The organism is Citrobacter sp. R-1.5.2 (assembly GCF_035064245.1).
In the GTDB taxonomy this organism is placed as follows: Bacteria; Pseudomonadota; Gammaproteobacteria; order Enterobacterales; family Enterobacteriaceae; genus Citrobacter.
In genome coordinates this window covers 1-44,504 of the sequence record NZ_JASEYC010000022.1, presented here as the reverse complement: position 1 = coordinate 44,504, position 44,504 = coordinate 1, and the positions used below count along the sequence as shown (strand labels likewise).

Sequence of the window (44,504 nt, the reverse complement as noted above, 5' to 3'; positions counted from 1 at the left end):
TCGGTGGAGCTGCATGACAAGGTCATCGGGCATTATCTGAACATAAAACACTATCAGTAAGTTGGAGTCATTACCGGAAAGCTTAAAGTTTTACTCGATGAAATTATTTCGGCCTGTTCGAAAGTGGCGGGTTCAATACGGATTGAGAAAATCAAAAGTCATTATCCAAATTTATGGACTGAAGAAAAACTGTGATTCAAGAGAATCCGGGATATCCTTGTTGAGTATGAGGGGGTGAGCAAGTCCATCGGCGCGGTAGTGTTCGTTCTTTCTACTACCGCAACAAATATTAGGATCCTCGCTCATAACACAATAAAATTTAATTAATTTAAAGAAGTATTTATAAAATAAATCAATAAATAGGGGACGTGTATAAGTCAGAACGTCTAACCTCTACATCTATTGAATATCTCTTAACTATATCCTGTAACAAATTCAGCATCCACTCCGGTGAACGAGGAGATAAGTGGATTCTTTTAACGAATTTATTAATGTCAACGGTAATGGGGATTACATTTGGAGTTATGATTTTATCAAAATCGACTTTATTATTATCTTTGTCGAAAGGAAGTCTTTGGATCAAAAATCTAACTTCTCGCTCATGTTCAAATGATTTTCTTTTATGAGTAAAAGCATGAAACACATTTCCTATAGGAAATGCTTCCTTATCATAATCAATGTATTTTACCAAGCCAAGATATGCTTCCGATGGTAATATATGTTTTAAATCTGCATATGTGGTTTCAATTGCGACTGAAGCATCATTTTTACTATATAGGTCCCACATAGCAGCAGATTCGAATTCATTTGCATGCCAACAACTTATGTAAGTAGCTTTTCTTAGTTTCTTATTGAAGTCATAGATCAATTTTAAAGTTTTAGTATCATTTTCATTATCATCTTCTTTTAACTCTTGTATATAATTTATAATTCCGCGAGTATATGTTCCTTCATAGGGATCATCAAATAGATCTGAACGACATGCAAATAATTTTTGATGAGTAATTAATGACATGAATTTAGTGAAATCCATATATCTCCAGAGTGGAATGCTTTCGGTATTTGGTTGAGTAAAACACTCGTGATCAGTCGTTGCGGTCATCGTTACATCCCTCATTAAAAAATTAATTTTACAGTCGTATAAGGTTTATTTAAAGTAAAAACACACAAGTAATAGCTATAATGACAAATTCCGGTTTCTTAACTGTTAAGTAAACAGTAAAACCATTTCCTTAAGGCATATATATAACCTAGTTATTAACAATCAATTGACAATCAACCAAAGTCCTTTAAGAACAAGACATACATTAACCAATATCCGTTTCTGGTTCGAAGTTGACTATACGCTGGAAGTTTCAGATCTTAATTTGCTTCTTGCAACGCAACGCAACGCAACACAAGCTGCAATTACCTACACTTCCTTTCCCCGTCCCATTTTCAACACCTCATAAAACGTCCCCCGCCCAAGCCCATCCGACGGCAATTCCTGTTCCTTAGCCAGCGTCTTCAGCTTTCGAAGTATCTGGTCAGAAGCCGGTTTATCCGACGTCCCATAACGCCCGTCAGTCTCCTCAACCAGAAGCTGAACAAGCAGCCAGCAGAGTCGGGCAGTATTCTCCCGAGCCTTGTCGCGTTTATGCATTCCCCGCAGAGAAGGTTGTGCTGAAGCCGTGAGATCCGGCAACGCATCGTCACCAAGCGTCTTCAGCCACTTACGGCCACGACTGTTACGCGACAGTTTCATCACCGCCTTCAGGCTGCGGGCCTTAATTTCTGGCGGCGTCAGCTCATCATCAATAAGTCGCCAGGCCAAGGCAAACATCTCATCGGCATAGAACATGCGTTTGTTCGCCGGGGCGCTGACTATGCCAGTGGCTTTGATGGTGCGGCTGATGGCGTCGTGCAGGATTCGGTAATTCTCCTGATGTTCTTCCGGCAGGGCGTTTGCTGGTTGGGAAGCATCAAGGCCGAGAAGCAGAAGGGCGAGATGCCGCGCTTCCAGCAGCGGCATATCACATTCCCGTTCAAACAGATTCTGACGAATGGGACTGGTCACATTACTCTCCTTCCACGATCCGCAGCGGTTCTTCTGCACCGAGCAGCGCCTGCCGTCTGGCGGCATCAACGTAGTTTCCCCACCACTGCATCAGCGGTCTCCTTTGTTCCAGATAGTCGCTGCGGTTGTAGGCCGCTTCGATCTCGTCTTCTTTCTGGTGTGCCAGCGCAGACTCCAGGACTTCGCGGGGAAAATGACCTGCGCCCGCCGTTCTGGCGATGCTGCGCATGCCGTGGGCGACCAGCTCACCGCCGAACCCCATACGGATAAGCGCGGCGTTCGCGGTCTGCTGGTGCATATGCTCCAGTGGTTTACGGATGCTGGGAAAGACCCACGGGCGATGGCGGCTGACGGGCTCCATGATCTGAAGAACGCGCAGCGCCTGTTTGCTGAGCGGCACCGTGTGCGAACGGTTCATCTTCATAAAGGTGTCAGGGATACGCCATTCCGCTTTTTTCATATCGATGTCGCACCAGCGGGCGCTGACGGCTTCGCCGGGGCGAACCCAGGTCAGTAGTTCCCATTCGATAAGGCAGCGGGTTTCCTTGCGGATAGATGCGTTCTGTAGCGCCAGCATTAACCTGCCCAACTCGCTGGGGTGGAGGGCGGGCATGTTCTGCTTTTTCGGTTTCTTGAAGCGGGCGACCAGGTTGTCAGCCGGATTGAACTCGATGAGCTCTTCGGAGATGGCGAAGCGGAAGATTTCATTAAGCCGTGAGATGACTCGCCGCAGCGTTTCGAGGATGCCCTGTTCTTCCAGCGGTGTGAGGTGTTCCTTGAGCATCTTCGGGCGGATCTCAGTGACGGGCGTGTTACCCAGAGAAGGGAAGACGTGCATCTCCAGCGAACGCCAGACATCTTTGGCGTGATCTTCGCTAAGATCGCTGGTCCGTTTCTTCTCTTTGAGCCACTGTTCCGCAACTTTTTCCAGCGTGCATTCATTCTGGATGCGTTTTTCTTCGGCTATTCCTGCTAAGTGTTGACGGGGATCGATGCCCTGCCAGAGCAGTCGTCTGTACTTCGTGCGAGTTTCGCGAGCCATGGCCAGTGTAACGACCGGGTAAGGGCCAAGGCTGGTTTTGGTGCGCTTTTTGGTGACGGGATGATAATACTCGAAATGCCAGGCCTTCCTCCCTGAAGTCTTAACCAGCAAGTACAGGCCTTCACCGTCCCGTAGCTCATAGTCCGTGCTACGGGGCTTCGCGCCAGCGATCTCCACATTTGTTAAGGGTTTCAGTTGCTTAGGCATGTTTTAGCACCACGCTTTTTTAGCCCCACGATACCGTGGTGCTAAACATGGTGCCAAAAGGTCAAGATTCATACAGAGATCATGACCACACATGCAACAAAAAAAGCCTGCAACTCGTTGAAGTTACAGGCTTTTTTAAGGTTCATGATGCATCATGAATGAATGTTTGGTGGAGCTGGCGGGAGTTGAACCCGCGTCCGAAATTCCTACATCCTCGGTACTACATGCTTAGTCAGTCTTTACATTCGCCTGGCACCTGCGGACAGACACGCCACTACCAGACTAGCCTGATTAGTTTTAACGCTTCAACCCCAGGCAGGGCATCCACGCGATCTCTTTTGGGTTTGACCTCTCTTTGATCCCCGTCTTAAGAGCGGAAGCTAGGGAGAGAGGGCTCAGAGCAGGTTATTAAGCTGCTAAAGCGTAGTTTTCGTCGTTTGCGACTATTTTTTTGCGGCTTTTTACGAGGCCAACCGCCCCTCGGCATGCACCTTGGGTTTCGCGAATCCCGTCGAATCCAGAATCAGCCCCAATGTGTTGCAGCAAGTATAACAGACTTGTGACACGCGTGACCAGCCCCCACAACCCCTTAACCGCAAGGATTTACCGCTCGCGCAGTGCTTCTTTTGCACGATTAAATGGTTTGATTAAATAGTCGACGATGGTTTTTTCACCTGTTTTTATATCCACAGTGGCAATCATGCCCGGTACGATAGAAAAATGGCGTCCCAGCTTGTTCTGTAAAAAGTCCTGATGGGTACGTATGAAAACACGGTAGTAGAAGATCTCCGGCTTCACTTTGTCCTGAATGGTATCTGGGGAGATGGTTTCTACCACGCCCTCCAGTCCTCCGTAAATGGCGTAGTCATAGGCAGTAATCTTTACCAGTGCCCGCTGTCCGGGGTGAATAAACGCGATATCGCGCGGTGACAGGCGGGTTTCAATCAGCAAATGATCGTCTACTGGGACAATCTCCATCATTTCACCGTTAGGAGGGATAACGCCGCCAATCGTGGTGACCTGGATGTTTTTTACGATACCGCGCATCGGGGCGCGAACGGTCAGGCGGGTGACGGAATCTTCGCGACCTTTTAAGATAGCCGCCAGCATATCGACCTCGGCGTTGGCCTTCGACAGCGCTTCACGCGCCTGCACGTAATATTGCGAGCGCAGGTCGGTTATTTTGAGTCCAAGATCGCTTTTTTGTCGTTGCAGGCGCAGGACTTCCACATGGCTGGCGGCACCGCTTTTCTCCAGCCGTTGGGTGATCGCCAGTTCTTTGTTCACGGAGACCAGCGCATCCTGTAGTTCCACCATCGAATCGGCAAGCTGCGCCCGGCGGCTTTTATATAACCGGGTTTCAGAGGCAATAAGTTCCGGCCAGGCCTGCAGCGAGCTGGGGAACGTTAGCTGCAAATCGTTGACTTCGGCATTCAGTCTGGCGCTTGACGCTAAAGATGCACGGTATCGGGCGGCGCTTTCACCCACGTTGGATTCAGAACGCGTTGGGTCGAGGCGGGCGACAATCTGGTTGGCCTGAACTTTATCACCTTCGTGCACGCTGAGTTCGGCGAGGATCCCGCCGTCAAGCGACTGCAATATTTGTTCACGCGAGCTGGGGATGACTTTCCCACTGCCGGTAGAGACCTCATCCAGTTTGCCGAAATACGCCCATCCCCCCAGGATGGCAAAAAGCAGTGTGCTGAGCAGAATAATGCGGCTGGCACCGGAAAAACGGTGTTCCCGGAGGATATCGAGGTCGTCCATGGCGGCGTCATGCGGATTGGTTTTCATTTTTCCACTCCCGACCGTGAGTCTGTGCAGGTGCCCGATTTGCATTTAGCGCCTGCGCTTTTGGGGCATCCATGACCAGCTGACCTTCTTTGAGTACCACCACGCGCTCGACCAGCTCCAGAACCGGAACGCGATGTGTGGCGACAATCAATGTGCGGTTGCCCAGCCACTGGTTTAACCGTTGTATAAATTCCCGCTCGGTGTGTTCATCCAGCGAGGCACTGGGTTCGTCGAGCAGTACGATATTGGGCGATCGCAGTAACATTCTGGCGAGCAGAATCGACTGACGCTGCCCGCCGGAAAGCCCATTACCGCCTTCCATAATGGGGTGTGCCAGCCCTTTGGCGAGTTGTTTGACGAATGCAGATGCGCCACTGACCTCCAGCGCTTCGAATATCTGCGTGTCGCTGGCATGCGGTGCGCCGAGTGTCAGATTCTCGCGTAACGTACCGAAAAAAAGCCGCGCGTTCTGGCTGAGAAAGCCGATATTGCGGCGTAAATCAGCCATATCGATTTGCGCCAGACTCAGGTTATCGAGTCGGACATCACCCTGAATAATCTCCACGCCGCCCGCCATGGCCTGTAGCAGGGTTGATTTACCCGCGCCGTTACGCCCGAGTATCGCAATCCGCTCTCCGGGCATCACTTCCAGGCGCGAGATGCGTAACGGTACGCGCTGGTCGTCACTGTGGTAGCGAAAGTGCGCATTTTCAAACAGATAGTGGCCGCGGAAGATTTCCTGGTGTATCCGGTCTTCATCGTGCTGCGTCTCGGTGGGAAGTTGCATAATGCTGTCCAGCCCCATTTTGGCTGCTTTGACCTGCTGCCAGCGAGCCAGCACACCACACAGGTTAGCCATCGGGGCGATCATCCGTGATCCGAGCATCGAGGCGGCGACCACGGCCCCGGTGGTCATCGTGCCTTCAATAACCATGGGCGCACCGAACATAATGATGGCGGCGTAAACCAGGCTTTGTACTGACATCCCCCAACCGATCAGCCCCTGGGTAAGCTTGCGTGTGCGTAGCCCGGACTCGCCAGTAATGCGGATATAGCTGTTCCATTGCTGTAAAAAGCGGTTCTCCGCCTGCATTAGCTTGATATCTTCCAGCCCCTGAACGCTTTCGACCAGCACCGCGTTGCGCAGAGTGGATTCATGTGCGGCCTGGTTAGCAAGTACCGCCAGTTTTTTCTGTAATAACAGCCCCGGCAGAATCATCAGAATGGCAGCGACGGGGGCTATCCACGCCAGCGGCGGAGCAATGCACGCCAGTACGACAATAAACAGCAGGAAAAACGGCAGGTCGACGATGGTCGACATGGTTGAGGAGGTGATCATCTCCCGGATCTGCTCCAGCTCGCGGAGTTGGGAAATAAAACTCCCTGTTGAGCGGGGAACCGCGCTATTGCGCAACCGCAGGGCGTGGCTGAACACGCGATCGGAAATACGCATGTCTGCACGTTTACCGAGTAGATCCATAATGTGGGTACGTGCTTCGCGAAGCAAAAAGCCAAACAATACCGCGACCAGGACACCGGTCGAGAGAACATAGAGAGTCGGATATGACTGGGCGGGGATCACCCGGTCGTAAACCTGCATTGAAAAAATTATCCCGGAGAGTGACAGGACGTTAATCAGAAATGCAGCAACCATGACGGGCAGGTAAGGGCGGATATCTTGTAAAACCAGCTCGCGTATCCAGTCGGGTTTAAAGCGCGAAATATAGCGATCAACCCGACTGTCTTTTAACGCCGATAACGGGCGCAGTGCGGTGATAGTATGGATTTCTGGCAGAAGCTCTGCCACCGCCAGCCGGTTGCGCTGTCCCTCGTCGGCAATAATAAAGACATCCAGTGTATCTTCACCGTTGAAATGTTCTATCACCATGATTTGGCCGTCGTGCAGTTCCGCCACCACCGGTAAACGCCATTGGTTAAGTACCTGCTTTGCGGTATCCAGCGTATGAAAGGAAAGTCCCGCCTGGCGCGCTAATTGCGTCAAAGCAAGGGTTTTGCTTTTCCCCTCGAACCATGGGGCGTTGGCCTGGATAGCGCCTGGCGAGCAAGTAAGGCGATAGTGGCTGGCAATGTGGGTAACTGCCTGCGCCCACTGGCTCAGGGCGGGTTCGCCAATAGCATCTTCAACAACAGGCTCGACGTCGCTCATAGCTGGATCTCCACCGATTGAATGCTGCGGTTATTTAAGGCGAACGCCTGGCGCAACGATCCGGTGTTGTAGAGGCAGTTCAGTTGTAGCTGGCGCAGCTGGCTTTGGGTCTGGAGTTCGGCAAAACGGGCCTGGTACACTTCCTGTTCGGCGTTAAGAACATCAAGTAATGGGCGTGAGCCGAGATCCAGATACTGCTGTTGATACAGTTCACGAGTGCGTTCGCTCAGCCGCTGCTGGCGGCGCAGGATCTGTAATGCAGTCGCGAGGCTCATTGCCTGGCTGCGGGATTCCAGTAATTTTTGCCGTACTTCAAGTCGGGTGCGCTGAATAGAGTACTGTGCGGACTCTACCGCGTGGCTGGCGGCGTTGCGCCGGGCGGTGAGACCGCCGCCCTGATACAGCGGCATTTCGACTTTTACCCACGCTGAGTACTGCGTTTTGTCGAGCACCTCATGGCTGGGGTATTTGTCGTTGAGATAGTGCTGAACAGATGGCTCCAGGGAAATGGTTGGCGTCATCTGTGCGTTGGCGTAATCCAGATTGGCCTGTGCGACGTTCGCCTGCGCCCAGGCCGCCAGCACTGCAGGAACTAACTTATCCTCCGGTTTTACGACATCGCAACTGCTGTCCAGTTTTACCGGAAACTCATTGCTGATGCCGTTCAGTGTGCGCCAGCCGAGATAGCTCATCAATGTCGCTTTGCTACTGTCGAGATTGGCCTGATATTGCGCCAGCTGTGAACGAGCAGACTCAATACGCGCATCGGTTTGTACCACGTCAGACAGCGAGGTCGCCCCTTCATCATTACGTTCTCTGGTCAGTCGACCAATACCGTTTAGCGCGACCAGTTGCTCTTCGGCGGCATCCACCATCTGTTGCCATGTCTGAACCTGGACGATGGCATTGGCGGTGGCGTGGGCGACAGTATCGATGCTGAGTAACACGTTTGCCTGTTGTTGCGCCGAACCGGCGGCTTCGGCGCGCACCTGGCTGGCGACTTTGCCAAAGTCATACAGCATTTGTGACACCGAAATGACCAGTGCAGGGCTGAAGCCATGGTCGGTGTAGGTATTGCTGTAGCCGTTGTTCATTCCGGCTGTAACTTGCGGATAATATTTCGCTTTCGCCACGTCTATCTGCTCATTTTGCGAGAGCAGTTTGCCAATGGATTCACGAATAGAAGGATGCCAGCTCACTGCGCGGCTCACCGCGTCGTTAAGCGTCAGGCTTCCGGGAGCGGCAACGCTTAGCGGCAGATCGGCCACAGAGCCATCCAGAGAGGGAAGCATCTGACTGGTTGCCAGCCCTTCCGGCGTAATAATTTGCGGTTCATCTTCGGCATTCGCATGAACGGAACAGAACGTTAATGCCAGCAGTACAGCGACAGGGGCGACATTTCTCATGGTTTATCCCTTGCAAAATAGGGCAGTGACGACTGTTATTGCCCCGGACGTCATGGCATCCGGGGCTGTTGTTATCTCGTTATAGCGGTATGGCGTTCGTTTCAGGTCACAATGTGATTTTGTTGGATCAGCTCATCGAGCGTGGTGTGTACGTTCTCCAGTGTTACGAGGTTAGTGGTGTGGTACGTACTGCCTGTACCGTCGCGGTCAATGGAAACGACGGTGTTGTTACCGCTGGTGGTCACCGTGAGGTAGTTACCGAGCGTGGCATTTTGTCCGTTCCAGCCTACCAGCAGGTCGCCGATGTCGATTTTGTCGCCCTGCGCCAGCGAGAAGTTGGTCCAGGTGTCTGCCGTTCCGTTACCGCCCGTTGCATCGCTGGCATTAAGCAGGTGATAAATCAGCGTATCGCCGTAGACCGAGCCGATGATCACGTCATGTTGCGCGGTGCTTGCCATCTGTGGATTCATATTGATGGTCAGCGTCGCGGTGTCCGTATGCCCGTTTTGGTCGTTAAGCGTATAGGTAAATGTCTCTTTGCTGGCCATCGACGCCACGGTTGTACCCTGTTTCAGCGTATAGATGTATGAGCCATCCAGATTCATGGTCAGTGAGCCATAATGACCCTGAATTGTTGTGCTACTGATGCTGCTGGTTGGATTGAGTGTGGCGGTACTGCCGTTAAAGCCGGTGATAGTGAGCTGGGTATGGACGGTTGAGAGCTGATCGTGCGCGCCAGCGGCATCACTGCCATCAAAAATATTGCCATTCACCGTCGTGGCGTTAACGTCCCAGGTATTGAGGTGCCATGTCGTGCCCGTGACGTTCGGCGTAATGCTGACGTTGCCAACGGCCAGTCCCCCCATCGTTCCTGTGAAGCTGATGCTGTAATGACCCGCGGCTAGCTCGGCATTACCCAGTGAGACGGCAATTGAACTGCCTAACAGGCTGATAGCACTGGCGGGTACAGAGCCTGAAAGTGAGAATCCGTCAGGACCGGTGATTGTCCAGGTCACGCCCAGCGTACCGACGGTGATAAGGGTGCCGATGCTGAAGTTGAGCGTGGCGCCTTTCAGTACGTCATTTGTTGCGATGTCAAACGAACCTGAACCGGTTGCTTTGCTCCCCAGCGTCGGAATTGTCGCGGTGCCCAGCGCGCCGCTTCCGTATGCCGCAGAATCCTGAACGGTACTCACCGCCATCATGCCGCTGACGTCATTTACTGCGTCAAGCGCCTGCGGGGTCGCCGTAATGTTCAGCGAGGCGCTACCTGTATCGCCATTGGGGGCTTTGACCGTATAGACGAAACTGTCCGGTGTGCTGATGCTATCTGCACCCAGCCCGCTTTTCAGGGTATAGGTATAGTTCCCCTTCGCATCGATAGTCAGCGTGCCATATTGTCCGTTAATACTGGTGGTGCCCGTTCCGTTAATCGCAACACCATTCACTTCGGTGATGACGCTGTTTATCGGAGCCGAGTCATTGACCAGAATATTACCGTTGGTTACCGCGCTGAGACTGTCCACCGCGTAGGTATGATCCGCCTGAATATTCAGGGTATAGCTGGTCAGTAACGTCAGGCCGCCAGAGGCGTTAAGCAGGAAAAGATAGTCACCACCTGGCAGCGTGATGGTATACGCCGAAGAGCTGCCGCCCAGCAGCGCCGTAACCCAGTTTGGCTGCACCCGATATTGTTCATACTGCTGAATAGCCTCGTTGAAGCGATAGACATACAGATCAAAACCGCCAAGCGTCACACCGAGGACATTCGCCTGCACAGTCAGCGTGCGGGTTGCGCCGTCATCCACGTTGAACTTAATCGGGTTAGTCAGACCGTTGACCAGACTGACGTCGAGGACATCACCCAGCCCGACATTTGCCAGTGTGAAGCCAGTTTGTTTTGACGTGCCGTGGTCGACCGCGATCACCTGGGTTCCGTAGGTCAGTGACGCCACATCATCTGCTGCCGTTACCGTGCTGGTGGTTGGGGCCTGGCCCAGCGTGACAACCAGTTTGGCTGAGGAATGGTCTGTGCCATGCGTCAACGTATAGGTGAAGCTTTCGGAGCGGCCATACACTGATATTGCTGTATTGGTCAGGGTATAGGTATAACTGCCGTCCTGGTTAATATGCAGGGTGCCGTATTTACCCTGTACATTCACGCCGCCTGCCGTGACGTTTACCACGGTGCCGTTACCATCGGTAATGGCGGTGACCAGCGTGCCGGAAGGGGCGTTATCCTGCCCGTTGGTGGGATCGGTATCGGTGATGATGTTACCGGATTCTGTGGTCCCCCCGGTGATGGTTCCGCCGTTGGTTTTCACCACGGCAACGTCCAGGCTGGTGTAAGCGCCGGTCGCCAGCAGGTTAGTGTTGAAGCTGACCACGCGATAATCCCCGCCTGTCAGCCCATCATAATTAAGCGTCACTCCAGAGGCTCCGATGGTCAGCAAACTGGCAAAATTGGGTTTCGAAGTATCGACCACGGTTATCCAGGTGTTGAGCAAGGAGTCATAGCGCTGGATAACAATCTCCATTGAGTTTAATAGTGACAGCACAATGCCGGTCGCCGCGGCGTTAATGGTGATGGAGCCACTACCGCCAGACTGGATGCTGAAATTAACGCTTGCCGTATCATTCCCCAGCACGTTGGCGACGCTACCCAGTGCGTTCACCAGCAGGAAACCGTAATCGCTTTGATGCTCAGTGCTGACTGTCACGTCAGTCTGTAGCGGCAAACGGGTGACATTATCTTCAGCCAGCAGAGGGAGTACCGGCGCGATGACGCTGGCAGGCGATGACGTGTTGCCCGCCGCGTCGGTTGCCGTTGCAGATAACGACTGACCTTCAATCTGGCGTACAGGCAAGGTGGCACTGTAGACCCCACTGCTGTTGGCGACCGCTGTCACGCTGGTGCCACCGGGCAGGGATATCGTAACCGTACTGCCGGCTTCGGCAATACCGCTCACTGTTCCGCCATCGGCGCTGATCAGAATCGTCGGGGGGGGCGGTGGCGTGGTATCCACAATGACGCTGAACGAGCCAGACAAAATGCTCGAGCCGTTGGCATTTGTGGCGTTGGCGGTAAACGCATGGTTGCCTTCACTCAGGGCGCTGCCTGGCGTAAAACTCCAGATCCCATTCCCGTCTGCGGTTGTGCTACCCATCAACGTGCCGTTGTTATACAGGTTGATAACGGCGTTTGCCTGCGCAGTTCCGCTCAGTGTTGGGCGGGTATCATTGGTGGTTTTCCCGGCGGTGACCAGGCCCGTGATAGTGCCGACATCATCGAATACGCTGGAGATCACCGGCGCGGGAGGAACACCGGTAAACGGGGCCAGCACGTTGCCGGCGGTGCCGATATTGCCAGCGGCATCCTGTGCGCTGACCTGCAGCGTTTGCCCACTAATTTGCGGTGGATTCAGGGTAAAGGTGAAGTTACCGGAAGCATTTGCTGTTGTGGTGCCGAGTACCGTTCCGCTACCGGAGGTGATAATGACCGTACTGTTCGCTTCGGCCACGCCGGTTAACGCCGTACCATTGGCGTTGACCGCCAGCCCGGTTGGAACAGCGGGTGCGATGGTATCGACAACAATGGCTATTGCAGACGAAAATCCACTGATATTCCCCGCAGCATCTGTCGCCGTGATGGTAAACGAATGAGCCCCTTGAGCCAGATCAGTGGACGGCGTGTAATTCCAGTTGCCGGTGCTGTCAGCCGTTACGCTGGTGACAAAACTGCCATTATCATAAATATCGACTCGCGCGTTGGCCTCTGCGGATCCGTTCAGGGTTGGGCGTGCGTCATTGGTGGGCTGATTGCTGCCAATCGCACCGGTGTTGGGGCCAACATCATCAATAATGCTACTTATTGAAGGCTGTGCCGGAGCCGCGGTGTCCACCACCACGGTAAAACCTGGTGTTGCGCCGCTGGTATTCCCTGCCGCATCGGTAGCGGTCACGGTGAAGGTATGGGACCCGGTCGCGAGCGGCGTGGTCGGGGTAAATGTCCAGCTATTATTGCTTTGCACCAGAGCGGTACCAAGCAGAGTGTTCCCGTCATAGATACTGACAGTGCTACCGGCTTCGGCGGTGCCGTTGAGCGTTGGGCGGGCATCGTTGGTGAGCTGCCCGTTGTTCAGCGCTGCATTGAAAACACCGCCTGCGATATCATCTATGACCGAGATCAGTTGTGGGATTGGCGGTGGGTTCGTATCGACATTAATAATAAATCCGCTTGAGGTGGCACCGATATTGCCGGCGGCGTCTGTGGCGATAGCAGTGAATGTATGTTGGCCGTTGCTCAGTGTGGGGGGCAGATATTCCCACGTCCCATCTATTGTGGCGGTTACCGTCCCCAGCAGCGTGCCGTTATCGTAAATCGCGACCCGGGCATTCGCTTCCGTTGAGCCACTGAGCAGCGGGCGGGTGTCATTGGTCCAGGCCCCACTGGACAGCGTCCCGGTGCCGGGCTGTACATCATCGACGGCCTGGATAATGGTGGGGGCAAGCGGAGCAACGGTATCCACAATGATGTTAAATGTGGCGGATGACTGACTGACGTTTCCGGCTGCGTCCGTGGCGGTCACCGTGAGCGCATGGTTACCATTTCCAAGTACAGCTGTTGGCGTGAAGCTCCAGGCTCCATTGGCGTCAACTGGGGCGGTACCGAGATAGGTGCCATTGTCATAAATTTTGATCGTGGAATTGGCTTCTGCCGTACCACTGAGCGTGGGTTGCGCATCATTTGTGGCCTGGCCGTTGTTCAGATTACCTGTCAGCGGGCCGACATCATCTGCTACCTGAGAAATGATGGGTATACCCGGCGATACGGTATCAACGATGAGCCCAAAGCCGTTCGATGCAGCGCTGGTGTTACCTGCACTGTCGGTCGCGGTGACGGTCAATGTATGCGGTCCGTTGCTCAGTGCATCCGTTGGGGTAAAGTTCCAGATACCTCCCGCCCCCACGGTGGTGGTGCCAATGGGTTGGCCATCGCTCAGAACGGTAATGGTCGCCCCCACTTCGCCCGTGCCGCTCAGTGCCGGACGTGTTTCGTTTGTCGTCTGCCCATTGGTTATCGCGCCTGTTGTGGGAGCCGTATTGTCCAATACCGTGCTAATGATAGGGGGCTGCGGGGCGATGGAATCCAGTTCGAGGGTGAAGGACGAAGATACGCCTCCCATATTGCCCGCCTGATCGGTGGCAACGGCGGTAAAGATGTGTTGCCCCTGAGTCAGCGGGGTATCCGGCGTGAAGCTCCAGTTGCCGGACTCATCAACCTGGGTTGTACCAATATCAACGCCTTTATCGCGGATAGTGATAGAGGCGCCGATCTCTCCTTTGCCGTTCAGCGTGGGTTGTGCATCGTTAGTTAATTGTCCGTTAGTCAGCGATGTGTTGCCGGGTTGATCGTCAATCACCGAGGTAATGCTCGGTGCTGCGGGCGGCAGCGTATCAACAACCAGAACGAAAGGTGGGCTTGCCGGGCTGATGTTGCCAGCACCATCCGTGACGGTTGCGGTGAACGAATGATTGCCTTCACTAAGTGCTGGAGCCGGTGTAAAGCTCCAGTTACCGTTTTCATCGCTGGTGGTTGTGCCAATTACCGCGCCATTATCGCGAATGGTCACTACTGAATCGGCCTCGGTGACGCCAGCAAGCGACGGGGTGTTGTCGTTGGTTAGCTGTCCGGATGTAAGGGACTGCGGGGTACCGACGTCGTCCATTACCGACACAATAGAGGGCGCGCTTGGGATTAACGTATCGACAATAATCCGGAAGCTGTTGGAGGGATCGCCCAGGTTGCCTGCAGCATCCGTTGCGCGTGCGGTAAAGATATGCTCGCCTTCTCCCAACCCATCAGTTGGTGTATAGCTCCAGTATCCGCTGCCACTCACGGTGGTTATGCCAATCGCGATACCTTTATCGTAAAGGGTGATCGTCGCGCCCGCTTCGCCAGTTCCATTGAGGGTCGGGCGTGAATCGTTGGTAATTTGTCCGGTATCTAACGATCCTGTACCCGGTAACACGTCGTCAATTACGCTGGTGATCGCAGGGGCTTGTGGGGCGGCAGTATCGATAGTGATGGCGTAATTGGGCGATATGCCACTGTCTATACCCGCAACAGTTTGCGATACGGTGAAATTGTAAGTCGTGCCGTTTGTCAGCGGAGCGGATAATGGATAGCTCCATGCGCCGGAAACGGCATCGGCGGTGACCGTACCGATTACATTCCCATCCTGATAAATTTTGACCGTTGCTCCTGCCGTGGCGGTTCCTTGTAACAGCGGCAAGGTGTCATTGGTGGTTTTACCGTTGCCAATCGCTCCTGTAACAGGCGAGACATCATCAATGATTTCGAGAGTTGGCGGATGCGGAATGCTGGACGTGGCCGCGTTAAATGGCGTAGGGTCGCTGCTATTGCCCGCCTGATCCTGGGCGATTGCGTTCAGATTCTGCCCCGTAGTTTGTGCGGGTGAGATCGTGACGGTGTAGGCACCTGTGACGCTATTCGCAATGCCCTGGCCCAGTACCGTAGTACCACTTCTGATGATGACGGTGCTGCCCGGCTCGGCTGTCCCGCTTACCAGCGTGCCGTTTGGGTCAACACTGGTGACGATTGGCTCGGCGGGAGGCTGTGTATCGAGCTTCAGCGTTACAGGATTACTTGCTGACAACGAGTTACCTGCGGCATCTTGCGCACCGAAATATAGTGTGTGAGAGCCTTCGCCAACAAGGGGAACATCCACCTGCCAGGAACCATCCGCGCGAACTGTGGTTCTGACAATTTCAACATTGTTCTCCATGTAAATGATGACGCTGCTGCCTGGCGTACCAGTACCGATAAAGGTTGGGGTTGTATCGTTCGTGATACTACCATCGGTCAGCGAGCCGGTAATTCCCTCGACGTTATCCTGAATATCGGTGAGCTGTGGCTGGGTCAGAGCTTTGGTATTGATAGTGAATGAAATGCTGTTTGAGCTGTTGCTGGCATTACCTGCCGCATCGGTGGCGATAGCAGTCAGCGTGTAGTCTCCGTTTGCCAGTGGTAAGTTTGGTGTAAAGACCCAACTGTCATTAATTACAGTAGTAGTACCGATTACTGTGATGCCGTTATACAGGGTGATGGTATCGCCGCTAGTTCCGCTCCCACTGATGGTTGGGGTGCTATCATCGGTTACGGCATTTGGCAGAAGATTGCCCTGGAAACCGCCAACATTATCATTGGCGGTAAGAATAACAGGGGGATCAGAGGGCGTAGTATCGATCTCCAGGAGGATGGCATTTGATGGCGGGCTGACGTTGCCAGCAGGATCGGTCGCCGTAATGGTTACCTGATAAACATCCTGGGGAAGTGGCACTGATGGTGTAAAGCTCCAGCTACCGTCTGCACCAACCGTCGCCGTACCCTGCGACGAAGAGTTGCCATTAAGATAGAGGGTAATGAGATCGCCGACATTCCCCGTGCCGCTGAACGTTGGCGTGGTGTCGTTAGTTATGCCGTTGGTCACGACCCCGGTTATCGGATTGACGTCATCCGTAATGGTGGGTGGGAGCGGTTGCGTTGGCGGCAGATTATCCACCGTCAGCGTAAAGCCCGCCGATGGGATCCCTGTGTTGCCCGCGGCGTCGGTCGCCGTGGCGGTGAATTTATGCGGCCCATCTGCAAGTGAGGTTGGGGTAAATGTCCAGGTGCCGTCTGGCTGTACGGTAGTGATGCCGGCGAGGCCGCCATTCTCATAAATCGTAATTGTCGCGCCCGGTTCACCTGTTCCTGACAGTGTGGGGTTGTCGCTTTTTGTGCTGCCGCCATTACTCAGTACTTTAGTTTCCAGGCCAATAAGCCCTTCCGCTGAGGTGATGATCGGGGCCGCGGGTGGCGTTGTATCGACAGTCAGCATGAAACTTCCGGCGGTACTGGCGTTCCCCGCCGCATCTGTCGCGATAGCTGACAATGTGTGCGAGCCTTCACTAAGTGGCTGGGTGACCGGGAAACTCCAGGTTCCTCCGGCCACCACGGTGGTCGTTCCAATCGGTGTAGCACCATCGTAGATAGTGATGGTGGAGCCAACTTCTCCGGTCCCCTTCAGTGACGGCAGGTTATCGTTTGAGCGACTACCAGAAGGCAAGTCAACGGGTGCATTTCCGATGTCATCGGTGGCGGCTGAAATGGCTGGTACCCCTGGTGGCTGGGTGTCAACGGTAATGGTGACAGCGACGGGGGAGGTGACGACGTTACCAGCGGCATCCGTTGCGGATATGGTAAAACGATGGTCGATATCGGCAAGCTGCTTGTTGTCCGGGACGGTATAGCTCCAGGTACCTGACTTGTCGATGAGCATCACCGTCATCAGCAAACCGTTATCATACAGGTTCACCAGCGAGCCTGGCTCGCCGGTCCCTGAGAGGGTCGGCGTGTTGTCGTTGGTTATCCCGTTGTTATTCGCGATGTTACCGGTGATGGTTCCGACGTCATCGTTGATCAAAGTAATAGCCGGGACGGCCGGCGCGACGCTATCGACAATGATTTTCCAGCTGGCGGCGCTACTGGTGTTGTTGGCGGCATCGGTTGCCGTAACCGTAAACACGTGAGCGCCCTGGCTCAGCGCGGTGGTCGGCGTGTAGTCCCAGTTACCATTGATATCGGCGGTAACGGTGGTTAGCAGGGTGCCATTATCATAAATTTTTACCTGCGAGCCCGCTTCGGCAGTGCCCTTAATTTCCGGTTTATCATCGTTAGTCAGCGTGTTGTTATCAATTTTTCCGATGACATCGGGAACATCGTCTAAGACGGCAATAATAATCGGTTGGTCTGGCGCGGTAATATCCGGAGCCAGTGCGGAAGCGGGCAGACTTTCGTTGCCTGCACTGTCCGTTGCGGTCACTTTTACCGTTTCACCATTGATTTGTGACGGGGTGATCGACACAACAAAGTGACCACCACTGTCTGCCTGACCCACGCCAATCGTACTCCCGTTGCTGTCTTTTACGGTGATGGTGCTGCCGATTTCAGCATGTCCACTCACTGAACCACCATCCCCGGCGACAATCACCCCTGTCGGCGCATCAGGTGCGGTGCTGTCTGGCGCTGTGAGTGCTGTGTTACCACTGGTATTGCCTGCGGCATCCGTTGCGTTGGCGACAAGATGTTCGCCGTTAGTTTGTGGCGGAACCAGTGTGGCGGTGAAATCTCCGTCAGCATCAGCGGTGGTTGTGCCAATGATAGTGCCACCAGGATTGAGAATATGTACGGTACTGTTGGGCTCTGCCGTGCCGGAAACCTGATCGCCCGCATTATTGATTGTCAGGTTTGTGGGCGGTAGCGGGGCGGTGATATCGGGAGCGATCGCCGTTTCAGGTAAACTCGTGTTTCCTGCCGGATCGGTAGCGATAGCGGTGATGGTTTCGCCATTGGTTTGTGGTGGGTTTATGGTGACAGTAAACGAGCCATCTGGCCCGGTAACACCACTGCCGATTACATGATTGTTATTGTCGGTTATCGTCACGGTACTGCCGGGTTCAGCCGTACCCGTGACGACAGCGCCATCGGCAGATACGGTCAGATCGTCTGGCGACAGCGGCGGCTGAGTATCGATATTGATATTGAAGGCCGTCGACATTCCCCCCGTACCCAGGTGGTTAGTTGCCGTCACGGTGAAGGCATATGAGCCGTCCCGCAAGTTTGTGCTGGAGGTCCAGTTCCAACTACCGTTGCTGTCGGCGACGACGCTGTCGATATATGCCCCGTTATTGTAAATTTTAACCGTACTGTTAGCCTCAGCTGTCCCGGAAAGCGTTGGGGTCGCATCATTAGTTGACTGATTGTTGAGCAATGGCCCAACGGAGGGAGCGACATCATCCATAACACTGACTATCACGGGTACGCCTGGATAACCGGAATTCGAGGCACTGAATGAAGTATCTGGCCCGATATTGCCTGCTTCATCCTGAATCTTTGCTGTCAGCGCTTCACCGTGTGTTTGCGCGGGCGATATGCCAATAGTGAAGGTACCGCCTGAACCGACGATTGCTGATCCCAGAACCTGGTTGTTACTGCCAATGATAGTGACAGTGCTTCCTGGCTCAGCACTACCCGTCACTGTAGTGCCTTCCTGATTCACTGAAGAAATTATTGCGGCGGCAGGTGGGGTTGTATCGATGGTAATGACCCAACTGTCTGAGATTGCGCTGCTGCCCGCATTGTTTGATGCGCTGACCGTAAACTGGTGAGTACCTTCTGCAAGCGGGGAGGATGGAGTAAACGTCCAGTTCCCGTTGGCATCGATAGTGACCTGACCTATTTCGGTACCGTTATCGAAAATATGTAAGGTTGCGTTCGCGGGGCCAGTGCCCTGAAGTTCTGGCGTATTATCATTAGTAGACGTCTGTTGATTGACAAGACCAGTAATGGGAGCCTGATTGTCAGTGACGCTGGTAATAATCGGTACGCCTGGCATCGTGGGCGTTGTCGTGGGTGGCGAGCCGCCATCACCATTTCCTTCGTTGCCATTTCCGTCACCAGCACCATTTCCTTCATTGCCATTGCCATTGCCATTGCCATTGCCATTGCCAGCATTATTGCCATTTCCGCCACCGCCACCGCCACCGCCACCGCCACCGCCACCACCGGCGGCGAGGCCGATTCCCCCCGCCACGGCGACGCCGCCAAGAACCCAGGGCCAGACTGCGCCGCCTTCATGACTGCCTTCGCTCGCCATCAATGGGGTGAGATCGTCCAGATGCTGATAGTGGAATGCGCCATCCGTATCCTGAACCCACCATAGCGCACCGTTGCTATCTTCAAGTACGAGCTGGCTTTGTTCATCACCTTTGCCAACGTAAAAGTTTTTAATTGTGATGGTTTCACCGGAGCGGAGTGTGACAATCAGATCCTGATTTACGCGGGAAAGTTGACTGATTTCTTCACGAGAAACAGACAGCTTCACGATGGAAGGTGAATTGAGCGTGACTTCAGAAGCTTCAATATTTGTGGAAACACCAGTCAATTTTGATACAACGGCGAGTAGACGCATATATTCACTCCTGATGGCAGGCCGAGAGTATTAATCCACAATAGCGTGTTGGGAAAATGAGCTGACAGGTGCCCGTTCATCATATAGATGAGTTTGCACGTGTGATTTCATTGATTAGGTCACGCAGGTATCAGTTTGTTTATCGAATACGTCAGAGCCTTTAAGTCTGAATAGTTCTTTCGTATTAGATGATATAGTCAGAAAGGATGTATTACGCAAATTATCTATATTAAAAATACATTGGGACAATTGAAAAGGATACTTTCCAGTACATGTTTTGGTTTTTGCTTAAACCTAAATCATTGTATATAAAGTTGTTTTTATTCTATGTGGTTTTTTTATAAAGCTAATAAACACCAGTAATAATAGTGTTATTGGTGAAGTGTAAAATATAAATAATACGCTCTTGAACTTTTACTTTATTAAGCTATGGACGCGATAAAATAATGGGAAGACTATTTTAGGTTTTAACGATTCAGCGGTGTAAAAACTATAATCCTGGTGAATGTAATGGATGGGTTTCAATAACTAAACAATAAGGGCCAGCCTCATGATGAGAGACTGGCTGCTGAGAAGGGATTTATCGACCTGCATTTTTCATAATACGAGCTTTGTCCAACTGCCACTCACGCTCTTTTACATCAGAACGCTTGTCGTGCTGTTTCTTCCCTTTTGCGACGCCGATTTTGACTTTGCACCAGGCATTTTTCCAGTACAGAGAAAGTGCCACAACGGTGTAACCGTCACGATTCATACGCCCATATAAGGAGTCGAGTTCGCGTTGGTTTAACAGAAGTTTACGGGTGCGAGTAGGGTCACACACGACGTGCGTTGAGGCAACGGCCATCGGCGTGAAGTTGGCACCAAACAGGAATGCTTCGCCGTCTTTGAGAATGACATAGCTATCGCCAATATTGGCCTTTCCTGCGCGCAGGGATTTGACTTCCCAGCCTTGCAGTGCGAGTCCAGCCTCGAACTCTTCTTCGATAAAATATTCGTGTCGTGCGCGCTTGTTGAGCGCGATTGTGGCTGAGCCAGGTTTGTGTGCTTTTTTCTTCGTCATAATGCCGCTCAGTATAGGTAATCTGGAATTGAAAAACACCCCATTTCATCCAGCGGGGCGCAAGGCGCTATCTTAGCACGAGTTGGGCTATAGCGTTTTTTTTAGCGGATGATAAATGGTATTATTTGCACGATTGATATTGATGGAAATTGTTATGCCTCAGATTAGCCGGACCGCTTTAGTACCTTACAGTGCGGAACAGATGTATCAGTTAGTGAATGATGTTAAATCCTATCCTCAGTTTTTACCGGGTTGCACCGGAAGCCGTGTCCTGGAGTCGACCCCGGGGCAGATGACAGCGGCTGTGGATGTCTCTAAAGCAGGGATTAGCAAAACGTTCACCACGCGTAATCAACTGACCAGTAACCAGAGCATCCTTATGCATCTGGTCGATGGACCGTTCAAAAAACTCATTGGGGGCTGGAAGTTTACGCCGTTGAGCCAGGAAGCGTGTCGCATTGAATTTCATCTTGATTTTGAGTTCACGAATAAACTGATCGAACTGGCATTTGGCCGTATCTTTAAAGAGCTGGCGTCGAACATGGTGCAGGCCTTCACGGTTCGCGCAAAAGAGGTTTACAGTGTCAGTGTCGGCTAAGATTGTCGTTGAAGTCGCGTACGCGCTGCCGGAGAAACAGTATCTACAGCGCGTGACGTTGCAGCAGGGCGCAACCGTCGAAGAAGCGATTAGCGCTTCTGGACTGCTGGAACTACGTACTGATATCGATCTCAGCAAAAATAAGGTGGGCATTTACAGCCGACCGGTAAAGCTTGCTGATGTCGTACATGATGGCGATCGGGTAGAAATCTATCGACCGTTGATTGCTGATCCGAAAGAACTGCGCAGGCAGCGGGCAGAGAAATCCGCTAAAAAATAACAAACATTAAAAAAGGTGCTCATTGAGCACCTTTTTTTGATCTCTTAAACCTACTTTTTGTCGGTCAGGGCAGGTTTGTTATCAATGTTGGTCAATACACCACTGCTGTTAAAGGTCAGCGTCAGCGTTTGCTGCGTCACGCCTTCATGACCCGGCTGCTGACGGAACACATAAAACCAGGTATTGGTGCCAAAAGGATCGGACATCATTGGTGTACCCAGAGCATAAGCAACCTGTTGTTGCGTCATACCCGTACGTACTTTAGCGACATCAGTAGGTGTCAGATAGTTTCCCTGGTTGATGTCAGGGCGGTAAACCACTCGCTCCAGAGTGGAACAGCCTGCGGTCAACATCAGTAGTACTGCTGCAGCAGCAGTCAGCGTTTTACAGCGCATAGTGATTTGATTCCTTTTCGGGCCCGAGCAGTACGCGGCTCATATGTAATATGCCGATGATAATAGACCTTTCACCACTTTAAAACCTTTTGGTGTCAGGTCAGTCGGCGATTTTATGTTGAACTCAGACCTTAGCAAGGTAAAAAAGTTTATGCTGCCAGCAGTTCTTTTGCATTCGCGAGGGTATTACGCGTTACTTCGCTACCGCCAAGTAAGCGAGCGAGCTCCTGCAGACGTGCGCGTTTATCAAGCGCCTGCATATGTGTTTCAGTCATTGCGCCGTCCGTTTCTTTGCTGACATAGAAATGCTGATGACCGCAACCCGCAACCTGCGGCAAGTGGGTGACGCACATCACCTGAGTTGATTCACCCAACTGGCGCAGTAGCTTACCCACAACCGCTGCCGTCGGACCACTGATACCAACGTCAACTTCATCAAAAATCAGCGCAGGGGTTTCCATTTTACGCGCGGTAATCACCTGAATGGCCAGTGCGATACGCGACAGTTCCCCACCAGAAGCGACTTTCGCAATTGGCTGCAACGGTTGGCCTGGGTTTGTGGTGACTTTAAACTCAATGCGATCGGCTCCGTCTATGCTCAGATGGTGTTCATCAAACTTCACATCGATGCAAAAGAGACCGTGCGGCATTGAGAGTGCATGCATACTCTCTGTGATGAGTTTCCCCAATTCCTGAGCGTAATGCTGGCGCTGGCGGTGCAATATTTTTGCCGTTTCCAGCGCCTGCTGGTGGTGCGCGTTTACCGCCAGGGTTAAGGTTTCGAGCGAGTCAGCCTGATCGTCAAGCTGCTGTTGCTCATCAAGCAGGGACTGGTAAAACTGTGGCAATGCTTCAGGGGCGACGTGATGCTTACGCGCCAGAGAGATTTGCTTAGAAATACGCTGTTCAAGCTCAAACAAACGGTTAGGGTCTAAATCCAGGCGATCACAGTAGTGTCGCAGTTCGTCGCTGGCTTCGCTGAGCTGAATAGTCGCCTCTTCCAGCATGTCCAGAATACCAGAGAGCTTGCCGTCCATGCCCGCCAGTTCACTGACCAGCTGTTTGGCTGTATATAACTGGCTTTGCAGGTTAATGTCTTCGCCATCGGCCATGATAGCCAGCGCTTGCTGGCTGGTGGTGAGCAACTGCCCGCTGTTAGCCAGACGCTTGTACTCTTCATCAATTTGCTCGAACTCGCCCGCCTGGGGGTTGAATTCGTTCAGCTCTTTTAACTGATATTGCAACAGTTCCGCCCGGGCAGCGCGTTCCTGGCTTTGTTGCTGATGATGGGCCAGATCACGGCAGCTCTGATGCCATAGCTGGTAGCGTGCGGACATTTCCTGAATCAGGGACGCTTCATTAGCGTAACCATCAAGCAGAGACTTTTGGTGTTCCGATTTTGTCAGAAGCTGATGCGCGTGCTGGCCATGGATTTGAATAAGCAACTGACCCAGTTCGCGAAGTTGTGACAGGGGAACGGCAGTGCCGTTGATAAAGCCGCGGGAACGGCCGTCGCTGCTGATTACGCGGCGTAACAAACACTCACGACCTTCTTCAAGCTGGTTCTCTTCCAGCCAGCGTAGCGCCGCAGGGGTATCTTTTAAAGAGAAACGCGCACACAGATCGGCGCGAGTGGCATCTGTACGCACCATGTCGGCATCCGCCCGCCCGCCCAGACACAACCCGAGAGCATCAATGGCAATGGATTTACCCGCACCGGTCTCGCCAGTGATGACGGTCATTCCGCTTTGGAAATCGATCTCCAGTTCACGAACGATAGCAAAATTGCTGATGGTCAGTTGTGCCAACATAGTTGTTTTCCTGTATGAAAAACCATAACTGTGATTACATACAGTATAAACTGGTTTTTTATACAGTAAAGAGGTTGGCGTTAAATTAGAATAATTTTTTTGACCAGCCTAACTTAGTGCTTAATGTTTTGAAATAGCTGTAATCTTTGGGATGAATCAGATTCAGGTGATAATCACAGCGGCGAATCAATACGTCTTCGCCTTCCTGTATAGGTAAGGCAATCTGGCTGTCGCAGCTGATCTCCAGGTCATTACGGCGATGCGAGAAGCGCAGGCGAATCGTGCTGTTACTGTTAATTACCAGCGGGCGCGCGGAGAGCGTATGTGGGAACATCGGTACCAGCGTAATGGCATCCAGGGAAGGGGTGAGAATGGGACCTCCGGCAGACAGCGAGTAGGCGGTAGACCCGGTTGGCGTGGAGATAATCAGTCCGTCTGAACGCTGAGAGAAGGCAAAAATTTCATCTATATAGACTTCAAATTCAATCATGTGCGCAACCTTGCCTGGGTGCAACACCACTTCATTGATTGCAGTGCTGATACGCTTTTGGCAATCCTGCTGGCAGACCTGTGCTTCAAGTAGAAAACGCTTTTCGCTGATATAATGACCTTCCAGTACATCTGCTAATTGCTGTTGGGCATTGTCCGGGTCAAGATCGGTCAGAAAACCGAGGTTGCCGCGGTTAATCCCGATGACCTTGATGTCGTAACGCGCAAGCGTGCGTGCGGCCCCAAGCATATTGCCGTCACCACCGACAACCACCGCGAGGTCCGCCTGTTGACCAATTTCTGCCAGCGTACCGGTCTGCACATTTTTCAGCTGGAGCTCATGGGCGATTTGTTGCTCCACGATAACCTCGTAACCTTTCGTGCATAACCAGCGGTAGAGCATTTCATGTGTCGTCAGTGCAGTAGGGTGACGTGGATGCCCCACAATGCCAATACACTTGAAATGTTTGTTCATTTTATCGAGGTCCTTGTAACGAAGATTGGTGACAATGTGAGTACTTCCCTTGAATCCCTGAATCTGATCCCCATAATAAGCCAAGTTAGCGAGATGAATGCGAAAAAACGCGGAGAAATTCATGAGTAGTAAAGAACAGAAAACGCCTGAGGGGCAAGCCCCGGAAGAAATTATCATGGATCAGCACGAAGAAGTTGAGGCGGTTGAATCAGACGCTTCTGCTGAGCAGGTGGATCCGCGCGATGAAAAGATTGCGAATCTGGAGGCTCAGCTTGCAGAAGCTGAAACGCGCGAGCGTGACAGCGTGTTGCGTATCAAAGCGGAAATGGAAAACCTGCGTCGTCGTACCGAACTGGACGTAGAAAAAGCGCATAAGTTTGCGCTGGAAAAATTCGTCAACGAACTGCTGCCGGTGCTGGATAGCCTGGACCGCGCGCTGGAAGTGGCGAACAAAGATAATGACGCGATGGCGGCGATGGTTGAAGGTATTGAACTGACCCGTAAATCGATGCTGGATGTTGTGGCGAAGTTTGGCGTGCAGGTGGTTGCGGATATCGATGTGCCGATGGACCCGAACGTACACCAGGCTATTGCCATGGTTGAGTCTGATGAAGTTGCTGCCGGTAACGTGCTGATGGTAATGCAGAAAGGCTATACCCTTAACGGACGTACCATTCGCGCGGCGATGGTTTCCGTCGCGAAAGCTAAAAGCTAATCAGCTTCAGACCGGGTAGTGCTGATGCGTTACCCGGTCTGGATTATCCTCACTGGTCAGATACGCTCTCGCGAAGCGGTTTGACCGGCAATACCTGCACCTGCTTAATCATATTGTCCTGTACGTCGAGAATATCGATATCGTACTGACCAATGCGCACTCGCGTGCCGGCAACGGGGATCTCTTCCAGTGCTTCGAGGATAATACCGTTTACCGTTCGCGCATCATCTTCCGGCAAATGCCAGTTAAAGGCCTTATTGATTTCACGAACGTTGGCGCTGCCGTCAATAATCACTGAGCCGTCATTCTGCGGCGTGACTTCTTCGGCAAGCGTCGGAGACATTGACGTGGTGAAGTCACCGACAATCTCCTCCAGAATATCTTCAACGGTGACCAACCCCTGAATATCGCCATATTCGTTAACCACCAGGCCGACCTTCTTCTTATTACGCTGAAATTTGATCAACTGAGTACTGAGCGGGGTGCCTTCCGGGACAAAGTAGATCTCGTCGGCGGCGCGTAGCATGGTCTCTTTGGTGAACTCCTTTTTCTCGGCCATGAGTCGCCAGGCTTCACGGACGCGCAGCATACTAATGGCATCATCCAGTGAGTCGCGGTACAGCACGATACGCCCGTGCGGGGAGTGCGAAAGTTGGCGGACGATTGATTTCCAGTCATCGTTAATATCGATACCGATGATTTCGTTACGTGGGATCATAATGTCATCGACGCTGACTTTTTCCAGGTCCAGCACGGACAGTAGCATATCCTGGTTACGGCGAGAGATTTGCGAGCGCGATTCATTCACCAGCGTTCGTAGTTCATCTTTACTCAGCGAACCGCTCACCACGATATCTGTTTTGATGCCCATCATACGCATCAGCAGACGTGTGATGGTATTCAGTAACCAGACAAGCGGCATCATCAGTATTTGCAGTGGCGCTAACAACACGCTGCTGGGATAGGCCACCTTTTCTGGATACAGCGCGGCAATGGTTTTGGGCAATACTTCAGCAAATACCAGTACCACAAAGGTCAAAACCCCGGTGGCGATTGCCACGCCAGCATCGCCATACAGACGCATACCGACAATGGTTCCGAGCGCTGAGGCCAGTATATTCACCAGGTTGTTGCCAATGAGGACCAGGCTTATCAGACGGTCGGGCTTACGAAGTAATTTCTCAACGCGTTTTGCCTGACGATTTCCCTGTTTTGCCCGGTGTCGCAGACGGTAGCGGTTCAGGGTCATCATTCCGGTTTCGGAACCGGAAAAATAGGCGGAAATAACCACCATGATGAGAAGCGTAACAATAAGCGTGGTGGTGGAGATGTGTTCCACGTAGGTTCCTTAAAAGACTTAACTCACAAACTGCTGCAAGATGCGGCTGCCGAAATAGGCCAGCGTCAGAATGCCTGCGCCTGCGACGTTAAACCAGACGACACGACGTCCGCGCCAGCCTTCATGGTAATGTCCCCACAGCAGAACGATATAGACAAACCATGCCACGATAGACAGAACGGCTTTATCAATATTTTCTGTGCTGAACAGGTTGTGCATATAAAACAGGCCAGTACACAGCGTCAGCGTCAGCAGAACCACGCCTATCTGGGTGATATGAAACATTTTGCGCTCAATGCTCATCAATGGCGGCATTTCATTGTTGAACGCCAGTCTTTTATTTTTGAGCTGATAATCGATCCATGCCAACTGCAGTGCATACAGCGCGGCAATGATTAAGGTGGCATAGGATAAGAGCGATAGCCCGATGTGAATCATCATGCCCGGTGTGGCTTCAAGGTGGGTGATGTATTCGTTGGGCATAAACGTAGCGCATGCCAGATTGATTAATGCAAAGGCATACACGATCGGCAGCAATAGCCAGCCGCGGTTGCGCGAGGCCACAATGGTCATTACCGTACAGATCATCAGGCTAACCAGAGAACCGACGTTCAGCAGGCTCAGGTTTTGTCCGCTTTCACCACCTGGCAGAATACGTGCTTCCAGGGCAAACGCGTGACAGACCAGCGCGATAACCGCAGAAAGAATAGCCATACGCCGCCAACCGCTGTTTTTTTGCAGCAGGGCGGGAACGATCAGCGCAAGGCTGACGGAATAGGCGACAAGGGCTAACAGAGCAAAAACGGGCATATGGGTGTCGACAGTTGGCCAAGAGTAAAGAAAAGCAGTATAGCGTTACGTGACCTCTGCTCCAACCGTTGCATAACAACAAAGGCGGCTTCATGTTATACTGCGGCAAATTTCTGTTGATGTGTCGCTGTTGCGACCGACCGTTTCCACCCCAGGCGAGAGACAATGTTTGATAATTTAACCGATCGTTTGTCGCGCACGCTGCGCAATATCAGTGGCCGTGGACGCCTTACTGAAGACAACGTTAAAGAGACGCTGCGCGAAGTGCGCATGGCGCTGCTGGAGGCTGACGTCGCGCTGCCGGTAGTGCGTGAGTTTATCAATCGCGTAAAAGAGAAAGCGGTTGGTCATGAAGTGAATAAGAGCCTGACGCCGGGTCAGGAGTTCGTCAAAATTGTTCGTAACGAACTCGTCGCGGCGATGGGCGAAGAGAACCAGACGCTGAACCTGGCGGCCCAGCCACCGGCAGTGGTGTTGATGGCGGGTCTGCAGGGTGCGGGTAAAACGACCAGCGTAGGTAAGCTGGGTAAATTCCTGCGCGAGAAGCACAAGAAGAAAGTGCTGGTGGTCTCCGCCGACGTCTATCGCCCGGCGGCGATCAAACAGCTGGAAACGTTGGCCGAACAGGTCGGCGTGGACTTCTTCCCTTCTGACGTCGGTCAGAAGCCGATTGATATCGTTAATGCCGCGCTGAAAGAAGCTAAACTCAAATTCTACGACGTGCTACTGGTGGATACCGCCGGTCGTCTGCACGTTGACGAAGCGATGATGGACGAAATCAAACAGGTCCACGCGTCTATCAATCCGGTAGAAACGCTGTTTGTTGTCGATGCTATGACGGGTCAGGATGCTGCGAATACTGCGAAAGCGTTTAATGAAGCTCTGCCGCTGACCGGTGTGGTACTGACTAAAGTCGACGGTGACGCCCGTGGCGGTGCGGCACTGTCTATTCGTCATATCACCGGTAAGCCGATTAAATTCCTCGGTGTCGGTGAGAAAACGGAAGCGCTGGAGCCGTTCCACCCGGACAGGATTGCCTCCCGTATTCTCGGCATGGGTGATGTGCTGTCGCTGATCGAAGATATCGAAAGCAAAGTTGACCGCGCACAGGCAGAGAAATTAGCCAGCAAGCTGAAAAAAGGCGACGGCTTCGATCTGAACGATTTCCTTGAACAGCTTAAGCAGATGAAAAACATGGGCGGCATGGCCAGCCTGATGGGCAAACTGCCGGGCATGGGTCAGATCCCCGACAACGTGAAATCGCAGATGGACGATAAAGTGCTGGTGCGTATGGAAGCCATCATCAACTCGATGACGATGAAAGAACGCGCTAAGCCGGAAATCATCAAAGGCTCCCGCAAACGCCGTATCGCACTGGGCTGCGGGATGCAGGTACAGGACGTTAACCGTCTTCTGAAACAGTTCGACGACATGCAGCGCATGATGAAGAAAATGAAGAAGGGCGGAATGGCGAAGATGATGCGGAATATGAAGGGCATGATGCCGCCTGGCTTCCCTGGGCGCTAATTTTTCCGGCCTGGCTCACTGGCTATTTCGGCACCGGGGTGTGCTCGCCATCCTCACGTACTGCGTGTACGCTGCGGTGGCTGCGCGCACGCCGGCACCGAACTTGCTGCGCCGCCGACGGCCTTCTACGGCAGAGTTATTAACTGTTGATTGCTTTTTTCTCAGAAATCAGTAAAATTTTCGGGCTTTTAATATGACACCGGGTCCCTTCCCTCGATGGGGCCCGGTGTTTTATTCACACAAGAGGATGTTATGGTAACTATTCGTTTAGCTCGTCACGGCGCTAAAAAGCGTCCGTTCTACCAGGTTGTTGTCACCGACAGCCGTAATGCACGCAACGGTCGCTTCATCGAGCGCGTTGGCTTCTTTAACCCGATCGCTAGCGAAAAAGAAGAAGGCACTCGCCTGGATCTGGATCGCATCGCTCACTGGGTTGGCCAGGGCGCGACTATTTCTGATCGCGTAGCTACGCTGATCAAAGCAGCAAACAAAGCAGCTTAATCTGTCACGGTGGTCATGATGAGCAAGCAACTCGCCGCACAGGCACCCGTGGAACCCATCGTTTTGGGGAAAATGGGGTCTTCTTACGGTATCCGTGGTTGGCTCAGAGTGTTTTCTTCCACTGAAGACGCCGAAAGCATTTTTGACTATCAGCCCTGGTTTATCCAGAAGGCGGGTCAGTGGCAGCAAGTACAGCTGGAAAGCTGGAAGCACCACAATCAGGATCTGATCATCAAGCTGAAAGGCGTTGACGATCGTGATTCGGCGAATCTACTGACTAATTGTGAAATTGTCGTGGATTCCTCGCAGTTGCCTGCGCTGGAAGAGGGTTCCTACTACTGGAAAGACCTTATGGGTTGCCAGGTAGTGACCACTGAAGGCTACGATCTCGGAAAAGTCGTCGATATGATGGAAACCGGATCGAATGACGTGATCGTCATTAAGGCAAACCTGAAAGATGCGTTTGGTATCAAGGAACGTTTAGTACCGTTCCTCGATGGGCAGGTTATCAAGAAAGTCGATCTCGCTACTCGTACTATCGAAGTAGATTGGGATCCTGGTTTTTAAACCACCGGATAAACGGTAAAAGTCGGCGTTATGGGGATTGGCTTGTGTTTATAGGTATCGTTAGCCTGTTTCCAGAAATGTTCCGCGCAATTACCGATTACGGGGTAACTGGCCGGGCAGTAAAAAATGGCCTGCTGAACATCCAGAGCTGGAGTCCTCGTGACTTTACGCATGACCGGCACCGTACCGTGGACGATCGTCCTTACGGCGGCGGACCGGGGATGTTGATGATGGTGCAACCTTTACGGGATGCTATTCATGCAGCAAAAGCTGCGGCTGGTGAAGGCGCAAAGGTGATTTATCTGTCACCTCAGGGACGCAAGCTTGATCAAGCGGGCGTTAGCGAACTGGCAACGAATCAAAAGTTGATTCTGGTGTGCGGTCGCTATGAAGGAATAGATGAGCGCGTGATTCAAACCGAAATTGATGAAGAATGGTCAATCGGCGATTACGTTCTCAGCGGTGGTGAGTTACCGGCAATGACGCTGATCGACTCCGTTTCCCGGTTTATTCCGGGCGTACTGGGTCATGAAGCATCAGCAATCGAAGATTCGTTTGCTGACGGGTTGCTGGACTGTCCACACTATACCCGACCTGAAGTGTTAGAACAGATGGAGGTACCGGCGGTATTACTGTCGGGAAACCACGCTGAGATACGTCGCTGGCGTTTGAAACAGTCGCTGGGCCGGACCTGGCTTAGAAGACCTGAACTTCTGGAAAACCTGGCTCTGACTGAAGAGCAAGCAAGGTTGCTGGCGGAGTTCAAAAAGGAACACGCACAACAGCAACATAAACATGATGGGCAGGCGTAAGCCCCCAATATCAGTTTACCCAGGATAAGAGATTAAATTATGAGCAACATTATTAAGCAACTTGAACAAGAACAGATGAAGCAGGACGTACCTTCCTTCCGTCCGGGTGATACCGTGGAAGTGAAAGTATGGGTTGTTGAAGGTTCCAAAAAACGTCTGCAGGCATTCGAGGGCGTGGTTATCGCTATTCGTAACCGCGGTCTGCACTCTGCATTCACTGTTCGTAAAATTTCCAACGGCGAAGGCGTTGAGCGTGTCTTCCAGACTCACTCTCCGGTAGTTGACAGCATTGCTGTTAAACGTCGTGGTGCTGTTCGTAAAGCTAAACTGTACTACCTGCGTGAGCGTACTGGTAAGTCTGCTCGTATCAAAGAGCGTCTTAACTAAGATATCGCTCAGGCGACATCCTGATAGAAGGGGCTGGCCATTTTTGGCTGGCCCCTTTTTTTATATCGACAGAATACCGATGCCAGCGGTTAGCCGGGTAAATTGATTTTGCGGTGTTTAAGGCTTAATGGAAAGGTGATTGTTACGTTACCGGCGAGGTGCTGAGTCGTGTGGGGCGGGTGTTTCGTTCGTCATTGCAATCGACTGACTGCGCGAGTTCAGTACGTCCTATTCTCCGTTAGCGCAGCCAGCCGGGTAATGATTAAGGTGTACTGATGACTACCGCAACGCGGCGGTTTTCAGCGCGCCCTTTTGAAGTCTGGTTGCTGGCAATCGGGTATTTCTTCCCGAGCCCTTGGGTTGTCAGGTTAGTGCGTGGAATGTTGGCACCCTGAGCCCAGGCATCAGCAACCACATTGGCTCGTTTGAGCGACAGAGCTTCGTTGTAGCTGTCCTCACCATAGTTATCGGTGTGACCATCCAGACGAGCATGGTTTAACCCGGTCGCAGCCAGTTTGGACGCCATTTCCTGGATTTGCTTTTCACTTTCAGGGCGGAGTTTATAGTCGTTTTTGTCAAACAGGATGGTGTCAGACAAACCCAGAGACCAGTCTCCTGAAGCTTCAGTGAATCCGTACGATTTCATCGCTGCAATTTGCTCTGGGGTAAATTTCCCCTGAGGTGCCTGACAGCCTGCCAGAATCAGCATGATGAGAATGAACGGGGATAATAAACGTTTTAGCATGTGTGTAATTCCTTATTTTTTAATAATGCGTTGAGAACGCAAATTTTTAGCCTGATACATATTGTGATCGGCAAGTTCTTGTAATTTCTCGGCAGAGGCATGTTCCCACGTCAGTGCAAAACCAATACTGAGTGTCATGCTTGCCAGATGACCGTTATGCAGGTCAAAAGGTCGATTAAACTCTTGCGACAACGCCGCGCAGATACGTTGAACTTCGTATTCAGAATGGACGCTGTAAAGCACCATGGCAAATTCATCGCCGCCAAGTCGGTATGGGTGATGCCGATTACCACCAAATTCGGCCAACCTTTTTGCGACTTCGATCAGGACCCGATCGCCCGCAGCGTGTCCCCAGGTATCATTAATAAATTTAAAATTATCGCCATCAAGGAATAACAACGCAGAGCTGCTGTGGGCCGCGTCGTCGTTCATCAGTGCGTTAATACTGCTACGAAATGCGGCACGGTTCGCAAGACCGGTCAAAGGGTCATGTAGCGCGGTACGCAACAGTTGGGCATTCTTTGCCTGCAGACGTAGTTGCCACTCTTCCATCTCATCCAGCAGGCTATTAAAGTCCTGCGCAAACAGATGAAATTCTTCAATCCGCTCTTCAGATACGCGCCGCGAGAAATTTCGATTGGTACGAACATCATGTACCACTTCAGTAATATTTTGCAGGGCGTCCACGACGCCATTGTGTAAATAACGAGTAAGCATCAACGCAATACCCGATGCCAGTAAAATGCATCCGGTAAGAACGGCTAGCGACAAATAAATAAAATGGCTAATAACGCTATCGCGGGCAATCAAGCGCACCTCACCAATAACGTCGCCATTGTGCAAAATGGGCTGAGTCACCGGTTGCGGGAACAGCCAGTGGCTGATGATGCTGCTGATTTTGTCAGTGGTATCCTGCGCGTCATAGTGCCAGGTGGCGATCACTTTCTGCTTTTGATTGCGGACCTCTGCAACTGAAAATTGCCCTTGCTGCCCCAATGCAGCCAGCGTTTCCGATGCTGCGACACTATCCGAAAAGACTAATGCTGCTTCGAGCGTGCGGGTCATGGTTGCTGCCGTGAGATCCAGGTTCTTTTGTGCGTATTGCTTCAAAGCCAGCACAGAAGAAATGCTAAGCAGCAGCCAAATCAGCGTCATGGTTACCAGTACGCTGACGATGCTGATACGCCGTAGTGTCCGCTTAAACGTTGGGCGTTTTATGGGAGAAGGACCCTTATTCATGCTTTTTATTCCGCGCAAGCATCAATACGTCCGGACTCACCCTTACACCGCTGCGTGACAGGGAATCCATATTTACGGAAAATCTCACGTCTTCATCTTTAATTATGAGGCAAAAAGCGCTGCCAATAACGCATTCGGGATTCTGTTCGGCAATTAATAACAATGCCTTAGTAGGATATTTATTCTTTAATTCCGCCTGATATGTAGGGCTTTCTTTTCCAAAATAAAAGCCATCACACTGCGCAACTAAAACTTCTTGTTCCGTATGAATGATGACAGGAAGATAGGGGAGTGCTCCTGCTCGGGTATCTTCCAGCACGCTGGAAAAGCGCGAAGAAGAGAATATACACAGTTTTGGTGGCCCTGAAAGTGCGGGCCAGCGTGTATAACTGACGATACCGGAAACCATAGAGCGCACAGATTTTGCCTCTTCCGTAACGCTGTGAGCGTACAGAGGTAATCCGGTCAGAAGCAGTGCCAGTAGAAGTATGAGTCGGTAAGAAAAGCTCATGAATAGGTACCTACCAGCGTTTGCCGTAATGCGTCGATATACATTCAAGATCGTTTGCAACAAAATAACATTATTTTCCCAGGGCGTCATTATTCCTGGAATGAGTGTATTGGGTATTTAAGCTAAATCTCATTAATTTATAAAATTTAAGCTCTTGTTTAATTTAACCTTGTTGAGGCCGCACCTTCATTTGCTCCTTTTTGCCATGCATCATGTAACTGGCTGACATTGTCTACCGTGTCGCAACTGGCAGGGAAGGTTTTTCCGGTCAATCCTCTTGCGTAAACAAAGTCCTGCTGACAGGTTTTCCTTTGTCCTTCGGCGTACCCCTTAAGATATTGGGCGCGATCGACCTCTGGGTCATTGTAGTTGTCGGCAAGTGTCTCGTTATCTTTAACGACATAGCCTGAAATGGCATCTTGTATCCCGGCATCAAACCAGTCGGTACCTGTCCAGGTGGGGGAGAAAGTATAGGGATCTATCTGACATCCGCTGAGAAATAATACAAATAAGGTACAGATGAGTTGCTTCATTGCCTGTTCTCCCCGTTTTTTTAAAGCATAGCGGATTCATATATAGAGGTGTGTAAATTTAAATGTACGGCGTCTTGTGGTGTTTTTGCTGAAAAATTGCTTGGTGTAAATAAATATTTACGGAATGTGGATTGAAATCTTTACCTGTTGTGTTATCGTGATTACCTCCTCGCTGAGGAAAACTATCGCAAACGAGCTAAACAGGATCACCATCATGCAAAAAGACGCGCTGAACAACGTACACATTACCGACGAACAGGTTCTGATGACCCCAGAGCAGCTTAAAGCGGAATTTCCGCTGAGCCTCGCACAGGAGGCGCAAATCGCTCAGTCGCGTAAAACCATTTCAGACATTATCTCTGGCCGCGACCCGCGACTGCTGGTGGTGTGTGGTCCATGCTCGATTCACGATCCTGAAGCGGCTATTGAGTACGCTCGTCGATTTAAAGCCCTTGCCGCAGAGGTCAGCGATAGCCTCTACCTGGTGATGCGCGTCTATTTTGAAAAGCCCCGTACCACCGTCGGCTGGAAAGGGTTGATTAACGATCCTCATATGGATGGCTCTTTTGATGTTGAAGCGGGTCTGAAAATTGCGCGTCAATTGCTGCTTGAATTGGTGAATATGGGGCTACCGTTGGCAACAGAAGCGTTAGATCCAAACAGCCCGCAATACCTGGGCGATCTGTTTAGCTGGTCAGCTATCGGTGCGCGTACCACTGAATCACAGACGCATCGTGAAATGGCTTCAGGGCTTTCCATGCCGGTTGGTTTTAAGAATGGTACGGATGGGAGCCTGGCGACGGCGATTAATGCCATGCGTGCTGCAGCACAATCACACCGCTTTGTGGGTATTAACCAGGCGGGGCAGGTTGCACTGCTGCAAACGCAGGGTAATCCAGATGGTCACGTGATCCTGCGCGGTGGTAAAGCGCCGAACTACAGCCCGGCTGATGTCGCCCAGTGCGAAAAAGAGATGGAGCAGGCAGGACTACGACCTTCTCTGATGGTAGATTGCAGTCATGGTAATTCCAATAAAGATTACCGTCGCCAGCCAGCCGTGGCTGAATCTGTGATCGCCCAAATCAAAGATGGCAATCGCTCGATCATCGGCTTGATGATTGAAAGTAATATTCACGAAGGCAACCAGTCCTCCGAACAGCCGCGCAGCGAAATGAAATACGGTGTCTCCGTAACTGATGCCTGCATTAGCTGGGAAATGACGGATGCGCTACTGCGTGAAATTAGTCAAGATTTAAACGGCCAGCTGACGGCGCGTGTAGCATAAGAGGTTGGTATGGTTGCTGAATTGACCGCATTGCGCGATCAAATTGATGAAGTTGATAAGGCATTGCTGGATTTACTGGCACGCCGTCTGGAGCTGGTTGCCGAAGTCGGTGAAGTCAAAAGCCGCTTTGGGTTGCCGATCTACGTACCAGAGCGGGAAGCCACAATGCTGGCTTCCCGCCGCGCAGAAGCTGAAGCGCTGGGGGTGCCGCCAGATCTGATCGAAGATGTATTGCGTCGGGTTATGCGCGAGTCTTATTCCAGTGAGAATGACAAAGGCTTTAAGACGCTTTGCCCTTCTTTGCGTCCGGTGGTGATCGTCGGTGGTGGCGGGCAGATGGGGCGGCTGTTCGAGAAGATGCTGACGCTGTCTGGCTATCAGGTGCGGATCCTGGAACAGCAGGACTGGGAGCGCGCCACTGAGATCGTCGCCGATGCAGGCATGGTGATCGTCAGTGTGCCGATCCACGTTACTGAACAGGTAATCGCGAAATTACCGCGCCTGCCGTCTGATTGTATTCTGGTCGATCTGGCCTCGGTGAAAAATGGTCCTCTGCAGGCGATGCTGGCGGCACACGACGGTCCGGTTGTGGGTTTACACCCGATGTTTGGTCCGGACAGCGGCAGTCTGGCAAAACAGGTCGTGGTTTGGTGTGATGGGCGGCAGCCGGAAGCCTATCAGTGGTTCCTTGAGCAGATTCAGGTTTGGGGCGCGAGACTGCATCGGATTAGCGCCGTTGAGCACGACCAGAATATGGCGTTTATTCAAGCGCTACGTCACTTTGCGACATTTGCTTACGGGCTGCATTTAGCGGAGGAGAATGTGCAACTGGAGCAGTTGCTGGCTCTTTCTTCACCTATTTACCGTCTTGAGCTGGCAATGGTTGGTCGTCTGTTTGCCCAGGACCCTCAGCTCTATGCCGATATTATTATGTCGTCAGAGAGTAATCTTGCGCTCATCAAACGTTATTACCAACGTTTTGGCGAAGCGATTGGTTTGCTGGAGCAGGGGGATAAGCAGGCTTTTATCGACAGTTTCCGTAAGGTGGAACACTGGTTTGGCGACTATGCGCAGCGCTTCCAGAGTGAAAGTCGCACCTTGTTGCGCCAGGCCAACGATAGCCGTCAATAAGCAAGATGCCTGATGGCGGCTTCGCCTTCTCGGCCTACAAAAATCGCCTGAATTGTAGGCCGGATAAGCGCAGCACCATCCGGCATTGTCACGTTAGCTCGGGTCGACCGGCACCACGTTTTCACTCGGATAACATCCCAATACTTTCATCGAACGCGTAATCTCCCCCAACTCCTTCAGGGCTTTTTGCATCTGGGGTGATTCCAGGTTGGCCTGGATATCGAGATAAAACATCTCTTCCCACGGATTGCCGTGAATCGGGCGGGATTCCAGCTTGGTCATAATCAGATTATGGTTACGCAGTACCAGCAGCGCTTCAACCAGCGCACCTGCCTGTTGTCCTGTCGCCATCAGCAACGTTGTTTTCGCTGGAACTTGGTCAGAAACATTGATTGCTTTACGTGCCAGAACCACGAAGCGGGTAATGTTTTGCGTCTGATTAGCTTCAATATGCTCAAGTACCTGCAGACCATGCAATACACCACCGGCTTCGCTCCCCAGGGCTGCTACGCGTGGTGAGTTAGCCTGGGCGACCTTTTCCATCGCAGCTGAAGTGCTTTCAGTGTATTCAATCTTCCAGTGCGGGTAGCGGTTCAGGAACTTGCTGCATTGTTGGAACGGTTGCGGGTGGCTGTATACCGTGTCGATGCTCTCCAGATCGGTTGTTCCCGACACCAGTACGCAATGGTCGATAGTAATCGTCATCTCTCCGACGATAGAGAGGCTGGTGTGCTGCAGAAGATCGTAAACGTCATTAATCGCACCGGAACTGGTGTTTTCAATAGGCACTACCGCGTAGTCTGCCTGTCCGGTTTCAACCTGATTAAAGATATCGGCAAATTTCGCGCAGCCGCTTTCAATAAACTGCTCAAAATGACGTGCGGCGTACTGACGTGCTGCAAGGTGTGAGTAAGACCCTTTTGGTCCCAGGAAGGCAACACGAGCGGAATGCGGGTTGATCTTGTTCAGATGTTGCTGAAGGAGCGCCTGCTGGGTCAGGACAGAGTCTTCGATAATAAGCTGGAACAAGCGCGTGATGTAGTGGGCATCGAGGTGATGTGCTTTACCAAGCTGAATTAAACGGTCCAGCAGGTCGCGTTCCCGATCAATATCGCGTACCGGGCGATGAGACAGCAACTTGGCTTTACCGACTTCTACCGCCAGACCACGTCGTTCTGCCAGCAGGGCCAGTAATTTTTCATCCAGCGAGCTGATCTTTTCTCGCAGCGCCAGTAATGGGTTTTCCGATGTCATAGTGTTGCCTTTCTTGTTATCAATAAAAAAGGCCCCCCGTTGTGGGAGGCCTTATTGTTCGTCTTCGCATTCTTTATCACACGACGAAACGCCTCCCATTCAGGGGAAGGTAAAAAAGAATGCGAAGAAGAACGGGACAAGTTTCATGTAATTTTCCTTTGGCTACATCAGTAAAGTACCCGTACTGTTTTCACCCTGTCAACAAAAAACGCGCCCGAAGGCGCGTTGGCGATACACTCAATGTAAGGGACTACTCTTCTTCTGCTTCGACGAAGTTGGCGTCTTTTACTGAAGTTGTTGCACGACGGGCTTCGCCTTTGTGCTGCACTTTATTGAGCTGCCGTTCCAGCTTGTTGATCAAATCGTTAATGGCGGTGTACATATCCTCGTGTTTTGCGCTGGCGACCAGATGTCCATTCGGGGTGTTGATGGTGGCATCAGCAATGAAACCCTGTGGCTCCTTAGACAGAATGATATGTGGATTAATCAGATGAGTTTGCCATTTATCCAGTTTGGAGAGACGGTCTGCGACATGCTGGCGAATTGCCGGAGTAATTTCCATTTGTTTACTGGTAATGTTCATTGTCATAAATTTTACCTCTTGTCTTTCCCGTCTTGGTGATTCCAGCATACCGTTCCTAATGTCAAAATGTGTGATCTAAATCACATTATTTTGTCGCTTTTTGTCAAGAAAACCTTTTTGTGAGGCACCGCAGGAACAGGCGATTTTTTACTTGAGGAATACCTGAAAGCAGGCCATATTTGATAGGATGCGTCGCAGCTAAACCGCTTCAGTTGTGGCGTTAACGAATAAAAAAACGGCAGCCCAGAGGCTGCCGTTTTGCATTCTGAGGTCAATCAGGTGTTGCTGCTGTTAGCGGCAATGATTTTCGCTACTTTTTCTGCCTGGGCATTCATCTGCATTTGGCGATAAGCGTTTTCCATCAACGGCAGGGCATCACGCGTTGCCTGGGTATCCGGATAGTCACGCAGCATACCTTCCACACGGTTCACGACTGCAACCCATGCGCCACGGGCGGTATAGTACTCAGCAACAGAGTATTCATACTTCGCCAGACGATCTTTCAGGAATACCAGACGCTTAGTGGCATCGGTTGTGTACTGGCTGTTCGGATAACCACGTACCAGTTTGGAAAAGTCATTAAACGCAGCTCGGGCATGCTGTGGATCGCGATCGCTACGATCGACGCCAAAGAATCCTTGCAGTGCGCTATCGTCCAGCGCCATATTGGTCAGGCCACGCATGTACATGACATAATCAATGTTAGGGTGAGTTGGGTTCAGACGAATAAAACGATCGATGGCAGCCTGAGCAAGTGGCAGATCGGCGTTTTTGTAGTAGGCGTAGATGAGATCTAATTGCACCTGCTGAGAATACGGTCCAAATGGATAACGGTTATCCAACGCTTCCAATTGCGTTATTGCCTGTTTCCAGTTACCGTCCTGCAGCTTTTGCTGAGCAGTCGCGTAGATTTCATTTGGCGGATTATCGGGCACCTCTTCCTTTGAACCAGAGCAACCCGCCAAAAACAGGCTCAACGTGGCTGCTGCCACCAGATATTTCATGCGCGTCATGACGTTTTGACTTTCCTCAAAATGTAATACGGGAGATTCTCTGTTCCTGCTCCCGGTTAAGACCAGCTACAATAGCACACTATATTAAACGGCAAAGCCGTAAAACCCAACGTTAAACGAAGAAGCAGTTTATGGCACAACGAGTAGAACTCACCGCAACAGTCTCCGAAAATCAGCTTGGTCAACGCTTAGATCAGGCTTTGGCCGAATTGTTCCCTGATTATTCGCGATCGCGCATAAAAGAATGGATCCTCGACCAGCGCGTACTGGTAAATGGCAATCTTTGCGATAAGCCGAAAGAAAAAGTGTTAGGTGGAGAGCGTGTCTCCATCAATGCTGAAATTGATGAAGAGATTCGTTTTGAAGCTCAGGATATCCCGCTGGATATCGTTTATGAAGATGACGACATTCTCGTCATCAACAAACCACGTGATCTGGTGGTTCATCCGGGCGCGGGCAATCCTGATGGTACGGTTTTGAATGCGTTGCTGCATTACTACCCGCCAATTGCGGATGTCCCACGAGCCGGTATTGTGCACCGTCTGGATAAAGACACAACCGGGCTTATGGTTGTGGCAAAAACGGTTCCGGCGCAAACACGCCTGGTCGAGTCATTGCAGCTGCGCGAAATCACTCGTGAGTATGAAGCTGTGGCGATTGGCCATATGACAGCGGGCGGTACGGTCGAAGAACCGATCAGCCGTCATCCCACCAAACGTACGCATATGTCAGTGCATCCAATGGGGAAACCTGCGGTAACGCACTATCGCATTATGGAGCATTTCCGTGTGCACACGCGTCTGCGGTTGCGTCTGGAAACCGGACGTACGCACCAGATCCGCGTGCACATGGCGCATATCACCCATCCGCTGGTAGGCGATCAGGTCTACGGCGGTCGTCCGCGCCCGCCGAAAGGCGCTTCTGACGAGTTTATCTCCGTGCTGCGTAAGTTTGACCGTCAGGCGCTGCACGCGACCATGTTGCGTTTGTATCATCCGATTTCCGGTATCGAGATGGAATGGCATGCGCCAATCCCACAAGATATGGTGGAGCTTATCGAAGTGATGCGCGCTGATTTTGAAGAGCATAAGGATGATGTTGCCTGGTTATGAGTAAGCTAATTGTCCCGCAGTGGCCGATACCTCAGGGTGTCGCAGCCTGTAGTTCTACCCGCATTGGCGGCGTCAGTATGTCGCCTTATGATTCGCTGAACCTGGGTGCCCATTGTGGCGATAACCCGGAGCATGTGGAAGAGAACCGCAAGCGGCTGTTTGCTGCGGGCAATCTGCCTTCGAAACCCGTCTGGCTTGAACAGGTACACGGTAAAGATGTCCTGAAATTAAGCGGCGGGCCATACTTATCTAAACGTGCAGATGCGTCCTACAGCAATACGCCAGGCACCGTATGTGCAGTGATGACGGCGGACTGTCTGCCGGTGCTGTTTTGTAATCGTGCTGGAACAGAAGTGGCGGCGGCCCATGCGGGCTGGCGCGGGTTATGTGAAGGTGTGCTGGAAGAAACGGTGGCGTGCTTTGCCGACAAGCCGGAAAACATTATTGCCTGGTTAGGGCCGGCGATTGGTCCGATTGCGTTTGAGGTAGGTGCAGAAGTTCGCACCGCGTTTATGGCAAAAGATCCGCACGCTGACAGTGCATTTGTGCCGCGTGGTGAAAAATATCTGGCGGATATCTATCAGCTTGCACGTCAACGTCTGGCAAATGTGGGGGTTGAGAACGTCCACGGTGGCGATCATTGCACCTTCAGCGAAAGTGAGACGTTCTTCTCTTATCGCCGCGACAATACCACGGGTCGTATGGCAAGTTTTATTTGGCTGATATAACCTAAAGAATCAAGACGATCCGGTACGTGTAATTTTCTTTTCACATAATTCAGGTCATTCACCTTGAATAATTGAGGGATGACCTCATTTAATCTCCAGTAGCAATTTTGACCTGTTATGGGAGGAGTTATGCGTCTGGATCGTCTTACCAATAAATTCCAGCTTGCTCTTGCCGATGCCCAGTCACTCGCACTGGGGCACGACAACCAATTTATCGAACCACTTCATCTAATGAGCGCCTTGCTGAATCAGGAAGGGGGATCGGTTCGTCCTTTGTTAACGTCCGCTGGCATCAATGTTGGCCAGTTACGCACAGCGATTGATCAGGCATTGAGCCGTTTACCACAGGTAGAAGGTACCGGCGGTGATGTTCAGCCTTCTCAGGATCTGGTGCGTGTACTGAATCTTTGCGACAAGCTGGCGCAAAAACGTGGAGACAATTTCATTTCGTCAGAACTGTTCGTTCTGGCGGCGCTTGAGTCGCGCGGTACGCTGACCGATTTATTAAAATCAGCAGGAGCGACAACCGCCAATATCACTCAGGCAATTGAACAAATGCGTGGAGGTGAAAGCGTGAATGACCAGGGGGCTGAAGACCAACGTCAGGCCTTGAAAAAATATACCGTCGACCTGACCGAACGCGCCGAACAAGGCAAGCTCGATCCGGTTATCGGTCGTGATGAAGAAATTCGCCGCACTATTCAGGTGCTGCAACGTCGTACTAAAAACAACCCGGTTTTGATCGGTGAGCCAGGTGTTGGTAAAACCGCTATCGTCGAAGGGCTGGCACAGCGAATTATTAACGGTGAAGTTCCTGAAGGGTTAAAAGGTCGTCGCGTGCTGGCGCTGGATATGGGCGCGCTGGTGGCCGGGGCGAAGTATCGCGGTGAGTTTGAAGAACGTTTAAAAGGTGTGCTCAACGATCTCTCGAAACAGGAAGGCAACGTCATTCTGTTTATCGATGAGTTGCATACAATGGTCGGCGCAGGTAAAGCCGATGGCGCGATGGACGCCGGTAACATGCTGAAACCGGCGCTGGCGCGCGGGGAACTGCACTGCGTAGGGGCCACCACGCTTGATGAATATCGCCAGTACATCGAAAAAGATGCGGCGCTGGAACGTCGTTTCCAGAAAGTGTTTGTGGCTGAGCCATCAGTAGAAGACACCATCGCCATTCTGCGCGGCCTGAAAGAGCGTTACGAGCTGCACCACCATGTGCAGATTACTGACCCGGCGATTGTTGCGGCAGCCACGCTGTCTCACCGCTACATTGCTGACCGTCAGTTGCCGGATAAAGCTATCGACCTTATCGATGAAGCAGCGTCCAGCATTCGTATGCAGATTGACTCCAAGCCGGAAGAACTCGACAGACTCGATCGCCGCATTATCCAGCTCAAGCTGGAACAGCAGGCGTTAATGAAAGAGTCTGATGAGGCAAGTAAAAAACGTCTTGATATGCTTAATGAAGAACTGGACGACAAAGAGCGCCAGTATTCAGAGTTAGAAGAAGAGTGGAAAGCTGAAAAAGCGTCTCTCTCTGGAACGCAAACTATTAAGGCAGAGCTGGAACAGGCAAAAATCGCTATCGAACAGGCGCGTCGTGTCGGCGACCTGGCGCGCATGTCTGAACTGCAGTACGGCAAAATTCCGGAACTGGAAAAACAGCTGGAAGCGGCAACCCAGTCTGAAGGTAAAACTATGCGTCTGCTGCGTAATAAAGTGACGGATGCAGAAATTGCCGAAGTGCTGGCGCGCTGGACCGGTATCCCGGTGGCTCGTATGTTGGAAGGCGAGCGGGAAAAATTGTTGCGGATGGAACAGGATCTGCACAGCCGCGTGATTGGCCAGAACGAAGCGGTAGAAGCGGTATCTAACGCCATCCGTCGTAGCCGTGCAGGATTGTCCGATCCGAATCGTCCGATTGGTTCATTCTTGTTCCTGGGGCCAACCGGTGTCGGTAAAACCGAGCTGTGCAAAGCGCTGGCGAACTTTATGTTCGACAGTGACGATGCGATGGTGCGTATCGATATGTCCGAGTTTATGGAGAAACACTCGGTATCTCGTCTGGTAGGTGCGCCTCCGGGATATGTCGGTTATGAAGAAGGTGGGTACCTGACGGAAGCGGTGCGTCGTCGCCCTTATTCGGTCATCCTGCTGGATGAAGTGGAAAAAGCGCATCCGGATGTCTTCAACATTCTGCTGCAGGTGCTTGACGATGGTCGTTTGACTGACGGGCAGGGGAGAACGGTCGATTTCCGTAATACGGTTGTCATCATGACCTCTAACCTGGGCTCTGATCTGATTCAGGAGCGCTTCGGCGAGCTGGATTACAGCCATATGAAAGATATGGTGCTGGGCGTTGTGAGCCAGAACTTCCGCCCGGAATTCATCAACCGTATAGATGAGGTTGTTGTATTCCATCCGTTGGGTGAGAAACACATTGCTTCTATTGCTCAGATCCAACTGCAGCGTCTGTACAAACGTCTGGAAGAGCGTGGTTATGAAATCCACATCTCTGACGAAGCACTTAAATTGCTGAGTGTGAATGGTTATGATCCTGTATACGGTGCACGTCCATTGAAACGTGCTATTCAGCAGCAGATCGAAAACCCACTGGCACAGCAAATCTTGTCTGGTGAGCTGATTCCGGGCAAACCGATTCGTCTGGAAGTGAATGACGATCGTATTGTGGCAGTGCAGTAAGTCACAAAACCTAAATAAACGGGCCCTGCGGGGCTCGTTTTTGTTTAAAAACCAGGCCAGAATCGAACTTCTGGTTGAAAAGTAATCGCTTGATAAGTTTTTTGTATTTTTAACTTGTCAGCCTGAAATAACTCCCTATAATGCGCCTCCACTGACACGGAACAACGGATTACAAGCCGCCGGGTCAGCG

Annotated in this window: 35 protein-coding genes, 1 other RNA gene and 1 other annotated feature; of the genes, 14 read left to right on the top strand and 22 right to left on the bottom strand. The window is 51.8% G+C overall.

What is annotated here, in order from left to right:
• The coding region (locus tag QMN38_RS27085) for an IS1 family transposase (RefSeq protein WP_071528444.1) at positions 1-60 on the top strand (60 nt) is incomplete at its 5' end.
• 292 nt (positions 61-352) lie between these two features.
• On the opposite strand, the gene QMN38_RS24230 is transcribed toward QMN38_RS27085, so the two are convergent.
• The 9 genes from QMN38_RS24230 to smpB all read right to left on the bottom strand — a co-directional run bounded on the left by QMN38_RS24230 (position 353) and on the right by smpB (position 20,771).
• Positions 353-1,102, bottom strand: coding sequence for a DUF2971 domain-containing protein (locus QMN38_RS24230; RefSeq protein ID WP_323606242.1), 750 nt, complete (start codon positions 1,100-1,102; stop codon positions 353-355).
• 309 nt (positions 1,103-1,411) lie between these two features.
• The gene (locus QMN38_RS24225) at positions 1,412-2,056 is read right to left on the bottom strand and encodes a hypothetical protein (RefSeq protein ID WP_323606240.1); all 645 of its coding nucleotides are present in this window, start codon (positions 2,054-2,056) and stop codon (positions 1,412-1,414) included.
• Position 2,057: 1 nt separating this feature from the next.
• Positions 2,058-3,305 carry an integrase domain-containing protein gene (locus tag QMN38_RS24220; RefSeq protein ID WP_211801584.1) on the bottom strand — a complete coding sequence of 416 codons (1,248 nt, stop codon included), beginning with the start codon at positions 3,303-3,305 and terminating at the stop codon, positions 2,058-2,060.
• Positions 3,306-3,472: 167 nt separating this feature from the next.
• Positions 3,473-3,836: a transfer-messenger RNA gene (gene ssrA, locus QMN38_RS24215) on the bottom strand.
• A gap of 72 nt (positions 3,837-3,908) precedes the next feature.
• Positions 3,909-5,072: a beta-barrel domain-containing protein gene (locus QMN38_RS24210; protein WP_323606246.1), complete on the bottom strand. Its 1,164-nt coding sequence runs from the start codon at positions 5,070-5,072 to the stop codon at positions 3,909-3,911.
• 7 nt (positions 5,073-5,079) lie between these two features.
• Positions 5,080-7,266, bottom strand: a complete 2,187-nt coding sequence (locus tag QMN38_RS24205; RefSeq protein ID WP_323606237.1) for a type I secretion system permease/ATPase — start codon at positions 7,264-7,266, stop codon at positions 5,080-5,082.
• The gene (locus QMN38_RS24200) at positions 7,263-8,672 is read right to left on the bottom strand and encodes a TolC family outer membrane protein (RefSeq protein WP_323606235.1); all 1,410 of its coding nucleotides are present in this window, start codon (positions 8,670-8,672) and stop codon (positions 7,263-7,265) included. The genes QMN38_RS24205 and QMN38_RS24200 overlap by 4 nt, the downstream gene beginning before the upstream one ends.
• Before the next feature lie 101 nt (positions 8,673-8,773).
• On the bottom strand, positions 8,774-19,708 hold the full coding sequence (locus tag QMN38_RS24195; RefSeq protein ID WP_323606233.1) for a BapA/Bap/LapF family large adhesin: 10,935 nt from the start codon (positions 19,706-19,708) through the stop codon (positions 8,774-8,776).
• A 580-nt stretch (positions 19,709-20,288) separates the two neighbouring features.
• Positions 20,289-20,771, bottom strand: coding sequence for an SsrA-binding protein SmpB (gene smpB, locus QMN38_RS24190; RefSeq protein WP_003031211.1), 483 nt, complete (start codon positions 20,769-20,771; stop codon positions 20,289-20,291).
• A gap of 154 nt (positions 20,772-20,925) precedes the next feature.
• Between smpB and ratA the strand changes: the two genes are divergently transcribed.
• Positions 20,926-21,369: a type II toxin-antitoxin system toxin RatA gene (gene ratA / locus QMN38_RS24185; protein WP_040234063.1), complete on the top strand. Its 444-nt coding sequence runs from the start codon at positions 20,926-20,928 to the stop codon at positions 21,367-21,369.
• Positions 21,359-21,649: an RnfH family protein gene (locus tag QMN38_RS24180; RefSeq protein ID WP_323606244.1), complete on the top strand. Its 291-nt coding sequence runs from the start codon at positions 21,359-21,361 to the stop codon at positions 21,647-21,649. The genes ratA and QMN38_RS24180 overlap by 11 nt, the downstream gene beginning before the upstream one ends.
• A gap of 50 nt (positions 21,650-21,699) precedes the next feature.
• Here QMN38_RS24180 and bamE read toward each other — a convergent pair whose 3' ends face one another.
• From bamE to nadK, 3 genes are all read right to left on the bottom strand, one after another.
• Complete coding sequence (gene bamE, locus QMN38_RS24175) at positions 21,700-22,044, bottom strand: outer membrane protein assembly factor BamE (protein ID WP_200009169.1); 345 nt, start codon at positions 22,042-22,044, stop codon at positions 21,700-21,702.
• Between the two features lie 149 nt (positions 22,045-22,193).
• Positions 22,194-23,855: a DNA repair protein RecN gene (gene recN, locus QMN38_RS24170; RefSeq protein ID WP_323606231.1), complete on the bottom strand. Its 1,662-nt coding sequence runs from the start codon at positions 23,853-23,855 to the stop codon at positions 22,194-22,196.
• Positions 23,856-23,940: 85 nt separating this feature from the next.
• Complete coding sequence (gene nadK, locus QMN38_RS24165; RefSeq protein ID WP_323606229.1) at positions 23,941-24,819, bottom strand: NAD(+) kinase; 879 nt, start codon at positions 24,817-24,819, stop codon at positions 23,941-23,943.
• 121 nt (positions 24,820-24,940) lie between these two features.
• Here nadK and grpE point away from each other — a divergent pair, with 121 nt between their 5' ends.
• Positions 24,941-25,534 carry a nucleotide exchange factor GrpE gene (gene grpE / locus QMN38_RS24160; protein ID WP_048212941.1) on the top strand — a complete coding sequence of 198 codons (594 nt, stop codon included), beginning with the start codon at positions 24,941-24,943 and terminating at the stop codon, positions 25,532-25,534.
• A 49-nt stretch (positions 25,535-25,583) separates the two neighbouring features.
• Here the strand turns inward: grpE and QMN38_RS24155 are convergent, their stop codons facing one another.
• Both QMN38_RS24155 and QMN38_RS24150 read right to left on the bottom strand, forming a co-directional pair.
• Complete coding sequence (locus QMN38_RS24155; RefSeq protein ID WP_005130434.1) at positions 25,584-26,873, bottom strand: HlyC/CorC family transporter; 1,290 nt, start codon at positions 26,871-26,873, stop codon at positions 25,584-25,586.
• A gap of 18 nt (positions 26,874-26,891) precedes the next feature.
• Positions 26,892-27,683 (bottom strand): cytochrome C assembly family protein, encoded by a 792-nt coding sequence (locus tag QMN38_RS24150; protein WP_137383491.1) that lies wholly within the window; start codon positions 27,681-27,683, stop codon positions 26,892-26,894.
• A gap of 165 nt (positions 27,684-27,848) precedes the next feature.
• On the opposite strand from QMN38_RS24150, the gene ffh reads away from it, so the two are divergent.
• From ffh to rplS, 5 genes are all read left to right on the top strand, one after another.
• On the top strand, positions 27,849-29,210 hold the full coding sequence (gene ffh / locus QMN38_RS24145) for a signal recognition particle protein (RefSeq protein WP_271442422.1): 1,362 nt from the start codon (positions 27,849-27,851) through the stop codon (positions 29,208-29,210).
• A gap of 252 nt (positions 29,211-29,462) precedes the next feature.
• Positions 29,463-29,711, top strand: coding sequence for a 30S ribosomal protein S16 (gene rpsP / locus QMN38_RS24140; protein ID WP_003031228.1), 249 nt, complete (start codon positions 29,463-29,465; stop codon positions 29,709-29,711).
• 18 nt (positions 29,712-29,729) lie between these two features.
• Positions 29,730-30,278: a ribosome maturation factor RimM gene (rimM, locus tag QMN38_RS24135; protein WP_271450281.1), complete on the top strand. Its 549-nt coding sequence runs from the start codon at positions 29,730-29,732 to the stop codon at positions 30,276-30,278.
• Between the two features lie 44 nt (positions 30,279-30,322).
• Positions 30,323-31,090: a tRNA (guanosine(37)-N1)-methyltransferase TrmD gene (gene trmD, locus QMN38_RS24130; protein ID WP_003031232.1), complete on the top strand. Its 768-nt coding sequence runs from the start codon at positions 30,323-30,325 to the stop codon at positions 31,088-31,090.
• Between the two features lie 39 nt (positions 31,091-31,129).
• Positions 31,130-31,477: a 50S ribosomal protein L19 gene (gene rplS, locus QMN38_RS24125; RefSeq protein ID WP_002914145.1), complete on the top strand. Its 348-nt coding sequence runs from the start codon at positions 31,130-31,132 to the stop codon at positions 31,475-31,477.
• 262 nt (positions 31,478-31,739) lie between these two features.
• Here rplS and QMN38_RS24120 read toward each other — a convergent pair whose 3' ends face one another.
• The 4 genes from QMN38_RS24120 to QMN38_RS24105 form a co-directional block, all read right to left on the bottom strand.
• Entirely contained in the window at positions 31,740-32,222 is a 483-nt protein-coding gene (locus QMN38_RS24120) for an OmpA family protein (protein WP_045446366.1), read from the bottom strand.
• Between the two features lie 12 nt (positions 32,223-32,234).
• Positions 32,235-33,461, bottom strand: coding sequence for a diguanylate cyclase DgcN/YfiN (gene dgcN / locus QMN38_RS24115; RefSeq protein ID WP_323606224.1), 1,227 nt, complete (start codon positions 33,459-33,461; stop codon positions 32,235-32,237).
• Positions 33,454-33,972: a regulatory sequestration protein YfiR gene (yfiR, locus tag QMN38_RS24110; RefSeq protein ID WP_040234078.1), complete on the bottom strand. Its 519-nt coding sequence runs from the start codon at positions 33,970-33,972 to the stop codon at positions 33,454-33,456. Before yfiR ends, dgcN begins: the two co-directional genes overlap by 8 nt.
• Positions 33,973-34,130: 158 nt before the next feature.
• Positions 34,131-34,505, bottom strand: coding sequence for a DUF2799 domain-containing protein (locus QMN38_RS24105; RefSeq protein ID WP_271442425.1), 375 nt, complete (start codon positions 34,503-34,505; stop codon positions 34,131-34,133).
• Positions 34,506-34,719: 214 nt separating this feature from the next.
• Between QMN38_RS24105 and aroF the strand changes: the two genes are divergently transcribed.
• Positions 34,720-35,790, top strand: coding sequence for a 3-deoxy-7-phosphoheptulonate synthase AroF (gene aroF, locus QMN38_RS24100; RefSeq protein ID WP_005130422.1), 1,071 nt, complete (start codon positions 34,720-34,722; stop codon positions 35,788-35,790).
• A 9-nt stretch (positions 35,791-35,799) separates the two neighbouring features.
• Positions 35,800-36,921, top strand: a complete 1,122-nt coding sequence (tyrA, locus tag QMN38_RS24095; protein WP_271450276.1) for a bifunctional chorismate mutase/prephenate dehydrogenase — start codon at positions 35,800-35,802, stop codon at positions 36,919-36,921.
• A gap of 93 nt (positions 36,922-37,014) precedes the next feature.
• Here the strand turns inward: tyrA and pheA are convergent, their stop codons facing one another.
• The 4 genes from pheA to bamD all read right to left on the bottom strand — a co-directional run bounded on the left by pheA (position 37,015) and on the right by bamD (position 39,771).
• The gene (gene pheA, locus QMN38_RS24090; protein WP_271442427.1) at positions 37,015-38,175 is read right to left on the bottom strand and encodes a bifunctional chorismate mutase/prephenate dehydratase; all 1,161 of its coding nucleotides are present in this window, start codon (positions 38,173-38,175) and stop codon (positions 37,015-37,017) included.
• 22 nt (positions 38,176-38,197) lie between these two features.
• Positions 38,198-38,323, bottom strand: a sequence feature (Phe leader region).
• Positions 38,275-38,322 (bottom strand): pheA operon leader peptide PheL, encoded by a 48-nt coding sequence (gene pheL / locus QMN38_RS24085; protein ID WP_100250063.1) that lies wholly within the window; start codon positions 38,320-38,322, stop codon positions 38,275-38,277. It overlaps the preceding feature by 48 nt.
• A gap of 102 nt (positions 38,324-38,425) precedes the next feature.
• Entirely contained in the window at positions 38,426-38,764 is a 339-nt protein-coding gene (gene raiA / locus QMN38_RS24080) for a ribosome-associated translation inhibitor RaiA (RefSeq protein ID WP_271442428.1), read from the bottom strand.
• A 269-nt stretch (positions 38,765-39,033) separates the two neighbouring features.
• Positions 39,034-39,771, bottom strand: coding sequence for an outer membrane protein assembly factor BamD (gene bamD, locus QMN38_RS24075; RefSeq protein ID WP_005130417.1), 738 nt, complete (start codon positions 39,769-39,771; stop codon positions 39,034-39,036).
• Positions 39,772-39,902: 131 nt separating this feature from the next.
• Between bamD and rluD the strand changes: the two genes are divergently transcribed.
• The 3 genes from rluD (at position 39,903) to clpB (ending at position 44,314) form a co-directional block, all read left to right on the top strand.
• A complete protein-coding gene (gene rluD / locus QMN38_RS24070; RefSeq protein ID WP_271442429.1) occupies positions 39,903-40,883 on the top strand; it encodes a 23S rRNA pseudouridine(1911/1915/1917) synthase RluD in 981 nt (326 codons plus the stop codon).
• Positions 40,880-41,611: a purine nucleoside phosphorylase YfiH gene (gene yfiH, locus QMN38_RS24065; protein WP_323606222.1), complete on the top strand. Its 732-nt coding sequence runs from the start codon at positions 40,880-40,882 to the stop codon at positions 41,609-41,611. The genes rluD and yfiH overlap by 4 nt, the downstream gene beginning before the upstream one ends.
• 129 nt (positions 41,612-41,740) lie before the next feature.
• Positions 41,741-44,314, top strand: a complete 2,574-nt coding sequence (clpB, locus tag QMN38_RS24060; RefSeq protein WP_323606219.1) for an ATP-dependent chaperone ClpB — start codon at positions 41,741-41,743, stop codon at positions 44,312-44,314.
• Positions 44,315-44,504: the final 190 nt, after the last annotated feature.

Coding starts and splice junctions, on each gene's coding strand:
- rplS (WP_002914145.1), top strand. CDS start 31,130: ATGAGCAACATTATTAAGCAACTTGAACAAGAACAGATGAAGCAGGAC.
- yfiH (WP_323606222.1), top strand. CDS start 40,880: ATGAGTAAGCTAATTGTCCCGCAGTGGCCGATACCTCAGGGTGTCGCA.
- QMN38_RS24210 (WP_323606246.1), bottom strand. CDS start 5,072: ATGGACGACCTCGATATCCTCCGGGAACACCGTTTTTCCGGTGCCAGC.
- QMN38_RS24230 (WP_323606242.1), bottom strand. CDS start 1,102: ATGACCGCAACGACTGATCACGAGTGTTTTACTCAACCAAATACCGAA.
- QMN38_RS24195 (WP_323606233.1), bottom strand. CDS start 19,708: ATGCGTCTACTCGCCGTTGTATCAAAATTGACTGGTGTTTCCACAAAT.
- pheA (WP_271442427.1), bottom strand. CDS start 38,175: ATGACATCGGAAAACCCATTACTGGCGCTGCGAGAAAAGATCAGCTCG.
- QMN38_RS24150 (WP_137383491.1), bottom strand. CDS start 27,683: ATGCCCGTTTTTGCTCTGTTAGCCCTTGTCGCCTATTCCGTCAGCCTT.
- bamD (WP_005130417.1), bottom strand. CDS start 39,771: ATGACGCGCATGAAATATCTGGTGGCAGCAGCCACGTTGAGCCTGTTT.
- rimM (WP_271450281.1), top strand. CDS start 29,730: ATGAGCAAGCAACTCGCCGCACAGGCACCCGTGGAACCCATCGTTTTG.
- yfiR (WP_040234078.1), bottom strand. CDS start 33,972: ATGAGCTTTTCTTACCGACTCATACTTCTACTGGCACTGCTTCTGACC.
- ratA (WP_040234063.1), top strand. CDS start 20,926: ATGCCTCAGATTAGCCGGACCGCTTTAGTACCTTACAGTGCGGAACAG.
- QMN38_RS24220 (WP_211801584.1), bottom strand. CDS start 3,305: ATGCCTAAGCAACTGAAACCCTTAACAAATGTGGAGATCGCTGGCGCG.
- QMN38_RS24105 (WP_271442425.1), bottom strand. CDS start 34,505: ATGAAGCAACTCATCTGTACCTTATTTGTATTATTTCTCAGCGGATGT.
- QMN38_RS24200 (WP_323606235.1), bottom strand. CDS start 8,672: ATGAGAAATGTCGCCCCTGTCGCTGTACTGCTGGCATTAACGTTCTGT.
- grpE (WP_048212941.1), top strand. CDS start 24,941: ATGAGTAGTAAAGAACAGAAAACGCCTGAGGGGCAAGCCCCGGAAGAA.
- rpsP (WP_003031228.1), top strand. CDS start 29,463: ATGGTAACTATTCGTTTAGCTCGTCACGGCGCTAAAAAGCGTCCGTTC.
- recN (WP_323606231.1), bottom strand. CDS start 23,855: ATGTTGGCACAACTGACCATCAGCAATTTTGCTATCGTTCGTGAACTG.
- nadK (WP_323606229.1), bottom strand. CDS start 24,819: ATGAACAAACATTTCAAGTGTATTGGCATTGTGGGGCATCCACGTCAC.
- raiA (WP_271442428.1), bottom strand. CDS start 38,764: ATGACAATGAACATTACCAGTAAACAAATGGAAATTACTCCGGCAATT.
- QMN38_RS24205 (WP_323606237.1), bottom strand. CDS start 7,266: ATGAGCGACGTCGAGCCTGTTGTTGAAGATGCTATTGGCGAACCCGCC.
- rluD (WP_271442429.1), top strand. CDS start 39,903: ATGGCACAACGAGTAGAACTCACCGCAACAGTCTCCGAAAATCAGCTT.
- dgcN (WP_323606224.1), bottom strand. CDS start 33,461: ATGAATAAGGGTCCTTCTCCCATAAAACGCCCAACGTTTAAGCGGACA.
- clpB (WP_323606219.1), top strand. CDS start 41,741: ATGCGTCTGGATCGTCTTACCAATAAATTCCAGCTTGCTCTTGCCGAT.
- QMN38_RS24120 (WP_045446366.1), bottom strand. CDS start 32,222: ATGCTAAAACGTTTATTATCCCCGTTCATTCTCATCATGCTGATTCTG.
- bamE (WP_200009169.1), bottom strand. CDS start 22,044: ATGCGCTGTAAAACGCTGACTGCTGCTGCAGCAGTACTACTGATGTTG.
- aroF (WP_005130422.1), top strand. CDS start 34,720: ATGCAAAAAGACGCGCTGAACAACGTACACATTACCGACGAACAGGTT.
- tyrA (WP_271450276.1), top strand. CDS start 35,800: ATGGTTGCTGAATTGACCGCATTGCGCGATCAAATTGATGAAGTTGAT.
- ffh (WP_271442422.1), top strand. CDS start 27,849: ATGTTTGATAATTTAACCGATCGTTTGTCGCGCACGCTGCGCAATATC.
- smpB (WP_003031211.1), bottom strand. CDS start 20,771: ATGACGAAGAAAAAAGCACACAAACCTGGCTCAGCCACAATCGCGCTC.